At 56.1% G+C, this 56,570-nt stretch carries 57 protein-coding genes (2 of these 57 cut by a window edge); 20 read left to right on the top strand and 37 right to left on the bottom strand.

Annotation, left to right across the window (positions count from 1 at the left end; all coding sequences use genetic code 11):
• The 5 genes in view from recG to gmk are tightly spaced (at most 54 nt apart) and all read right to left on the bottom strand, a layout consistent with a single transcriptional unit that may run on beyond the window.
• Window positions 1-2,006, bottom strand: partial view of an ATP-dependent DNA helicase RecG gene (gene recG / locus IM271_RS15540; RefSeq protein WP_048958508.1) — the 5' portion only. It extends 76 nt beyond the left edge of the window; 2,006 of the gene's 2,082 nt are visible here — the first part of the coding sequence; it begins with the start codon at window positions 2,004-2,006; its stop codon lies beyond the left edge, outside the window.
• A 3-nt stretch (window positions 2,007-2,009) separates the two neighbouring features.
• On the bottom strand, window positions 2,010-2,699 hold the full coding sequence (trmH, locus tag IM271_RS15535) for a tRNA (guanosine(18)-2'-O)-methyltransferase TrmH (protein WP_028015010.1): 690 nt from the start codon (window positions 2,697-2,699) through the stop codon (window positions 2,010-2,012).
• 4 nt (window positions 2,700-2,703) lie between these two features.
• Entirely contained in the window at window positions 2,704-4,818 is a 2,115-nt protein-coding gene (gene spoT, locus IM271_RS15530; protein WP_028015011.1) for a bifunctional GTP diphosphokinase/guanosine-3',5'-bis pyrophosphate 3'-pyrophosphohydrolase, read from the bottom strand.
• A gap of 19 nt (window positions 4,819-4,837) precedes the next feature.
• Window positions 4,838-5,113 (bottom strand): DNA-directed RNA polymerase subunit omega, encoded by a 276-nt coding sequence (gene rpoZ, locus IM271_RS15525; protein ID WP_000135058.1) that lies wholly within the window; start codon window positions 5,111-5,113, stop codon window positions 4,838-4,840.
• A gap of 54 nt (window positions 5,114-5,167) precedes the next feature.
• Window positions 5,168-5,791 carry a guanylate kinase gene (gmk, locus tag IM271_RS15520; protein WP_010426438.1) on the bottom strand — a complete coding sequence of 208 codons (624 nt, stop codon included), beginning with the start codon at window positions 5,789-5,791 and terminating at the stop codon, window positions 5,168-5,170.
• A 251-nt stretch (window positions 5,792-6,042) separates the two neighbouring features.
• On the opposite strand from gmk, the gene ligB reads away from it, so the two are divergent.
• Window positions 6,043-7,713, top strand: coding sequence for an NAD-dependent DNA ligase LigB (gene ligB, locus IM271_RS15515; protein WP_193052831.1), 1,671 nt, complete (start codon window positions 6,043-6,045; stop codon window positions 7,711-7,713).
• A gap of 2 nt (window positions 7,714-7,715) precedes the next feature.
• Here ligB and IM271_RS15510 read toward each other — a convergent pair whose 3' ends face one another.
• Together IM271_RS15510 and IM271_RS15505 are read right to left on the bottom strand one after the other, a co-directional pair.
• Complete coding sequence (locus IM271_RS15510; protein ID WP_023334014.1) at window positions 7,716-8,333, bottom strand: trimeric intracellular cation channel family protein; 618 nt, start codon at window positions 8,331-8,333, stop codon at window positions 7,716-7,718.
• A 206-nt stretch (window positions 8,334-8,539) separates the two neighbouring features.
• Complete coding sequence (locus IM271_RS15505; RefSeq protein WP_028015013.1) at window positions 8,540-9,403, bottom strand: YicC/YloC family endoribonuclease; 864 nt, start codon at window positions 9,401-9,403, stop codon at window positions 8,540-8,542.
• 125 nt (window positions 9,404-9,528) lie between these two features.
• On the opposite strand from IM271_RS15505, the gene rph reads away from it, so the two are divergent.
• Entirely contained in the window at window positions 9,529-10,245 is a 717-nt protein-coding gene (rph, locus tag IM271_RS15500) for a ribonuclease PH (protein WP_010426431.1), read from the top strand.
• 68 nt (window positions 10,246-10,313) lie between these two features.
• The gene (gene pyrE, locus IM271_RS15495; RefSeq protein ID WP_192971826.1) at window positions 10,314-10,955 is read left to right on the top strand and encodes an orotate phosphoribosyltransferase; all 642 of its coding nucleotides are present in this window, start codon (window positions 10,314-10,316) and stop codon (window positions 10,953-10,955) included.
• A gap of 41 nt (window positions 10,956-10,996) precedes the next feature.
• On the opposite strand, the gene slmA is transcribed toward pyrE, so the two are convergent.
• The 3 genes from slmA to coaBC all read right to left on the bottom strand — a co-directional run bounded on the left by slmA (window position 10,997) and on the right by coaBC (window position 13,359).
• Window positions 10,997-11,593 carry a nucleoid occlusion factor SlmA gene (slmA, locus tag IM271_RS15490; RefSeq protein ID WP_028015015.1) on the bottom strand — a complete coding sequence of 199 codons (597 nt, stop codon included), beginning with the start codon at window positions 11,591-11,593 and terminating at the stop codon, window positions 10,997-10,999.
• Between the two features lie 118 nt (window positions 11,594-11,711).
• Window positions 11,712-12,170, bottom strand: a complete 459-nt coding sequence (gene dut, locus IM271_RS15485) for a dUTP diphosphatase (protein WP_015570042.1) — start codon at window positions 12,168-12,170, stop codon at window positions 11,712-11,714.
• A complete protein-coding gene (gene coaBC / locus IM271_RS15480; RefSeq protein ID WP_193052835.1) occupies window positions 12,148-13,359 on the bottom strand; it encodes a bifunctional phosphopantothenoylcysteine decarboxylase/phosphopantothenate--cysteine ligase CoaBC in 1,212 nt (403 codons plus the stop codon). Before coaBC ends, dut begins: the two co-directional genes overlap by 23 nt.
• Window positions 13,360-13,532: 173 nt before the next feature.
• On the opposite strand from coaBC, the gene radC reads away from it, so the two are divergent.
• From radC to mutM, 4 genes are all read left to right on the top strand, one after another.
• The gene (gene radC, locus IM271_RS15475; RefSeq protein WP_028015017.1) at window positions 13,533-14,198 is read left to right on the top strand and encodes a DNA repair protein RadC; all 666 of its coding nucleotides are present in this window, start codon (window positions 13,533-13,535) and stop codon (window positions 14,196-14,198) included.
• 218 nt (window positions 14,199-14,416) lie between these two features.
• On the top strand, window positions 14,417-14,653 hold the full coding sequence (gene rpmB / locus IM271_RS15470) for a 50S ribosomal protein L28 (protein ID WP_002436699.1): 237 nt from the start codon (window positions 14,417-14,419) through the stop codon (window positions 14,651-14,653).
• 22 nt (window positions 14,654-14,675) lie between these two features.
• The gene (gene rpmG, locus IM271_RS15465) at window positions 14,676-14,843 is read left to right on the top strand and encodes a 50S ribosomal protein L33 (RefSeq protein ID WP_003024094.1); all 168 of its coding nucleotides are present in this window, start codon (window positions 14,676-14,678) and stop codon (window positions 14,841-14,843) included.
• Between the two features lie 72 nt (window positions 14,844-14,915).
• On the top strand, window positions 14,916-15,725 hold the full coding sequence (gene mutM, locus IM271_RS15460; protein WP_028015018.1) for a bifunctional DNA-formamidopyrimidine glycosylase/DNA-(apurinic or apyrimidinic site) lyase: 810 nt from the start codon (window positions 14,916-14,918) through the stop codon (window positions 15,723-15,725).
• A gap of 2 nt (window positions 15,726-15,727) precedes the next feature.
• Here mutM and coaD read toward each other — a convergent pair whose 3' ends face one another.
• The 7 genes from coaD to rfaQ all read right to left on the bottom strand — a co-directional run bounded on the left by coaD (window position 15,728) and on the right by rfaQ (window position 22,620).
• Window positions 15,728-16,207, bottom strand: coding sequence for a pantetheine-phosphate adenylyltransferase (coaD, locus tag IM271_RS15455; protein ID WP_025758454.1), 480 nt, complete (start codon window positions 16,205-16,207; stop codon window positions 15,728-15,730).
• Between the two features lie 3 nt (window positions 16,208-16,210).
• A complete protein-coding gene (locus tag IM271_RS15450; RefSeq protein ID WP_126327151.1) occupies window positions 16,211-16,981 on the bottom strand; it encodes a glycosyltransferase family 2 protein in 771 nt (256 codons plus the stop codon).
• Window positions 16,981-18,255, bottom strand: a complete 1,275-nt coding sequence (waaA, locus tag IM271_RS15445; RefSeq protein ID WP_028015020.1) for a lipid IV(A) 3-deoxy-D-manno-octulosonic acid transferase — start codon at window positions 18,253-18,255, stop codon at window positions 16,981-16,983. Before waaA ends, IM271_RS15450 begins: the two co-directional genes overlap by 1 nt.
• 66 nt (window positions 18,256-18,321) lie before the next feature.
• The gene (locus tag IM271_RS15440; RefSeq protein WP_063437258.1) at window positions 18,322-19,311 is read right to left on the bottom strand and encodes a glycosyltransferase; all 990 of its coding nucleotides are present in this window, start codon (window positions 19,309-19,311) and stop codon (window positions 18,322-18,324) included.
• A gap of 11 nt (window positions 19,312-19,322) precedes the next feature.
• Window positions 19,323-20,423 carry a glycosyltransferase gene (locus IM271_RS15435; RefSeq protein ID WP_193052830.1) on the bottom strand — a complete coding sequence of 367 codons (1,101 nt, stop codon included), beginning with the start codon at window positions 20,421-20,423 and terminating at the stop codon, window positions 19,323-19,325.
• Between the two features lie 2 nt (window positions 20,424-20,425).
• On the bottom strand, window positions 20,426-21,553 hold the full coding sequence (locus IM271_RS15430; protein ID WP_193052829.1) for a glycosyltransferase family 4 protein: 1,128 nt from the start codon (window positions 21,551-21,553) through the stop codon (window positions 20,426-20,428).
• Window positions 21,550-22,620, bottom strand: coding sequence for a putative lipopolysaccharide heptosyltransferase III (gene rfaQ, locus IM271_RS15425; RefSeq protein ID WP_193052828.1), 1,071 nt, complete (start codon window positions 22,618-22,620; stop codon window positions 21,550-21,552). The genes IM271_RS15430 and rfaQ overlap by 4 nt, the downstream gene beginning before the upstream one ends.
• Before the next feature lie 150 nt (window positions 22,621-22,770).
• Between rfaQ and IM271_RS15420 the strand changes: the two genes are divergently transcribed.
• Window positions 22,771-23,727 (top strand): polysaccharide deacetylase family protein, encoded by a 957-nt coding sequence (locus IM271_RS15420; protein ID WP_193052827.1) that lies wholly within the window; start codon window positions 22,771-22,773, stop codon window positions 23,725-23,727.
• A 24-nt stretch (window positions 23,728-23,751) separates the two neighbouring features.
• On the opposite strand, the gene IM271_RS15415 is transcribed toward IM271_RS15420, so the two are convergent.
• Genes IM271_RS15415 through rfaD form a run of 6 tightly spaced genes read right to left on the bottom strand, consistent with a single transcriptional unit; the run spans window position 23,752 to window position 29,940 of the window.
• Window positions 23,752-24,966, bottom strand: a complete 1,215-nt coding sequence (locus IM271_RS15415; RefSeq protein ID WP_193052826.1) for an O-antigen ligase — start codon at window positions 24,964-24,966, stop codon at window positions 23,752-23,754.
• Window positions 24,954-25,862 carry a glycosyltransferase family 2 protein gene (locus IM271_RS15410; RefSeq protein WP_193052825.1) on the bottom strand — a complete coding sequence of 303 codons (909 nt, stop codon included), beginning with the start codon at window positions 25,860-25,862 and terminating at the stop codon, window positions 24,954-24,956. Before IM271_RS15410 ends, IM271_RS15415 begins: the two co-directional genes overlap by 13 nt.
• A gap of 5 nt (window positions 25,863-25,867) precedes the next feature.
• Window positions 25,868-26,968, bottom strand: a complete 1,101-nt coding sequence (locus IM271_RS15405; protein ID WP_049137160.1) for a glycosyltransferase family 9 protein — start codon at window positions 26,966-26,968, stop codon at window positions 25,868-25,870.
• 3 nt (window positions 26,969-26,971) lie between these two features.
• Window positions 26,972-27,955 carry a lipopolysaccharide heptosyltransferase RfaC gene (rfaC, locus tag IM271_RS15400; RefSeq protein ID WP_047366919.1) on the bottom strand — a complete coding sequence of 328 codons (984 nt, stop codon included), beginning with the start codon at window positions 27,953-27,955 and terminating at the stop codon, window positions 26,972-26,974.
• A gap of 3 nt (window positions 27,956-27,958) precedes the next feature.
• Window positions 27,959-29,005 (bottom strand): ADP-heptose--LPS heptosyltransferase RfaF, encoded by a 1,047-nt coding sequence (gene rfaF / locus IM271_RS15395; protein ID WP_063437266.1) that lies wholly within the window; start codon window positions 29,003-29,005, stop codon window positions 27,959-27,961.
• Window positions 29,006-29,007: 2 nt separating this feature from the next.
• Window positions 29,008-29,940: an ADP-glyceromanno-heptose 6-epimerase gene (rfaD, locus tag IM271_RS15390; RefSeq protein WP_041911658.1), complete on the bottom strand. Its 933-nt coding sequence runs from the start codon at window positions 29,938-29,940 to the stop codon at window positions 29,008-29,010.
• 215 nt (window positions 29,941-30,155) lie between these two features.
• Between rfaD and kbl the strand changes: the two genes are divergently transcribed.
• Window positions 30,156-31,352, top strand: a complete 1,197-nt coding sequence (gene kbl, locus IM271_RS15385; RefSeq protein WP_045260056.1) for a glycine C-acetyltransferase — start codon at window positions 30,156-30,158, stop codon at window positions 31,350-31,352.
• A 9-nt stretch (window positions 31,353-31,361) separates the two neighbouring features.
• Entirely contained in the window at window positions 31,362-32,390 is a 1,029-nt protein-coding gene (tdh, locus tag IM271_RS15380; protein ID WP_063155201.1) for an L-threonine 3-dehydrogenase, read from the top strand.
• Window positions 32,391-32,416: 26 nt separating this feature from the next.
• Here the strand turns inward: tdh and IM271_RS15375 are convergent, their stop codons facing one another.
• From IM271_RS15375 to gpmM, 5 genes are read right to left on the bottom strand one after another with little or no spacing between them, the layout of a single operon-like run.
• On the bottom strand, window positions 32,417-33,331 hold the full coding sequence (locus IM271_RS15375) for a hypothetical protein (protein ID WP_045260055.1): 915 nt from the start codon (window positions 33,329-33,331) through the stop codon (window positions 32,417-32,419).
• Between the two features lie 15 nt (window positions 33,332-33,346).
• The gene (locus IM271_RS15370) at window positions 33,347-34,552 is read right to left on the bottom strand and encodes a glycosyltransferase (RefSeq protein WP_192987372.1); all 1,206 of its coding nucleotides are present in this window, start codon (window positions 34,550-34,552) and stop codon (window positions 33,347-33,349) included.
• A gap of 20 nt (window positions 34,553-34,572) precedes the next feature.
• Window positions 34,573-35,523 (bottom strand): divergent polysaccharide deacetylase family protein, encoded by a 951-nt coding sequence (locus IM271_RS15365; RefSeq protein WP_045630248.1) that lies wholly within the window; start codon window positions 35,521-35,523, stop codon window positions 34,573-34,575.
• A 3-nt stretch (window positions 35,524-35,526) separates the two neighbouring features.
• Window positions 35,527-36,786, bottom strand: coding sequence for a murein hydrolase activator EnvC (gene envC, locus IM271_RS15360; RefSeq protein ID WP_231940812.1), 1,260 nt, complete (start codon window positions 36,784-36,786; stop codon window positions 35,527-35,529).
• Window positions 36,787-36,819: 33 nt separating this feature from the next.
• Entirely contained in the window at window positions 36,820-38,364 is a 1,545-nt protein-coding gene (gene gpmM / locus IM271_RS15355) for a 2,3-bisphosphoglycerate-independent phosphoglycerate mutase (RefSeq protein ID WP_192971817.1), read from the bottom strand.
• Window positions 38,365-38,610: 246 nt separating this feature from the next.
• Between gpmM and IM271_RS15350 the strand changes: the two genes are divergently transcribed.
• From IM271_RS15350 to cysE, 5 genes are all read left to right on the top strand, one after another.
• Window positions 38,611-39,042, top strand: coding sequence for a rhodanese-like domain-containing protein (locus IM271_RS15350; protein ID WP_014882007.1), 432 nt, complete (start codon window positions 38,611-38,613; stop codon window positions 39,040-39,042).
• An 11-nt stretch (window positions 39,043-39,053) separates the two neighbouring features.
• On the top strand, window positions 39,054-39,305 hold the full coding sequence (grxC, locus tag IM271_RS15345) for a glutaredoxin 3 (RefSeq protein WP_028015037.1): 252 nt from the start codon (window positions 39,054-39,056) through the stop codon (window positions 39,303-39,305).
• Between the two features lie 32 nt (window positions 39,306-39,337).
• Complete coding sequence (gene secB / locus IM271_RS15340; RefSeq protein WP_003860835.1) at window positions 39,338-39,805, top strand: protein-export chaperone SecB; 468 nt, start codon at window positions 39,338-39,340, stop codon at window positions 39,803-39,805.
• Window positions 39,805-40,824 carry an NAD(P)H-dependent glycerol-3-phosphate dehydrogenase gene (gpsA, locus tag IM271_RS15335; RefSeq protein WP_045630251.1) on the top strand — a complete coding sequence of 340 codons (1,020 nt, stop codon included), beginning with the start codon at window positions 39,805-39,807 and terminating at the stop codon, window positions 40,822-40,824. The genes secB and gpsA overlap by 1 nt, the downstream gene beginning before the upstream one ends.
• Before the next feature lie 74 nt (window positions 40,825-40,898).
• On the top strand, window positions 40,899-41,720 hold the full coding sequence (cysE, locus tag IM271_RS15330) for a serine O-acetyltransferase (protein WP_008502718.1): 822 nt from the start codon (window positions 40,899-40,901) through the stop codon (window positions 41,718-41,720).
• On the opposite strand, the gene trmL is transcribed toward cysE, so the two are convergent.
• The 9 genes from trmL to IM271_RS15285 form a co-directional block, all read right to left on the bottom strand.
• Entirely contained in the window at window positions 41,717-42,190 is a 474-nt protein-coding gene (gene trmL / locus IM271_RS15325; protein ID WP_028015039.1) for a tRNA (uridine(34)/cytosine(34)/5-carboxymethylaminomethyluridine(34)-2'-O)-methyltransferase TrmL, read from the bottom strand. The two genes, cysE and trmL, sit on opposite strands and share 4 nt — an antisense overlap.
• 45 nt (window positions 42,191-42,235) lie before the next feature.
• Window positions 42,236-43,576 carry an aromatic acid/H+ symport family MFS transporter gene (locus IM271_RS15320; protein WP_193052824.1) on the bottom strand — a complete coding sequence of 447 codons (1,341 nt, stop codon included), beginning with the start codon at window positions 43,574-43,576 and terminating at the stop codon, window positions 42,236-42,238.
• 180 nt (window positions 43,577-43,756) lie between these two features.
• The gene (lldD, locus tag IM271_RS15315; protein ID WP_045630252.1) at window positions 43,757-44,944 is read right to left on the bottom strand and encodes a quinone-dependent L-lactate dehydrogenase; all 1,188 of its coding nucleotides are present in this window, start codon (window positions 44,942-44,944) and stop codon (window positions 43,757-43,759) included.
• Complete coding sequence (lldR, locus tag IM271_RS15310; RefSeq protein WP_048958482.1) at window positions 44,941-45,714, bottom strand: transcriptional regulator LldR; 774 nt, start codon at window positions 45,712-45,714, stop codon at window positions 44,941-44,943. The genes lldD and lldR overlap by 4 nt, the downstream gene beginning before the upstream one ends.
• Entirely contained in the window at window positions 45,711-47,366 is a 1,656-nt protein-coding gene (gene lldP / locus IM271_RS15305) for an L-lactate permease (protein WP_045630254.1), read from the bottom strand. Before lldP ends, lldR begins: the two co-directional genes overlap by 4 nt.
• 271 nt (window positions 47,367-47,637) lie before the next feature.
• A complete protein-coding gene (locus IM271_RS15300) occupies window positions 47,638-48,000 on the bottom strand; it encodes a YibL family ribosome-associated protein (protein WP_008502724.1) in 363 nt (120 codons plus the stop codon).
• Window positions 48,001-48,058: 58 nt separating this feature from the next.
• Entirely contained in the window at window positions 48,059-48,649 is a 591-nt protein-coding gene (gene mtlR, locus IM271_RS15295; protein ID WP_047071159.1) for a mannitol operon repressor MtlR, read from the bottom strand.
• Window positions 48,646-49,794, bottom strand: a complete 1,149-nt coding sequence (gene mtlD, locus IM271_RS15290) for a mannitol-1-phosphate 5-dehydrogenase (protein ID WP_193052823.1) — start codon at window positions 49,792-49,794, stop codon at window positions 48,646-48,648. The genes mtlR and mtlD overlap by 4 nt, the downstream gene beginning before the upstream one ends.
• Before the next feature lie 102 nt (window positions 49,795-49,896).
• Window positions 49,897-51,804, bottom strand: coding sequence for a PTS mannitol transporter subunit IICBA (locus IM271_RS15285; protein ID WP_028015047.1), 1,908 nt, complete (start codon window positions 51,802-51,804; stop codon window positions 49,897-49,899).
• A 634-nt stretch (window positions 51,805-52,438) separates the two neighbouring features.
• Between IM271_RS15285 and IM271_RS15280 the strand changes: the two genes are divergently transcribed.
• The 5 genes from IM271_RS15280 to selB form a co-directional block, all read left to right on the top strand.
• Complete coding sequence (locus tag IM271_RS15280; RefSeq protein ID WP_028015048.1) at window positions 52,439-52,795, top strand: DUF3302 domain-containing protein; 357 nt, start codon at window positions 52,439-52,441, stop codon at window positions 52,793-52,795.
• A 2-nt stretch (window positions 52,796-52,797) separates the two neighbouring features.
• Window positions 52,798-53,934: an HlyD family secretion protein gene (locus IM271_RS15275; RefSeq protein WP_028015049.1), complete on the top strand. Its 1,137-nt coding sequence runs from the start codon at window positions 52,798-52,800 to the stop codon at window positions 53,932-53,934.
• Between the two features lie 90 nt (window positions 53,935-54,024).
• Complete coding sequence (locus IM271_RS15270) at window positions 54,025-54,633, top strand: glutathione S-transferase (protein WP_045260044.1); 609 nt, start codon at window positions 54,025-54,027, stop codon at window positions 54,631-54,633.
• A 103-nt stretch (window positions 54,634-54,736) separates the two neighbouring features.
• Window positions 54,737-56,122, top strand: a complete 1,386-nt coding sequence (gene selA, locus IM271_RS15265; RefSeq protein ID WP_193052822.1) for an L-seryl-tRNA(Sec) selenium transferase — start codon at window positions 54,737-54,739, stop codon at window positions 56,120-56,122.
• On the top strand, window positions 56,119-56,570 hold the start of the coding sequence (selB, locus tag IM271_RS15260) for a selenocysteine-specific translation elongation factor (protein WP_193052821.1). The gene runs 1,387 nt beyond the window's last position; the window shows 452 of its 1,839 coding nt (coding positions 1-452); its start codon is at window positions 56,119-56,121; its stop codon lies off the right edge, out of view. The genes selA and selB overlap by 4 nt, the downstream gene beginning before the upstream one ends.

Below are 56,570 nucleotides of genomic sequence, written 5' to 3'. Positions count from 1 at the left end.
TGAATATGGCGCGCAAGGCGCTGAACTTCGGGGATCATGGCCTGATCGCGCAGTAAATCCGCCACTTTAAATTCAGCATTTCCCGTCTGGCGCGTGCCCAGTAGTTCGCCCGGGCCGCGTATCTCCAGGTCTTTTTGCGCAATCACGAAGCCGTCGTTGCTATCGCGCAGCACTTGCAGTCGCATCTGGGCGGTTTTTGAAAGCGGTGCTTTGTAGAGCAGGACGCAGTGGGACGCTACCGCGCCGCGGCCAACGCGCCCGCGCAGCTGGTGGAGCTGGGCAAGCCCCAGACGCTCCGGGTTTTCGATAATCATCAGGCTGGAGTTCGGGACGTCCACCCCCACTTCAATGACCGTCGTGGCGACCAGTAAATGCAGTTCACCCTGCTTAAACGACTGCATCACCGCCTGCTTTTCGGCTGGCTTCATGCGTCCGTGAACCAGGCCCACGTTCAGCTCGGGCAGTGCCAGCTTGAGCTCTTCCCACGTCGCTTCGGCGGCCTGGGCTTCCAGCAGTTCAGACTCTTCAATCAGGGTACAGACCCAGTAGGCCTGGCGCCCTTCATGGGTGCAGGCGTTGCGCACGCGGTCAATGATGTCGCTGCGGCGCGTATCCGGTATGGCGACCGTCGTCACCGGCGTTCGGCCCGGCGGCAGTTCGTCGATGGTAGAGGTATCCAGATCGGCGTAAGCCGTCATCGCCAGGGTACGCGGGATCGGCGTGGCGGTCATGATCAGCTGATGCGGGTGGAAGCCCTGCTGCAGCCCTTTTTCCCACAGCGCCAGACGCTGATGCACGCCGAAGCGGTGCTGCTCGTCGATAATCACCAGCGCGAGGCCGTTAAACTGCACCTGCTCCTGAAAGATAGCGTGTGTGCCGACAATCATCTGCACCTGGCCGCTGGCGATGGCTTCCTGCTGCGCAAGACGCGCTTTGCCTTTTTGCTTTCCGGCAAGCCAGCCCACTTCAATCCCGAGCGGTGCGAACCAGGCGCGGAAATTGTTAGCGTGTTGTTCAGCCAGCAGTTCGGTTGGTGCCATCAGCGCGACCTGTTTGCCGTGGGCAATCGCGCGCAGGGCGGCCAGGGCGGCAACCAGCGTTTTACCTGAACCTACGTCGCCCTGCACCAGGCGCATCATCGGCACGTCGAGCGCCATGTCGCGCTCAATCTCGGCGGTGACGCGCGCCTGCGCGCCGGTGGGCTTAAAGGGCAGCGAGGCCAGCAGCTTATCTTTGAGCACATCATTCGGGCTTAACGGCTGAGCGTGGAAACGCTGCGCGCCGGCGCGCAGCGCCAGCATGCTCAGGTTATGCGCCAGTAATTCCTCAAGGATAAGACGCCGTTGGGCGGGGTGTTTACCGCTTTCTAAATCGCTGAGCTGCAGCGTTGGCGGCGGGCGGTGCAGGGTGCGCAGCGCCTCGGGCAGGCTCATCATCCCCTGAGCCAGTTCTGGCGGCAGCAGTTCGGTAATGGCACAGGTGTCCAGCAGCTCCAGCGCCTGATCGGTGAGCTTACGCAGCGTCGCCTGCTTGATGCCTTCGGTCGTCGGGTAAACCGGGGTGAGCGTCTCCTGCAGTTCCGGCGTGCTGAGATCGCCCTGCACGCGGTACTCCGGGTGGATCATCTCTGCGCCGTATTTCCCGCGTTTAGCTTCGCCATAGGCCAGCACCCTACGGCCGGTCGCCAGACTGTTCTTCATCGCCGCGCTGAAGTTGAAGAAACGCATGGTGAGGATGCCGGTGCCGTCGCTGATCTGACAGGTCATCATCCGGCGTCCGCCGAAAGTGATATTGCAGTTCAGGACTTCGCCTTCAACGGTGGCGTAAATGGCGGGAAGCAGATCGCCAATCTTGTAGAGCTGAGTGCGGTCTTCGTAACGCAGGGGGAGGTGAAGCAGGAGATCCTGCACGGTGTGCAGGCCAATTTTTGCCAGCTTATTGCTTTGCGCCGCGCCCACGCCCGTCAGGCTGTTGAGCGGGATAGCATCCAGCAGGCGGCCTTTCATCGGTTACCCGGCGTACTGCATGGTGGCCCACCACTCGGCATCGGCTTCAATTTCGCCCTGCGCGTTGACGTGGGGGTAAGGCAATTTTTTCTGCTTCGCAACGCGTGCCAGCACCGGATAGCCACCTTCAAACAGCAGGCGCTGCTGTTCTTCTTCCGGCAGCATGCTGTTGCTGCGCTCGTACATCCCGGCGTTCTGACGCTGGCGCTGCGCTTCATACAGAATGAGCGCGGACGCCACGGAGACGTTAAGGGACTGGACCATGCCGATCATCGGAATGATGATGTCCCGATCCGCCAGATCCAGCGCTTCCTGGGAGATCCCGGTTTTCTCCTGACCCATCAAAATGCAGGTCGGGCGGGTATAGTCGATCTCGCGGAAATCCACGGCCTTATCGGACAGGTTTGTCGCCAGGATCTGCATCCCGCGTCCTTTCAGATGCGATACGGCATCGCCAATCGTCTGGTGAGATTTGACGGATACCCAGCTGTTACTGCCTGCCGCAGCAGAGACCATGGTTCGCATCCGGTGACCCGGCCAGACGGCGTGCACTTCATGCACGCCGACGGCATCTGCGGTACGGACGATGGCAGAGACGTTATGAGGTTTATGCACCTGCTCCATGCAGACCGTCAGGTCAGGCTGGCGTCTGGCAAGCATTTCGCAGATACGGGCATAACGTTGTGAATTCATAAACCTAGTTTCGGTTTCGGGTGACTTTAATCACGTCCGGCATGACGCGGATCTTGCGCATAATGTTCGCCAGATGCACGCGGTCGCGAGCGGTCAGACGGATAAAGGCGCTATAGACGCGGCCGTCTTTTTCTTCCGTATTCAGGCTCTGAATGTTGGACGAGGCCGTGTTGATGGCTGCCGTCAGGTTCGCCAGGGCACCCTGGTGGTTGAACATATCCACCTTAATTTCGGTGATAAATTCCTGCGCCGTCTCTTTATCCCACTCGACCGCCATAAACTTCTCGGCTTCTTTCTGGTAGCCGCGAATGTTACGACAGGATTCATGGTGGATAACCAGCCCTTTGCCCGGACTGACGTGCGCAATAATCGGGTCGCCAGGGATTGGACGGCAACATTTTGCGAAGGTGATCAGCACCCCGTCCGCGCCTTTGATCGGCAGATGAGCATGGCCGGATGCGCCTGGAGCAGATGGCGTCGCTTCGCCCTGCTGCAGGTTTTTCGCCACCACGACGCTCATCGCGTTACCCAGACCAATTTCCGCCAGCAGATCGTCCAGAGACGTGAGCTTCATACGGTCGAGTTCACGCTGAATATGCTCCGGTGGGATCTCAGCCAGCTTGCGGCTGCCGCCCAACGCGTGGTTGAGCAGACGACGCCCCAGGCTGACGGAGTCATCGCGCTTGAGGTTTTTCAACAGCTGACGAATTTTGGCACGCGCTTTGGAACTCACGACAAAGTTCAGCCAGGCCGCGTTCGGACGTGCACCCGGCGCGGTAATAATTTCTACCGTCTGTCCGCTGGAGAGCGGCTGAGACAGCGGGTAAGGCTGTCTGTCGACGCGCGCGCCCACGCAGGCGTGCCCGATATCGGTATGCACGGCGTAGGCGAAGTCGACCGGCGTTGCGCCCGCAGGCAGTTCGACAATGCGGCCTTCTGGGGTGAAAACGTAAATCTCATCCGGGAAGAGATCGGATTTAACGCTCTCGATAAATTCGAACGAGCTACCCGCACTCTGCTGAAGCTCCAGCAGGCTCTGCATCCAGCGCTGGGCGCGGATTTGCGCGGTGGTGCTGCTTTCGCCACCGTGCTCTTTGTAAGCCCAGTGTGCGGCTACACCCATCTCTGCCATCTGGTCCATGTCTTCGGTGCGGATCTGCACTTCAACAGGCACGCCGTGCGGACCGATCATCGAGGTATGCAAAGATTGATAGCCGTTCGCTTTCGGAATGGCGATGTAATCTTTCATGCGCCCCGGGCGCGGTTTATAGAGGCTGTGCATCTGCCCCAGCACGCGGTAGCAGGTGTCAGAGTCGTGGACAATTACGCGGAACGCGTAGATATCCATGATCGAGTGAAAACGCTGCTCTTTGAGCACCATTTTGCAGTAGATGGAGTAAAGATGTTTTTCGCGACCGCTGACGCGGCACGGGATTCCCGCTTCCTGCAAACGCCCTTCAATTTCAGAGAGGATCTTTTGAATCATCTCTTTACGGTTACCGCGTGCGGCTTTCACCACCTCTTTAATCACGCGATAGCGGTTCGGGTACAACGCTTCAAAGCCCAGCTCTTCCAGCTCGGTTTTGATGTGGTGGATACCTAAACGGTGCGCCAGCGGACTGTAAATTTCGAGGGTTTCACGGGCAATGCGGCGACGTTTATCTGGGCGAAGTGAGCCCAGCGTGCGCATGTTGTGGGTACGGTCAGCGAGTTTGATGAGAATGACGCGGATATCCTGCACCATCGCCATAATCATCTTGCGGAAGTTTTCGGCTTGCGCCTCTTTCTTGTCGCGGAATTTCAGCTTATCAAGCTTAGAGACCCCTTCCACCAGCTCGGCAACGCTTTTGCCAAACAGCTGTTCCATATCCTGGTAGGTGGCAGGGGTATCTTCGATCACGTCGTGCAGAAGGGCGGCCATCAGCGTTTCGTAGTCGAGTTTCATCTCGGCCAGAATACAGGCTACCGCAACCGGGTGCGTGATGTAGGGTTCACCGCTTGAACGTGTCTGGCCCTCGTGAGCGTCACGTGCAACGAGATACGCCTGCTGAAGACGCTTAATTTGGTCTTCAGGCAGGTAGGTTTGAATCAGTTGATTCAGGCTTTCAAACAGATACAAGGGCGACCCGCAGGTTTAATTAACGACGACCTTCAGCAATGGCGGTTACGGCCTGCAGTTCTGCGGCTTCCTGCTCTTGCTGCTCCTGGCGCTCACGCACGTCGAGGATCTGGTTGTTGATCAGACCTTCTTCGATTTCGCGAAGTGCAATAACGGTGGTTTTATCGTTTTCTTCCGGTACCAGCGGATCTTTACCGCCTACCTGCATCTGACGAGCGCGACGCGCGGCGACCAGCACCAGGTCAAAACGGTTACCAATTTTCTCTACAGCGTCCTGAACAGTTACGCGTGCCATACTTAAAATGCTCCACAGGTGAAGAAATGACTGGGCATGATACTGAAAGTGGGTTCAGTCTGCCAACAGTTTGGTGATTAATGCGTCATGTCGCTGCTTCTGGCGGCTCATACGCAGTCGTTCTGCGCGAAGAATGGTTTTGAGATCGCTCAGCGCGGCATCAAAATCATCATTCACAATAAGGTAATCATATTCCGCGTAATGGCTCATTTCTGCAACTGCCTGTTCCATACGCTTTGCGATGACTTCTTCACTGTCCTGACCGCGGCCACGCAGGCGGCGATCCAGCTCATCCTTCGACGGCGGTAAAATAAAGATACTGCGCGAGTCAGGCATTTTCTTGCGAATTTGCTGTGCGCCCTGCCAGTCGATGTCGAGGAACACATTCACGCCCGTCGCCAGAACCTGCTCAATGGTTTCACGCGAGGTGCCGTAGTAGTTACCAAACACTTCTGCGTGTTCAAGAAACGCATCTCTGCCGATCATCGCTCTGAACTCGTCGTGATCCACAAAGAAATAGTGTTCACCGTGCACTTCACCCGGACGCGGCGCTCGCGTGGTGTGAGAAACAGAAACCTGTGTGTCGTACAACGGTTGGGTTTTTAACAGTGCCTGAATAAGGCTGGATTTACCCGCGCCGCTAGGGGCAGAAACAATATAAAGCGTGCCTTGAGCCATGAGAGTCTTTTGTATGTGTTAACGAAGAAGTCCTACATACGGGCTTATTATACACGTCGCCGCTGTGTGACGTAGCCTTTGTCACACTTTTTCCCCTGGATTATTGAATTTTGCGTACCGTTTTCAGGTTTTACCTGCGGTTTGCAGCAATAAAAATTAACGCTGGATAGCGCCTCGCAACATGAAAGGTTGCTATTAGCGTCGTTTCTCACGTCAGGTTATACCTCCTGCATTGCAAAGGAGGGATAGCGATGTGGCGGTGGATAAGCGGGTTAATGCTGTTGTGGTGTGGTTACGGGGCGGCGGTGTGCCCGGTGTGGTCACAGGCAAAAGCCGAAAAAGAGATTGCGTCATTAAGTGCACAAATCAAACGCTGGGATGAGGCTTACTGGAAGCTGGGGGTGAGCGAGGTCAGTGACGAAGTGTATGACCAGCTCAACGGCCGTTTAACCCAGTGGCAGCGCTGTTTCGGCAACGATTTTGCTGAGAGCGCCCTTCCTGCGCTGGAGGGAAACGTAAAACATCCTGTTGCCCATACGGGGGTACGTAAAGCAGCCAGCAAAGAAGCGCTGAGTCACTGGATGCACGGCCGGAAAAATCTCTGGATGCAGCCAAAAGTCGATGGCGTGGCGGTGACGCTGGTGTATCGCAACGGAAAGCTAGCGCGGGCCATCAGCCGTGGTAATGGGCTAAAAGGCGAGGACTGGACGGCCCGCGTGCGTTTGATCCCGTCCGTGCCCAAGGAGGTATCCGGCGCGCTTGCAAACAGCGTCTTACAGGGGGAGCTTTTCTGGCTACGCGAAAACCACGTCCAGCGGCAGATGGGCGGAATGAATGCTCGCGCAAAAGTGGCGGGCGCGATGATGCGACAAAAGGACAACGCGCTTCTGAGCCAGACAGGAATATTTATCTGGGCCTGGCCGGATGGACCGAAGGGAATGGAAAACAGGCTTTCTGAGCTGTCCAGCGCAGGCTTTTCCCTGACGGCGCGCTATACGTTGCCCGTACAAGCGGTTGATGCTGTTGAAAAACAGCGTTTGGCCTGGCAAAACACGGCATTGCCCTTTGCCACGGATGGCATAGTGGTTCGGTCTGCGGAGCCACCTTCAGGGGAGAGTTGGCTGCCCGGCGAAGGCAACTGGATTATCGCGTGGAAATATTCGCCTGCGGCACAGGTCGCAGAGGTCAGGAATATTCTTTTTTCCGTGGGGCGCACGGGCAAAATTTCTGTCGTGGCGGCACTTGAGCCTGCGCAGTTGGACGATAAACGGGTGCAGCGAGTGAGTCTCGGTTCGGTTGGTCGCTGGGAGAGGCTGGATATTGCCCCGGGCGATCAGATCCAGGTCAGCCTGGCAGGGCAGGGTATCCCTCGGTTTGATAAGGTGGTCTGGCGAGGGGCGGACAGACAAAAACCTGAGCCTCCGGCCTCGCGTTATCACTCCCTGAGTTGCTTTTATGCCTCGCCGGAGTGTATGGAACAGTTCTTTGCCCGGCTGACGTGGCTCAGTTCAAAGCAGGTATTCAACATTGAAGGATTAGGTGAGTCAGGCTGGCGCACACTCTGGCAGGCGCATCATTTTGAACATCTCTTTTCGTGGCTGCTATTAACGCAGGAGCATCTGCAGTCGACGCCGGGATTCTCTGCCGCACGCGGGCTGGCGCTCTGGCATCGCTTTAATCAGGTGCATGAGCAGCCTTTTATCCGCTGGATTATGGCGCTGGGTGTTCCGCTGCCACAGGCCTCGCTGAAGGCGTTGGAAGATGTGTCGTGGCAGAAGATGAGCGAACGCAGTGAAAAGGCCTGGCAGGCCTTGCCGGGTACGGGAGCGGAGACGGCGCGGCAAATCGTTGCCTGGCTGCACGCGCCAGAGATCGATGTGCTGGTCAGGTGGCTTGCTCAGCAGCACATCAATGGGTTCTGAGATCAGTGGGCGCTGTGCTTATAGTGAAACACGGGCAATCCGAGCTTCAGACGCAGCGCCAGCATGCGGGCCGTAAAGCCAAACAGCAGCGTGGAGATGACCACCACGTCGTGGTTCGAAACGTAATGCTGCAGGGCAATGTAGAGCACCGCTGCGGCGAAGGAGATGCCGGCATACAGCTCTTTTTGAAAGACCAGAGGAATGCGCTTGCAGAACATATCGCGCAGCACGCCGCCGAAAACGCCCGTCACCACGGCAGCAATGGTGGCGATAACCGGGCCTTCCCCCATATCGAGCGCGATTTGCGCGCCGATGATCGAAAAGACGATCAGCCCCAGCGCGTCAAGCACCAGGAACAGGCGGCGCAGATGGGGCATAACGGGTGCCACGATGGTGGTTAATACGGCAGCCGTTGCGACGATAATCACATACTCAGGATGTTTCACCCAGCCGAGCGGGTAATGGCCAAGCAGGATATCGCGGACGGAACCGCCGCCCAGCGCGGTTGCAGTGGCAATAATGATCACGCCGAAGGTGTCCATCCGGCGACGCCCGGCGGCAAGAGCGCCAGTCATGGCTTCAGCGGTGATACCAATAAGATAAAGAATGTGAAGCAGCATATACCCTCCGGTGTGAACGCGGAAAGGTTAGCGATTTGTGCGCAAGATCACGATTGAGATTTTCTAAGGCGATTGGGTTTCACCTATAAAATTTAATCAATACATGTTGAATATCTTTGATTCTTGGCTGCTGAATTTGAAAAGAGACGGGAATTCGGATTAGAAATAATAATGGATGGCGTCAGCCGACGCCATCCAAAAAGCGATTACTCAATATTCTGGATCTGCTCGCGCATCTGCTCAATCAGAACCTTGAGTTCAATCGCTGAGTTGGTCACTTCAGCGTTGATAGACTTAGACGCCAAAGTGTTCGACTCGCGGTTGAACTCCTGCATCATAAAGTCCAGACGGCGGCCCACCGCTTCCTTCTTCTTCAGGATGTTATAGGTCTCTTTAACGTGCGCTTCCAGACGGTCCAGCTCTTCAGCAACATCGATACGCTGCGCCATCAGCACCAGCTCTTGTTCCAGACGGGTGTTTTCCAGCTGAACTTCTGCTTCTTCCAGCTTGGCGACCAGACGCTCGCGCTGCCACTGCAGCACTTCCGGCATATGGGCGCGAACCTTCGCCACTTCAGCGCTGACGCCTTCAAGGCGCTGCTCAATCATCGCTTTCAGCGCCTGACCTTCGGTTTCGCGAGCAACGATAAAATCGTCCAGCGTGCCGTCGAGGGCTGCCAGAATTTCAGCGGCAATCGCGTCCAGATCCTGCTCACCGGCGGCCATGACGCCAGGCCAGCGCAGAATATCAACCGGGTTGATTTCGCCTTCATCGCTCTGCATTTTGACCCAGTTCGCCGCATTCACGAGCTGTTTTGCCAGCTTCTCGTTGAGGATCAGTTCGCCCTGCGCGCTGGCATCTGGCTCAAAGCGCAGGTTGCATTCCACTTTCCCGCGGGTCAGACGCGTACGGATACGCTCGCGCACCACAGGTTCAAGGCTGCGGAACTGTTCCGGCATACGGAAATATGTTTCCAGATAGCGCTGGTTTACCGAACGCATTTCCCAGGTAGCGCTACCCCAGCTACCCTTGATTTCACGCCGGGCGTAGGCGGTCATACTGCGGATCATAGACATTCCCGTTTTTAAAGGAGAGATGGGGGGATTATAGCTTTCGGGGGCTTCTCAGGATAGGAATAAGCGTCCTTTATCCGTATAATGCGCAGCCACATTCGTTTCAAGCCGGAGAATCCATCATGCGTCCATCAGGTCGTAGCGCCAATCAGGTGCGTCCCGTCACCCTGACCCGTAACTATACAAAACACGCTGAAGGCTCTGTGCTGGTTGAGTTTGGTGACACCAAAGTGCTTTGCACCGCGTCCATCGAAGAGGGCGTTCCGCGCTTTCTGAAAGGTCAGGGCCAGGGCTGGATCACCGCCGAGTACGGCATGCTGCCGCGCGCGACCCATACCCGTAACGCCCGTGAAGCGGCAAAGGGTAAGCAGGGTGGACGTACCATGGAAATCCAGCGCCTGATCGCACGTGCGCTGCGCGCCGCCGTTGACCTGAAAATCCTCGGTGAATTCACTATTACCCTGGACTGCGACGTGATTCAGGCAGATGGCGGCACGCGTACCGCGTCCATTACCGGTGCCTGTGTGGCGCTGGCCGATGCCCTGAACAAGCTGGTTGCAGCCGGTAAGCTGAAAACCAACCCTATGAAAGGGATGGTCGCGGCGGTTTCCGTGGGGATCGTTAATGGTGAAGCGCTTTGCGATCTGGAATATGTTGAAGATTCTGCCGCCGAGACCGACATGAACGTGGTGATGACCGAAGATGGTCGCATCATTGAGGTGCAGGGGACGGCGGAAGGTGAGCCGTTCACCCATGAAGAACTTCTCTCCCTGCTGGCGTTGGCCCGAGGGGGAATCGAATCCATTGTAACGACGCAAAAAGCGGCGTTAGAAAATTGATTTTAAAGGCGACCAATGAGTCGCCTTTTTTTTGCCTGTAAGACAGAAAAAACCAAAGGAGCGAATCCATGAAATCGTATCAGCGCCAGTTTATTGAGTTTGCGATTAATAAACAGGTCCTTAAGTTTGGCGAATTTACGCTGAAGTCCGGGCGTAAGAGCCCGTATTTCTTCAACGCCGGGCTGTTTAATACCGGGCGCGATCTGGCACTGTTAGGCCGCTTCTATGCCGAAGCGCTGGTGGATTCCGGGATTGATTTCGACCTGCTGTTTGGCCCTGCGTACAAGGGCATTCCGATTGCAACCACCACGGCGGTGGCGCTGGCGGAGCACCATGACCGTGATGTGCCGTACTGCTTTAACCGCAAAGAGGCCAAAACCCACGGTGAAGGCGGTAATCTTGTGGGCAGCGCGCTGCAGGGCCGCGTGATGCTGGTCGACGACGTGATTACCGCAGGCACCGCGATCCGTGAATCTATGGAGATTATCCAGGCCAACGGTGCGACGCTGGCTGGCGTGCTGATTTCTCTTGATCGTCAGGAGCGTGGTCGCGGCGATATCTCTGCTATCCAGGAAGTAGAGCGTGATTACAGCTGCAAAGTGATCTCTATCATCACTCTGAAAGACCTGATTGCGTATCTGGAAGAGAAGCCAGAGATGGCGGATCACCTGGCGGCGGTGCGGGCGTATCGCGAAGAGTTTGGCGTGTAATTAAATTGCCCGGCGGCGCTACGCTTACCGGGCCTGCGGTGCTACTGCAGCTGCGCTGCCACTAACGGCCAGCGGGCGTCAAAATCGTCCGTTGGTCGGTATTTGAATTCGCTGCGCACAAAGCGGGAGAGCATGCCTTCACAAAACGCCAGAATCTGGCTTGCCAGCAATGTCTCATCCGTATTGTATCCTTCGCCTTCACGCATTTTCTTCTCGCGCAGCACCTGGCGCAGCTGCGCTTCAATACGCTCAAAAAGCTGATTGATGCGGCCCTGCAGCCTGTCCTGCTCAAACATCAGCGCGTGGCCGGTCAGGATACGGGTTAAACCCGGATTGCGCTCCCCAAAGCCCAGAATTAACAGCACAATCAGACGAAGACGCGCGGTGGTATCTTTTTCATCTTTCAGAATCAGGTTAATGCGCGTGATCAGACTGTCTTCAATAAACTCGATCAGGCTGTCGAACATTTTTGTTTTGCTGGGGAAATGACGATACAGCGCCGCCTCAGACACGCCCACAGAGGCGGCCAGTTTGGCGGTGGTGATGCGTTGACTGCCATCGCTGGATTCAAGCATCAGAGCCAGAGATTGAAGTATTTCTTCGCGACGATTCCTTTTCGCGGTTTGTTTTTCTGCCATGTTACAAAATACCCCTGAAAATAAGCACTTGCCAGGCTGGCATCCACACAGCGACCGCAAACTGACGTTTGCGGTTTGTTATTGCGTTATGGCGCTGCGAGATACGTGTGTCGGGCGGTTATTTGCGCCCGGAATGGCCGAAGCCGCCTTCGCCACGGTCGGTGGCATCAAAATCTGCCACCAGGTTAAATTCTGCCTGTACCACCGGTACAAAAACCATCTGCGCGATACGCTCGCCCGGTTCAATGGTGAAGCTGTCCTGACCACGATTCCAGACGGACACCATCAGCTGACCCTGGTAGTCGGAGTCGATCAGGCCGACCAGGTTACCCAGCACTACGCCGTGCTTATGGCCCAGACCCGAGCGCGGCAGGATCACTGCCGCCAGAGACGGGTCTGCAATGTGGATCGCCAGGCCAGTCGGGATCAGGGTAGTGGCACCGGGAGCCAGTTCTACGGCGTCATCGAGACAGGCGCGCAGGTCAAGTCCGGCAGAGCCGGAGGTGGCATAGGTTGGCAGCGGGAATTGCTCGCCAACACGCGGGTCCAGAATCTTAACGTCGATTTTTTTCATCATAACGGGTAACGATCTCGTCCAGTAATTGTTGGCCCAGGAGTTCCTTGCGCTCAAGCGGTAAGATTTTATCTCCATCCTGCCAGAAAAGGTGCAGTGCGTTGCTGTCGCTATTAAATCCTTGCGTGGCCAGCGATACGTCGTTCGCGCAAATTAAATCGAGGTTTTTGCGGGTACGTTTTTGCCGGGCATATTCTTCCACATTATTCGTTTCTGCGGCAAATCCAACAACGTAAGGACGATGGCTTTTTAATGCGGCGACACCGGCAACAATGTCCGGGTTTTTCACCATTTTCAGTGTTAATTCATCGCCTTGCTTTTTGATTTTAGACTCGGCGATGGTCTCGGCGCGATAGTCTGCCACGGCCGCACAGCCGATAAAAATCTGCTGGCGTTGCGCATGAGCCTGCACGGCGGCTTCCATCTCCAGCGCGGTGGTAACATTAATACGCTGTACAAGAGGTGGCGTAGGTAACGAGACCGGGCCGCTGACCAGCGTGACGTTAGCACCGCGTTTTGCCGCTGCGGCAGCAATCGCAAAGCCCATTTTACCGGAGCTGTGGTTGGTGATGTAACGCACCGGGTCCAGCGGCTCGCGCGTCGGGCCCGCGGTAATCATGATGTTGAGATGTTGCAGGTCGTTGACAGGTGAAAAATGGGCGGCGGCCATATCCACAATCGTCAGCGGGTCGAGCATACGCCCCGGGCCAACGTCGCCGCAGGCCTGGCTGCCGCTGTCCGGGCCCCAGACAAGCAGGCCGCGCGAAGCCAGCGTCTCCAGATTATGCTGGGTGGCGGCATTGCGGTACATCTGCTGGTTCATGGCGGGCACAACGGCGACGGGCGCAGGCGTCGCGAGGCAAATGGTCGAAACCAGATCGTTCGCCATACCGGCCGCCACGCGGGCAATTAAATCTGCCGTGGCAGGGGCAAGAATCACCAGATCGGCCCATTTCCCAAGCTCAATATGCCCCATCGCGGCTTCAGCGGCCGGATCGAGCAGGCTGTCAGATACCGGGTATCCTGAAACCGCCTGCAGGCTCAGAGGGGTGATAAAGGCTTTACCGCCTTCGGTTATCGCGACCCGCACGTCCGCCCCGCGCTCGCGCAGACGACGCACCAGCTCCGGCGCTTTATAAGCAGCAATGCCGCCGCTCACGCCAAGAACGATTTTTTTACCGGCCAGGCTCATCATGATTCTTTCCTGTTGGGTTTCACCAGAGAGCGGGCATTTTACCACAATCCCAAATAGGGGGTGATGAAGTCCTTTATGCACTTTGCGAGGCGCTACGCAAGAACGGAACCTCAGCGTCGAGCCCCGGATTTGCCTGTGGCAGCATAATGGCAAACAGAAGGAGGCCGGGCATGGAAGAGACTGAACTGCTGCTACCGCGCGAAAAAATGCTGCGTCATGGCGTCGCGTTATTAAAAGACGAGGAGCTGCTGGCGCTCTTTTTACGTACAGGTACGAAGGGAAAAACGGTATTTACGCTGGCGAAAAATCTGATAGACCATTTTGGTTCACTACATGGTTTGCTGACAGCCGAACTGGAGGCATTTACGCACGTAGAAGGCATTGGCGTCGCGAAGTATGCCCAGTTACGGGGTATTGCTGAACTTGCCCGGCGATTTTATAACGTACAGATGGAGGAGCAAGATCCGATCCTTACCCCTGACATGACCCGCGAATTTTTGCAAAGCCAGCTGTCCGGTCTGGAGCGGGAGATCTTTATGGTGATCTTTCTCGACAACAGGAACCGGGTACTGAAGCACAGCCGCCTGTTTTCGGGTACACTGAGCCACGTTGAGGTACATCCGCGTGAAATTGTGCGTGAAGCGATAAAAGTGAATGCAGCGGGGGTGATCCTCGCGCATAATCACCCCTCTGGCTGTGCAGAACCGAGCAGAGCTGACAAAGAAATCACCGAACGCATTATCAAATGCTGTCAATTCATGGACATTCGTGTTCTGGACCATCTGATAATTGGCCGCGGAGAGTACATTTCTTTTGCAGAACATGGCTGGATTTAGGCTATTTCTCGCGATCCATCGGGATCTTTGTCTGTTCGGGACTTGAGCACACCGCCGAGTCAGCGTATACTACGCCACCTTTGAGAATCTCGGGTTTGGCATTTGGGCCTGGCAATCGAGAGTTCACTTAGAACTACGCGATGACCGGGCTGTAAAGCCTGACGAGGCGCCGATACCCCATACGAAGCTCGAGCTAATTTGATTTTTGGAGAATAGACATGTCCCGAGTCTGCCAAGTTACTGGCAAGCGTCCGGTGACCGGTAACAACCGTTCCCACGCACTGAACGCGACTAAACGCCGTTTCCTGCCGAACCTGCACTCTCACCGTTTCTGGGTTGAGAGCGAGAAGCGTTTTGTCACCCTGCGTGTATCTGCTAAAGGTATGCGTGTAATCGATAAGAAAGGCATCGATACAGTTCTGTCTGAACTGCGTGCCCGTGGCGAAAAGTACTAAGTACTTAAAGAGGAAATAAATCATGGCTAAAGGTATTCGCGAGAAAATCAAGCTGGTTTCTTCTGCTGGTACAGGTCACTTCTACACCACCACGAAGAACAAACGTACTAAGCCGGAAAAACTGGAACTGAAAAAATTCGATCCAGTTGTACGCCAGCACGTACTGTACAAAGAAGCTAAAATCAAATAATTTTAGCCTCCTTGTATTGAAAAACCCCGCAACTGCGGGGTTTTTTGCATTCTGCATCTCAACGGAGGAACCATGCCTGAATTACCTGAGGTAGAGACCAGCCGTCGCGGCATTGAGCCCCATCTGGTCGGCGCGACTATTCTTCATGCCGTCGTTCGCAATGGACGACTGCGCTGGCCGGTGTCCGATGAGATCCACGCGTTAAGCGACAAACCCGTCCTTAGCGTGCAGCGCCGCGCGAAATACCTGCTGCTGGAGCTGCCTGACGGCTGGATCATTATCCATCTTGGGATGTCCGGGAGCCTGCGCATCCTGACCGAAGAACTGCCTGCGGAAAAACACGATCACGTTGACCTGGTAATGAGCAACGGCAAAGTGCTCCGCTACACCGATCCGCGGCGCTTTGGCGCGTGGCTGTGGACGAAGGAGCTGGAAGGACACAACGTGCTGGCGCATCTGGGCCCTGAGCCGCTTTCAGACGCGTTTAATGCGGACTACCTGAAAGAGAAGTGCGCGAAGAAAAAGACCCCGATCAAGCCCTGGCTGATGGATAACAAGCTGGTGGTCGGCGTGGGGAATATTTACGCCAGTGAATCGCTGTTCGCGGCCGGGATCCATCCCGATCGGCTGGCCTCGTCGCTGTCCGCGCAGGAGTGTGAGCTTTTGGTTCGGGTCATTAAAGCAGTGCTGCTGCGCTCGATTGAGCAAGGCGGGACCACCCTGAAGGATTTTCTGCAAAGCGACGGTAAACCAGGCTATTTTGCCCAGGAGCTGCAGGTGTATGGCCGTAAGGGCGAACCGTGCAGGGCATGCGGGACGCCGATTATTGCCACGAAGCACGCCCAGCGCGCCACGTTCTACTGCCGCCAGTGTCAGAAATAGAACTACTTTAGCTTTTCCATCAGCGCCTGGTGGACGTTATCCGGCAGGAAATGGGTAACGTCCCCGTGATGGCGCGCCACCTCTTTCACCAGCGTGGACGAGATAAACGACCACTCTTTTGACGGCATCAGGAATACGCTTTCCAGCTCCGGCATCAGGTGGCGGTTCATGTGCGCCAGCTGCATCTCATACTCGAAGTCTGCCACCGCGCGCAGGCCACGAATCAGAATATTGGCCTGCTGGGCGCGGGCGAAGTTCGCCATCAGATCGCTGAATCCGACAACTTCAACATTCGGCAGGTGCGAAATGGCGTCGGTGGCAAGTTGCACGCGCTCGTTGAGATCAAACATCGGCTTTTTGCTGGGGCTGGCGGCAATCGCCAGGATCACCTTGTCGAACATGCACGCTGCACGGGTAATGATGTCAAGATGACCGTTAGTGATCGGATCGAAGGTACCCGGATAAATCGCTTTTGTGCTCATGGCTCACGTTTTCTCTGAGTAGCCGCGGCAGAGCGCCCACAGCTCGGTGTATTTGTTGAAAGTATACTGGGCATTCACTACCGCCAGTAACCAGCCCTGCTTACCATCCAGCACGCCGCCGCGCAGCAGCAGCGTTTTCAGAAACGCGCCCAGCGTGTGGGTGAAGATTCCTGTCAGCGAGGCCTTCTTGCCGCGCTGGTGGCGTTCCTGCGCCCATGCGGTGGCATAGTTGAGCTGCTTTTGCTGGAAGCTGGCGAAATCACGGCAGGTCAGATGCAGCAAATCGCCCGTCAGGGGGATGACCTGGGCGCCGTCGCAGGCCAGTGACTCATGGACAAGATTGTCGTTGTACTGAAAGCGCCCGCGCTCGTAGAGGCGCATTACGCGATCCGGATACCAGCCGCTGTGGCGCATGAAGCGGCCAAGGAAGTAGTTGCGACGCGCGATGCTGTATACGGCGCCAGGCTGGGGTGAGGAAAGCACCGCCTGAATGGCCTGCTGGAGTTCCGTGGTGACGCGCTCGTCGGTGTCGATCATCAGCACATAATCGCCCGTGGCGTGACCCTGCGCGCGCTGGCGCTGAATGCCGTAGCCCTGCCAGTCGGTATCGGTAAAGACTTTTGCGCCCGCAGCCCGGGCGATGTCCACCGTGTTGTCCGTGCTTCCGGAGTCGAGGATAACAATTTCGTCAGCCCAGGCGACGGAGGCCAGGCAGTCCGGAAGCAGGTCGGCGGCGTTTTTGGCGATCATGACGACCGACAGACGCGTAGACATTAGTGGCTCCGCTGAGGCAGATAAGGTTGCAGAAGCTGCAGCAGACGGGTGAGTGCGCCCTGGTTCTGGTGCAGCACTTCGACGGCGTGGCGACCGTACCACAGGCGGTAATCTTCATCCGTCAGAAGGGTCGATACTTCTTTGACGACCGAGTCCGCATCGGTCACGGTAATTAAACCATCGGCTTGCTGCAATTTAGCGCAGATATCTTTGAAGTTAAACGTGTGTGGACCCATCAGCACAGGAATGGCGTGGGCTGCCGGCTCGAGCGGGTTATGGCCTCCGCGCTCCACCAGGCTGCCGCCAACAAAGGCGAGGTCAGCAATGCCGTAGAGCAGCATCAGTTCGCCCATCGTATCGCCAATCACCACCTGGGTACTGCCGGAAGGGATCTCTCCGCTGCTGCGCAGGGTGAAGCTGAAGCCGCCTTTCTGCACCATTTCGCGGGCATCTTTAAAACGTTCGGGGTGACGAGGCACCAGAATCAGCAGTAGGTCCGGGAAGGTTTCCAGCAGCTTACGGTGCGCCTGCAGGATAATCGCCTCTTCGCCCTCATGAGTACTGGTCGCTATCCAGACCTGGCGACGCGGAGCCCACTGGCGGCGCAGCGTGATGGCTCGGGCGGCCAGTTCAGGGGTAACGGAAATATCGAATTTCAGGCTGCCGGTCACGGCAAGCTGGTTGCGCTTCAGGCCCAGAGAGATAAAGCGTGCCGCGTCTTCTTCGTTCTGCGCGGCAATCAGCGTGATTTTGCTCAGCAGGCGGCGCATAAATTTGCCCAGCTTGCCGTAGCCTTTCGCCGAGCGCTCTGAAAGGCGCGCGTTGGCAATCACCAGCGGAATTTTACGGGCATGCAGAGCGGAAATCATGTTCGGCCACAGCTCGGTTTCCATCACGATCACCAGCTTCGGGCGAACGGTATTCAGGAAACGATTCATGGCGCAGGGCAGATCGTAAGGGAGGTAGACGTGATGAACGTCTTTGCCAAACGCGGATAACGCGCGCTCTGAGCCGGTTGGCGTCATGGTGGTGACGGTAATCGGCAGAGACGGGTAGCGGTGGCGCAGAGCGCGAACCAGCGGGATCGCCGCCAGCGTTTCACCGACAGAAACGGAATGCAGCAAAATACCGTCCGGGGCGACTTTATTGCGGCAAAAGCCATAGCGTTCAGCCCAGCGTTTACGATACGCAGGCGCTTTACGGCTACGAAGCAACAGTCTCAGCCACACCAGTGGCTGAATGATATAGAGCAGGGCGGTATACAACAATTCCAAGCGATTATCCGTCTTTTTAGTTTCGGCGGGCAAATTCTAAGCATTTAAGCCAGGTAAAGCTATCTCTTATGCCAGATACCGTTTTAAACGGAAGTAGCGTCGGCCCAGGCGCCAGCGCAAACGCGGGCTTTTGGCACTTTTCCAGATAAGCTTCCAGATCCCGGTGTCGAAGAACTCTTTGATAATCATTGTTTTCTTTGTCTCATCCTTCATGTTGTCGAAGGTATGAATGATCCCCAGCCCCTCTTTGGCGATTTGCCAGTGGCAGGCGGGGATATTTTTCACTTTATCCGGGTAACGCTGGTTAATGGCATCAAGCATCTGCAGGATTTTCATGTAGTGGCGCGCGGAGCGGATCAGCGTGTCGTCATTATCCGGCGTATGCGATACCGAGGCAGAGTGAATGTAGTAGTCATAAAAGCGTTCACTGGTGTACTGAACGCGCTCTGCGGCAAGCAGCACCTCGGTGGTCCACGGGATATCCTGATGGCGCAGCCCGGGTTCGAAATGGAAACTGTGTTTACGAATAAAATCGTGGCGATAGATATTAAGCCAGGTCACGTGCAGGAACTTACGTGAATCCAGCGCCATCTTTAACCATGCCGGGCCCGTCATAACATCCGTTGAGGCGAGTTTATCCTCGGGGAAGATAGGTCGAGACGGTTTCTTATCATTTTCCCAGACGTAGTTGCCGTTGCAGGTGGCGACATCCAGATCCTGCGTGACGGCCATATCCAGCAGACGCTGGTACATGCCAGGTTTGAAGACGTCATCAATATCCGGGAAAGAGAGATACTGACCGGTTGCAACGGCCAGGCCGGTATTTCGCGCAATGGAAACGCCCTGGTTTTGCTGTTCAATCACCTGCATCTGCGGCAGTTTTTCACGCCAGCTTTCGACGATCTGCATCGAGCGGTCAGTTGAGCCATCATTGACAATAATGACTTCCATGCTGTCGATGCGTTGATTCACAAGGCAGGTAAAGAACTGATCCAGAAAAGCTTCGCCGTTATAAACGGCAACCACCACGCTTAACAATGGCGCTGAATTTTGCATAAGAAACCTGATTATTTTTGATTGTCGACCAAAGCAATGTACTGCTGGCAAATGGCATTGATACCGAACGACGCAATCGTTGCATCGCCAACGACCGGCGGGGCGGTATAAATATCTACCAGGGTTTTTGCCAGTGACGCGTCATTTAGCTCTGCCAGCCCGCGCGCTAAGGCGCCGGTGAGGATTTCTGCGGGGCCACCCGGACAATTGGTACTGACCGGTGGCGTCTGGCAGATAATGGATTCCACCAGCACATTACCAAAACCTTCGCAGTCAGAACTTAACACTAAGAGGCGTGCCCCTTTAATCCAGGGGTAGGGATTGGAGTCGAAGGGACGGAAAACCGTCTTGTCTTCAATACCCAGGTCGCGGGCAAGATGTTTGAGCTTTTGAATTTTGGCTTCGGAACCATTGCCCATCATGACAAGCGTAGTGTCGAGCTGGCTCTGTGCGAACGCGCGTAAAAGACGGTCGTGGCGTTTGTGTTCATGGAAGCGGCCGACATGGATGATGTAATCCTTCCCTTGCATCTCGAAGGGGGCATCCGCCAGACGCTGAATTTCAGGGATATCAAAAGGATTGTGGATAACCGCTTTACGCCGGAGTTTCAGAGCCAGGGTCTCGGAAAGGTCTTTCAGCACGGCGCCTGAGACGGCGACAACGTTTCGGTTTTCGTAGGTATGACGAATTTTAAGATGCTTAAACCAGCGCGAAAGCCCGCTGCGATGGCGAAGATAGGAGAAAGAGAACATGCCATGCACGCAGAACCAGACTTTTTCACGCTCCAGCGCGCGGCAGTGCGCCACAATGCGGTCAGTTTTGTGCAGATGAGAGAACACAACGTCAAATTTTCCGCTGCGCTCAGCCCGCTCAATTGCCTGATCCAGCAGGCGGGCTCGGCGTGGGATCTCCGTCAGCTTGCGCCACGGTTTTTTGCAGGTATCCTGGACCACCTGATAATCAATGCCTTCCGGGATGGCGTAATCACACACTTTCCGCAGAGAGAAAAGGGAGACCTGATGCCCCATTTCCGTTAATCCGCTGGAAAGTGTAAGAACTGTTTTTTCAGCTCCCCCACCGGGTAAACCATCAATAATCATTAGGATGCGCATTTTTAATCCAGTAATTTTTGATAAAGCGAAATAAGCTGACTTGACAGTTTTTCGGGGGTGGCGTCTTTTACCCGTTCACGTGCCGCTTGCCCCATCGTGTTATTTTTCCCCAGAGAAGGAGTGGCTGTAATTGCCTCCTTCAATGTGTTGATATCCAGGGCGTCACAATAAAATCCGTTCTGGCCTTGCTGAATAAATTCAGCGCCTCCGCAACTCTCTGAAGTAATGACGGGCAAGCCGCAGGCCATCGCTTCAAGAATGACGTTTGGAAAGGGATCATACAGCGTTGGCAACAGTAAACCATCGGATAGCTGATAAAAAGGCAGCGTTTCTTTCTGCATCCCCAGGAAACGGATTTGCCCTTCGCAGCCCAATGAACGGGCGAGGTCACGATAACGATGTTCTGCTTTATCCTGTCCAACCACAATCAGCCAGGCTGAAGTTCCTGCGATAGCGCGTATGGCGCTGGCCAATCCTTTTCGTTCAAATCCCGATCCTACAAAACAGAACACCACGGCATCGGCTAGCAAACCAAATTGCTGACGCAGCGCGGCACGCTGTGCTTCCTGGGCCGGAACGAAGCGGCTGGAATCAATTGAATTATAAATCACATGTATCTTTTTTGCGTCAATATCAAAGTCTTCGACGATTTCGCGTTTGATCATCTCCGCATTACAGATAACCGCTTTCAACTCTGGCGCCTGGTACATTTCACGCTCGGCGTGCATCACGTAGCGGTGATAGCGGTCGACCATCAGCATTTTCGCGCGCCAGGCGGGCAGGATGCGCGCACGCTGTAGCAGCCAGCGGCGATGGACGCCATCGCCAGCGCGGTAGATATCACAGCCCGGAATCCGCTCGTGGCTTTGCACAATATCAAACTGCTGTTGCTGCCACAGCGCGCGGGCAGCATGGGCAAACCCGCGTTCGCGGCTAATTCGGCCCCATTTGCGCGGGTCGCAAATATGGATATGCCAGTCGTCCTGTCTCTCGCCCTGCCATTCACGCGTAATGACGTTGAGTTCAAGATTCTGATTGCTCAGCGCGGTGAGCGCACGTGAAACGAAGCGCTCCGCTCCGCCATCAGGGCGATACTTTTGGCGAACAATCGCCAGACGATGATGTTTCATGACAGATATCTCCTTGCTGCGGAGACGACAGCATCAACAGGAATGGCGTCGAGATAGCGTTCTTTCGTTTTGGTATCAATAGCGTCGGGATCGGGAAGGGGACCGTAGTCGCCAGCCCAGATGACTTCACCGTTGACTTGCCATGGAGACCAAAACGTCAGTTTGGAAGGGCCAAACAGCGCCACGCAGGGCGTCTGCAGCGCGGCGGCCATGTGCATCGGAACGGAGTCAACGCCAATAAAAAGACACGCGTGGTCGATGAGTGAGGCCAGCTGGCGCAACGTTAGCTGTCCCGCCAGCGAGACGACCCCCGTTTTCGGTGAGGCGGCGAGTATGCGATCTATCATCGCCAGCTCTTTTTTATCCGGCCCGGCCGTGAGTACAACGGTATGCCCATCCTGCTGCAGTGCGGTGATGGTTTGCGCCATTTTGCTTTCATCCCAGCATTTGAAGAACCAGCGTGATGTCGGCTGAATGACGATGTAGTTATCGTCCACTCCTTTTTGCACCAGCTGCTGGCGGGCGTGGTGCCAGTCTTCTGCGCTGTAGGCCATGGTAACAGCTGGCTCAGGCGCGACCTGTAATGGTGACAGAATGGAGAGATTTTGTTCGACAGTGTGCAGGGATTTGTGATTTGCAACAGAGACTAAATCGCTATGACAAAAACGCCAGAATGGATTGTTGCGTTTGTTAAAGGCGAATCCGAGGCGAACTGGCGCACCAGTGAAACGGGTGACGATAGCGCTACGCCACTGATCGGCAAGATTTATCACCAGATGATAATGTTGCTTTCGTAACGCGCAGAGTAACTGCCACTCCTTTTGAAGGTGCTTTAGCGTGCCCAGCTGCTTCCATTTACGATCGATTCCATAAATAGTGCCAATCGTCGGGTGCGCGGCGAGCATATCGCGCGTTTCTTCATACAACAGCACGTCAATTTGCGCTTGTGGCCATTTTTGACGTAATGAATCAATGACGGGGGTGGTCAATAACATATCGCCATGATGGCGGAGTTTGATCAGTAGAATGCGCAAATCAGGCGTGTCAGGTAAGTTATTCATCATCATCTTATCGGCGTTGTACTGTTGGCAATTCTAATAGACCTGGTAGCGACTTGCACTCTTTCTCCATAATCTCAGGAATTTCCCAGGAAGGGTTTACTCAGGCTTTGGAGAGTGCGTAACATAGCGCTAACTTCCCTGTCATGCGGACTCATTATGAAAAAACCAGCGTTTATCATCACGATTGATACTGAGGGCGATAATCTCTGGGAGAATCACCGCGTCATTAAAACGGAAAATGCGCGCTATCTGGCCCGGTTCCAGGCCCTTTGTGAGCGTTTTGGTTTTAAGCCCGTATGGCTGACAAACTATGAGATGGCAATCGAGCCCGTTTTCATTGAATTCGCCAGGGACGCGATCGCTCGCGGTCAGGGGGAGGTGGGAATGCACCTTCACGCATGGAATAGCCCACCTGAGCACGATCTCACGGGAGATGACTGGCGCTGGCAACCGTATCTGATTGAATTTTCAGACGAGGTGATGCGTGAGAAAGTGCTGTTCATGACCCGTCTGCTGGAAGAGACATTCCAGACCAAAATGCTGAGCCACCGCGCCGGGCGTTGGGCATTTGATAGCCGCTATGCAAAATTGCTCGTTGAACTGGGCTACCAGGTTGACTGCTCCGTGACGCCACGCGTGAACTGGCGCAATGCGAAAGGTGCTCCGCAGGGCAATGGCGGAACGGATTATCAGCATTTCCCCGACCACGCCTATTTTATGGATTTAGATACTATTTCCCGGGCGGGAAATAGTCCCTTACTCGAAGTGCCGATGAGCATTCAGTATAAACATCCGGCCTGGTTGAACACGATCAAACAGGGATACGATCGGCTGCGCGGTAAATATCGCTCGCCTTCCGTGAACTGGCTACGACCGACCGGTGGCAATGCGTCGCAGATGATTCAGGTCGCGCAGAAATGCCTGTCGCAGGGACAGGATTATGTGGAGTTTATGCTTCACTCGTCTGAATTTATGCCAGGCGGAAGTCCGACCTTTAAAGATGAGGCGGCGATTGAAGGGTTATATCAGGATTTAGAAGCGCTTTTTAGCTGGCTATCCGATAAGACGGTGGGGATGACGCTGGCGGAGTTTTATCAATACAAGAAAAAATAATGCCCGGCTGGCGGGCATTATCTCTTAGTGATGTTGTCTGGTTTGCGAGAAGGGAGTACTCAATGCAAACAGAGTAACAAAGAATATTAGGGCTTCTGAGCTCAATAAAATGACGTCCGTCAGGCCATAGAGTAATAAAAGAAGCATCGTTGTCAGCAGCAGGCCATTTCGGTTTTTAAGCGCGTAAGCGATCATCGAAACGAAGAAAAAGAGTAATATCGCCAGACCCGGAAGCCCCTGCAGAGAGTATTTTTCGATAAATTCATTATGTAAATGTACCCTGATAAACTCGAGCGCGGCCGCGAGATGCGGATGCCCATGCTGCACATACTGCTGTGTCCATACCTCACGGTCTTCGACTGACTGCCCCAGCGGGTGCGCAAGTCCGTTCTGAATACCAATTGTCCACATGGAAAAACGCGCTCCGAGCGACGTCGCGTCATGCCCCTGCTGGTAGCTTTCCAGTTCCATCTGCGTTTGAACTATCTTTGGCGAGATCAATGGCTTGTAGCTAACGATAATAATGCCCGCCACAATACATAAAAAAATCAGCGTTGATTTCAGATGTATTCTTCTGAAGTGGTAGAGCGTGAGTACAATCGCAAGGAGCAAATATAATCCCATTGCAGCACGCGTCCCCGTTAAAAGAATAACGAAGTAAGATATTAAGATGGTAAGACCCGAGACTATATACAGTTTTCTGTTTTTTTGAAGATAAAGGCTGTATACCAGCGCCAGTGACAGTACGGAGTAAACATAGGCAGACACGGTGGCGCGATTGATGGCCATCTCTATACGTGCCATACCCTGCGTCGCCTGCCATAAGCCATATCCCGTGGCGAGGACAAACCCTGTACTTGCCGCGTACAGGAAGTACTTCTGGAAAGCGCTTTTATCGACGTAAGTTTTAAACCGGTCAAGATAGAAAACGAGAATGCTCGCTAATATCAGTTTTTTACTGGCACCCAGATAATCGCTGTAAGCGTTTAAACCTTCGCTATGATATTCGTACACCATATACCAGACAAGATTGAGTAGCCCAATCAGCAATATGGGGAGCGCGATTGAAAAGGGGCGCAGGGTGATTTTTTTATATTCGCAAGCTAAGCCGATAATGCTGGCATAAACCGCAATATAGAAAAATTCGCGTTGTTTACCTGAGCTCAGCAGCGCCAGTGCAAACGAAATGAGGCTCAAAATCAGCGTCAGCTGATAGAGCCGCAGTTTTACTTTTTCCATAATGTCTCAATGACCCTTTTTTTGTAGCTGAAACGTACATCTCTGGAGAAGAAAAAAGAGAAAGAATAAAGTGCATTCACCCGCAGCTTAACCAGTTTGAGCTGCAGGTCGGTCAGATATTGTCGGTGATTACTGTAAATATCAAACCAGTGGCAATTAATAAGATGCTTAAATGATTGCGGGAATGTAGTTTCCATCTGTAGCGTACATTCAATCAGCGTGGCGATTTTGCTGGCGTCAAGACGGCTCGACAAACTGTCGCTGCGTTTGATGTAATAGTAGTGTCCCTGACGCTGAAAGAAGATTTTACGCGATTGCATCAGCATACCGGGAAATACCGCGAAATCTTCATAGCAGACCATAGACGGGATTGGGTTGCTTGCATACAGCTTGCGGTGGATGAATTGCCCGATGAGATGCGCCTGAAAATCTTTGTGCTGCAGGAAACGCTTTATTGCATCATTTTGCGATAATGAGACGGGCGTGAATCCCTGCCAGGCGGAGGTGATTTTCCGCATATCGCGTATTTCCAGCAGGCGCGTCAGCAACATATCAGGACGCTCTGCTTTCAGGAAGGCGACGGCATCCCGGATGCTAACCGGCTTTAACAGATCGTCGCTATCAAGCATCGTGATGTAATCGCCTGACGCCAGCGAGACTGCGCTGTTTCGAACATGCCCTACGTTACGGTACTCAACGTATTGGCATTGCGCATGCGGAAGCTTTGGCAACCACGCCTCAATAATATCCTGTGTGGAATCGTTGGAACTGTCATTAATGATAATAACTTCTACATCATCGCCTGCATTCTCAATCGCGTTTTGCAGACTTTCCAGTGTGGCGTGAAGCGTGTTTTCGGCATTATGTGCGGCAATAATGATGCTGAGAAAAGCCATAGTAATTAGTTTCCCTGAGCATCAAAGGCAGATTTTGCTGTTGGTAGACCGCAAATGAAATGTTTGAGTTCGTCCAGCGATTCATCTGTTACCGCGAAGAGTTCTTCCCGGCCTTGCGAGAAATAATAACGAGTTTCAAAAACATACGAGCAAATATTGTCATCGTTGCCAATCAGCAACACGTTGCCAAGCGGGCGCTGCTCGTAGTGACAGCACGGACCGAACAGTAAGACGACCGGCACGCCAACCGCATCGGCGATGTAGACATTCCCCGAGTCGGAGGCGATATAACAATCCATTTTAGAAATTGCCCACGGCAGCTCTTCAAGCGAGATCTTGCCAATCAGATTAATAAAGTTGGGCAGTTCACCGTAAGCGCGGGTGATGTCATCCATCCAGGACTGTTCATTCGGGGCGCCAAAGACATAAAACTCGCAGGGCAGGTCGGCGAGACGATCGGCAATTTGCTTCCAGATGACAGGCGGAACGGTTTTGGCTTTATTCCCGGCGGCGATACTGATGCCAATGCGGACCGCGCCGGGTTTATCAAGGATCGCCGGATAAGTCGCGGGTTTAAACAGTGGCTTTGTGGCGTGCTTTGGAGAGTCTTGCCAGGTCAGAGCGCGGTCGGCCAGCTTAAGATAGTTAGTGACTGTTAACGTTTTTCTACCGTGGTCAACCGTACCATCGGCCGTTGAATAGAAAATCCCGTGATACCACCTGCGCGTGTAAGTGCTTAAGAATTGCTTATTTTTGGCGTTACAAACGGAGGCGAAAAAGAGGTTCACGCTGTTAGGCTGCAGAAGGTAGACGTTGTCATAGCGGTTCATGATCCTGCAGGCGAAACAGAGCTTACGCCACAGGTTACGCTTATGCTGCTCAATAAAATAAATCTCTTCGACCGTCTCGTCATGCTTCGCCAGCGCACCCACGCTGCGGCTGATGAGCACGTCGCTTTTTTGCAGCCAGGCCAGAAGAGGCGTTGCATTAACAAAATCACCGATTTTGGCTGTCTGAATGACCAGGTTTTTCCCTGTCTCTTTGCGCAACAGCTTCCGGATAAGCTTCACCGGAAAGAGTAAAATCAGCAGAAATACGTAACTCATGGGTTAAATATCCCTGTTGGAAAGCCAACGGCTGCCCTGTAAAAATGAAAAAATCGCATCTGCGCTGATATCCTTCGTTTGCTGAGTCGGGCTGACCATCTGATGCTGGTTTTTGCCATAGCCCCCGATCAGGCCGGGATCGGTCGGGCCAAAAAGGGTGATATTTGGGCGATCCAGCGCCGCGGTTAAATGGCTTAAACCCGTATCCACGGAAACAACGGCGTTAGCGCCTGCCAGCTCTGCGGCAACCTGCGCCAGCGTGAGTTTGGGTAACACCTCGACGTGGGAAAAGCCTGCTGCCAGACGCGCCGCACGCTGCCGCTCATGCTCAGCGCCCCACGGGAGTTTAATATGGATGCCGGAGGGTTGCATTAGTTCAATCAGCCTTCGCCAGTGTGTTTCCGGCCAGTGCTTATCGTCGCGCGTTGTGGCATGCAGAAAGACAAGATAAGGCTGAGCACAGGGATCTGTATTGCGCAAAAAGTGCTGCGCAATGGCGTAGTCGCCCTGCGCTTCCGGTTTCGCATAGCCGAGGCTTTTCGCAAACAGCTCGCGGGTGCGTTCTACGGCGTGCTGCTGCTTTGCGATGTGGTGGCGGCGGTTATAGAACAGACTCGCCAGCGGTTCGCGGGCGGTGTGCCAGTCCATGCCGTGCTTTACGCCGTGCGCCAGACGCGTGACCAGCGCCGCGCTTTTCACCAGCCCCTGCGCGTCGATAATCGCGTCGTAACGCTGCGCCTGCACCGTTTCACGGAAGGCTTTACGCTCGGCTTTAATCGGCGCGGAGAACCACGCTTTGCGCCAGCGGCGAATCGCGACCGGGATCACGCGGTCAACCGCTTCATGCCAGGTGGGGATCTGCGCGAAGCCTTCTTCTACCACCCAGTCAAAACGGATGCCGGGAATGGCCCGCATGGCGTCCGTCAGCGACGGTAGCGTATGCAGCACATCGCCCATTGAGGAGGTTTTAACGATCAATACCCGCATCCGTTATCCTTCTTCGCTCAACAGCAGTTCGTTGAGCTCTTCGAGAACGCGCTGCGGCGTTATGTCGATCAGGCTCTGATGGTAACCTTCAGCGGCATCGCCTTTGCGTACCTTGTGGTAGCCGGTGATCAAACGGATTACGCGCGCTTTGTGCGACAGCGGCGGCGTGAAGTCCGGGCTGCTTGGGCCATACAGCGCAACCAGCGGACGCTCCAGCGCGGCGGCGACGTGCATCAGGCCAGAGTCATTGCTGACCACGGCCTTACAGGCGGCAATCAGGATAACGGCCTGCTCAAGCTGCGTTTCTCCAGCCAGGTTGCGGCACCAGGCCTGTTGCTCGGTGCTCAGCGTGGCAAGAATTTCGTTGCCCGCCTCGTGATCCTTCGCCGAGCCAAACAGCACAATCTGGTAGCCCTCGTCGATCAGCTGTTTCGCCAGTTCGGCGTAGTGGTAGTGCGGCCAGCGTTTAGCCGGGCCAAATTCTGCGCCGGGGCAGAAGCCAATCATTGGGCGTTCGGACGAAAGGCCAAACGCGTTGCAGGTGTGGGATTTCTCCCCCTCGTTCACCTGAAGCTGCGGCCACAGCAGCGGCTGCGGCAGATCTTTCGCGCTGCGCATCACCCCTTTGTCGTAGGCCAGCGCCACGTAGCGCTCCACCATCAGCGGCCAGGCCGCTTTATCCAGCACCCGCGCGTCGTTCAGCAGACCGTAGCGCATTTCGCCGCGCCAGCCGGTACGGTGCGGAATGCCCGCAAAGAAGGGCACAAGGGCGGATTTAAAGGAGTTTGGCAGCACGTACGCACGGTCATAGCGCTTCTCGCGGAGGCTATGACCGAGTTTGCGGCGTTCACCGATTTCCAGCGCCCCGTGGCCGAGCGGCATCGGGATCGCCTCGTTTACTTCCGGCATACGCGATAACAGCGGACGGCACCAGGCGGGTGCCATCACGTCGATTATCGCCTGGGGATAACGCGCCTTGAGCGTGCGATAGAGACTTTGCGACATCATCATGTCGCCCACCCATGACGGGCCGATCACCAGAATCTTCATACTTATGCGTCGCGGTTCAGCCAGGCCATATATTCCGTTACGCCTTCGGCAACGGTCTTGAACGGCTTGTCATAACCTGCTGCGCGCAGGTTGGTCAGGTCGGCCTGCGTGAACGCCTGGTAGCGGCCTTTCAGCTTATCCGGGAACGGAATGTACTCGATGCTGCCTTTCTTATGGTATGCCAGCGTCGCGTCTGCCACCGCCTGGAAGGATTCCGCGCGGCCCGTGCCCAGGTTGAAAATGCCGGAGACGCCGTTTTCCAGGAACCACAGGTTTACGGCTGCAACGTCGCCTACGTAGACGAAGTCACGCTTGAAGCCGTCGCTGCCTTCGAACAGTTTTGGACTTTCACCGTTATTCAGCTGGGTGTTCAGGTGGAACGCTACGCTCGCCATGCTGCCTTTGTGGCCTTCGCGCGGCCCATAGACGTTGAAGTAGCGGAAGCCGACGATCTGTGAGTTCGCTTCCGGCAGGATCTGACGCACGTACTCGTCAAACAGGAACTTGGAGTAGCCGTAGACGTTCAGCGGCTGCTCGTATTCGCGGGATTCGATGAAGTCCGAGGTGCGCCCGCCGTAGGTTGCCGCGGAAGAGGCATACAGGAACGGAATTTCACGCTCCAGGCAGTAGTGCAGGATCTCTTTAGAGTACTGATAGTTGTTATCCATCATGTACTTGCCGTCCCACTCGGTGGTGGAAGAGCACGCGCCTTCGTGGAAGATGGCTTCGATCTCGCCGAACTCTTCACCCGCCATAATCTGGATAAGGAAGTCTTCTTTATCCATGTAGTCAGCGATGTTCAGATCCACCAGGTTAACGAACTTGGTGCCGTCTTTCAGGTTGTCCACCACCAGAATGTCGGTGATGCCCTTATCATTGAGAGCCTTGATAATGTTGCTGCCGATAAAGCCCGCGCCGCCGGTAACGATGATCATAACTGTAACCTTTGAAGTGTTGAGCCCGGGGACAATCCCGGACGCTAATATTCATATCATATCATCACAATGCCCGGTCTTCAGCCATTCACCGATATGCAGCAGGGGTACACGTGATTTATGCTGCAAAAACGAGAAGAGATACGGCGTCATCTCGTCATGAACTATAGGTTTGGGTAATATGTGCCAAAATTTGCCGAGTCTGGAGAATTGCAATGCGTGGTGATTTTTACAAACAGTTAAACAGCGACCTCGACACCGCTCGTGCGGAAGGGTTGTTCAAAGAAGAGCGTATTATCACGTCTGCCCAGCAGGCGGACATCACCGTTGCCGACGGCAGCCATGTGATCAACTTTTGCGCGAACAACTACTTAGGTCTTGCGAATCACCCTGAGCTGATTGCCGCCGCGAAAAACGGCATGGACACCCACGGCTTCGGCATGGCCTCCGTGCGCTTCATCTGCGGCACCCAGGATAGCCACAAGCAGCTTGAGCAAAAGCTGGCAAACTTCCTCGGAATGGAAGACGCGATTCTGTACTCCTCCTGCTTCGACGCCAACGGCGGTCTGTTTGAAACCCTGCTCGGCGCAGAAGATGCGATTATCTCCGACGCCCTGAACCACGCCTCCATCATCGACGGTGTTCGCCTGTGTAAAGCGAAGCGTTTCCGCTACGCCAACAACGACATGGTTGAGCTGGAAGCGCGGCTCAAAGAGGCACGCGAAGCGGGGGCTCGCCACGTACTGATCGCGACCGACGGCGTGTTCTCCATGGACGGCGTGATCGCCAACCTGAAGGGCGTGTGCGACCTGGCGGATAAATACGACGCGCTGGTGATGGTCGATGACTCCCACGCGGTCGGTTTTGTCGGCGAAAACGGCCGCGGCTCCCACGAATACTGTGACGTGATGGGACGCGTGGACATCATCACCGGTACGCTGGGCAAAGCGCTCGGCGGCGCGTCTGGCGGTTATACCGCTGCGCGTAAAGAGGTGGTTGAGTGGCTGCGTCAGCGCTCCCGTCCGTACCTGTTCTCCAACTCCCTGGCGCCGGCCATTGTGGCCGCCTCCATCAAAGTGCTGGAGATGGTGGAGTCCGGCGCCGAGCTGCGCGACCGCCTGTGGGCAAACGCCCGTCTGTTCCGCGAAAAAATGAGCGCCGCAGGGTTCACCCTGGCCGGCGCTGATCACGCGATCATTCCGGTGATGCTGGGCGACGCAGTTGTGGCGCAGCAGTTTGCCCGTGAGCTGCAGAAAGAAGGGATTTACGTCACCGGGTTCTTCTTCCCGGTGGTACCAAAAGGTCAGGCGCGTATCCGCACCCAGATGTCTGCGGCGCATTCGCCTGAACAAATTGAGCGTGCGGTGGAAGCCTTTACCCGCATCGGCAAACAGCTGGGCGTAATTGCCTGAGGACGTGTGATGAAAGCGTTATCCAAACTGAAAGCGGAAGAAGGGATTTGGATGACCGACGTGCCGGAGCCGGAAGTCGGTCATAACGATCTGCTGATCAAAATTCGTAAAACCGCCATCTGCGGTACTGACGTTCACATCTACAACTGGGATCAGTGGTCGCAAAAAACCATTCCTGTCCCAATGGTTGTCGGTCACGAATATGTTGGTGAAGTGGTCGGCATCGGCCAGGAAGTCAAAGGCTTTAGCATTGGCGATCGCGTCTCTGGTGAAGGCCATATTACCTGCGGTCACTGCCGCAACTGCCGTGGCGGTCGCACCCACCTGTGCCGCAACACCGTCGGCGTGGGCGTAAACCGTCCGGGCTGCTTCGCGGAATACCTGGTGATCCCGGCGTTTAACGCCTTCAAAATCCCGGACAATATCTCTGACGATTTGGCCTCCATCTTCGACCCGTTCGGCAATGCGGTACACACCGCGCTCTCCTTCGACCTGGTAGGTGAAGACGTGCTGGTTTCCGGCGCCGGCCCAATCGGCATTATGGCGGCAGCCGTGGCGAAGCACGTGGGTGCGCGCAACGTGGTGATCACCGACGTGAATGAATACCGCCTGTCGCTGGCGCGCAAAATGGGCGTCACCCGCGCGGTGGATGTCTCGAAAGAGAGCCTGACCGACGTGATGGAAGAGTTGGGTATGACCGAAGGCTTTGATGTCGGCCTGGAGATGTCCGGCGCGCCGCCGGCGTTCCGCACCATGCTGGACACCATGAACCACGGTGGCCGTATCGCGATGCTGGGCATTCCGCCGTCAGAAATGTCCATCGACTGGAACAAAGTCATCTTCAAAGGGCTGTTCATCAAGGGCATCTATGGCCGCGAGATGTTCGAAACCTGGTACAAGATGGCAGCGCTGATCCAGTCCGGCCTGGATCTGTCCCCGATTATCACTCACCGTTTCTCCATCGATGAGTTCCAGCAGGGCTTCGACGCGATGCGTTCCGGCCAGTCAGGGAAAGTGATCCTGAGCTGGGATAAGTAAACAAAAAGGGGCCTCAGGCCCCTTTTTTACTGATTCTTTTTCTCTTCGTCCGTCAGGTAGCGCACCTTGCGGGTATAGTCCTGCCCTTTGAACAGCAATTTGTTATCCGGCGATTCCAGATACTTCTGCCATTCGGAAAGCGGGAAACCCCCGTGCGCGCCAATCACCTCTTTCGGCACAACGGCTTCCTGACCGCCGATCTTCTTGGAGACCGGCCAGTTCATCCAGTCGCCCAGGTTAACCGTTTTAACATCCAGCATGTCCAGCAGCGCGGCGAGCGGCAGCTGATCGGTCGGCGGCTGCGTGTCGTCCATCAGTTCCCAGGTATCCTGGAACAGCGTCAGCCACAGCGGGCAGATGCGACGCCAGGTCTTTTTGGTTGCGGCAAGAAACGCGCCGTTAACGTGATCGACCAGATACGGGCGCACCGTTTCTTTGTAATATGCCGGCACTTTTTCTGCGGGGGCGCCGTCCAGCTTGGCAATCATTTTGCCCTGACGGAAGCTGGAGTAGATGTGCATATCCGCCATGTTGATCTGGGGCATCTTCAGCAGGTTGAGATCGGAGTCAATCATCAGCACCCCTTCACCGCGCGCCTGAAGCGGAGCGTTAAGCTTCACCAGACGGCTGAGGTAGATCTGCTTATAGCGGTACCCCTCTTCACGTTTTGGCAGCGTGAGGGTCACAACGCGGGTTTTTGGCGGAAGCTCGCCAAAAGCGGATTCAGGCTGATCGCTGACGATAACAATCTCGCTGACGTCGGTGGCGTAACGCTCTGCAAAGGTCGCTGACAATAACGCCTCTTCGACGAAATCCGCGCCCGTACAAGGGATCACGATGGAATCAACCGCAACGAGATCGCGCGTGACCGGAAGGGAAGCGTAAGGAATGTTATGACGCCCGGTAATGTGGCGGTAGCGAGCATTCAGGAATTTAAACATGTTCTTCTCGTTTGGTTATTGCGCGCCAAGAACGGCCTCGACACCGTTAACATAGCTTTCAATGGCATACACGTTGCAGACATTCTGGTGCGCGGCTGCGGCGAGCCGGGCGCGCAGAGCAGGATCCTGCCAGATATTATCCAGATGTTGAGCAAGTTGCGACACATCGCTCCACGGGAACAGCAGCCCGGTCGACTCATGGTCGATCAATTCTGCCGTGCCGGTTACCTTTGAGCCAATCACCGGAATATTCAGCAACATTGCCTCCAGCACGACGCGGGGCAAACCTTCGCTCTTCGAAGCCAGAATAAACGCATCAAAGGTGGCGAGATAGTCAAAAGGCGTGTTCTGGAAACCGGTAAAAATGATGTGCTCAGCAATCCCCAGCGCGTCAGCCTGCGCCGTCAGCGCGCCGCGTTCAGCACCTTCGCCGACCAGCACCATTTTCCATTTCGCCTGCGGGTGCTTCTGGCTGAACTTTGCAAGCGCCTCCAGAGTATGGTGGTTGGACTTGCGAGGGATAAGCGACCCAATGCTGCCGAACACAAAGGTGTCGTCATCGATGTTCAGACGCTGGCGCATGGCGCGTCGGTCAGGTAAAGGCTGGTGGATGTCGATGGCATTATTGACAGTCGTACACAGTTCGGGCCGGACGCCATGCTGAAGCAACACGCGTTCAACGCCGTGCGAAACCGCGATGATTTTTGTGGCGTGGGCATTCACCAGCTTCACCAGCGGCGGGGTCAGCACCGGTTCAATCCGGCAATGCTGAATTATCCGCGCATGCAGGTTCGCGCCCGCCAGATAACCCTCTTCGTTAGAGCCCGGCTGATTGTTCATGTACAGCGTATCGAAACCGCCTTCCCTGAAAATCGTCTCGATCTTGCTGACGTTGGGCCGGATGCGCCAGAGCGTATCAATATGTCGGGTAAATACCTTGCGGGCGCTGCGCGAGAAAAATAGCAGGCTGCGGCCCAGCTCTTTCGCAACCTTCGCCCATCCGGGCTGCTTTTGCTGCGGAATGACAATTAACGGGATGCCAATGCCGTTCAACACCTGGCCGATGGTTTGTCCTTCGGCCCGGCTGTAATCACTGTAAAAACAACAGGTAATATCGAACTTCTCGCGGTTAATCCGCTTCAGAAGCTCGAGCATGCTGTTGGTGCCTCCTCCCCACTCTTTACCGGTATCGAGGAGCAGAATTTTGTGTCGCTGTGGCATCTTTCTACCTTAATCGCCTGTCACTGGGATTGGTTCGCTGAGACTTTTTTACCCCATCCCTGCCACTGGTGCTGGAAGTACTGCACCAGCGTACTTTGGCCCACGCTTTCGCTGATGACCGCAAAGAAGCGGGTTGCATGCACCGGCTCGAGCGGCTTTTTCAGCGCGCAGTTCTTCACGCCGCGGAACGGATTACGCGGCTGCGTTGCCGGAGGTTGAGCGCTTTCCGGACGAGACGTGTCAACCTGCGGTTCATTGAGCAGATCGCTCGGGCGTACCAGGGTGATATCGGCGGGTAAGGTCGGCAGCATTTGCTGCAAAACGCGAACGGTAGACGGATGCGGGTGCCCGATGGCAATCGCCGAACCGTTACGGCGCGCCAGCTGTACCGCGCGGTTGAACTGCACGCGGATATCCGCTTCGTTCTGGGAGTCGTCCAGGAAGACTTTACGCTTAATGACCTTCACACCCGTACCCTGAGCGGCACGCATCGCCTGGCTGTTGCCAATGGTCATGCTGTCGAGGAAATAGAGATTGTAACGCTCCAGCGCCTGCATCACCTTCAGCATACCGTACAGGCTGGAGGTCATCGCGCTACCCATATGGTTGTTCAGACCCACGGCATACGGCACCTTGTTGTAGGCGTCGCGGATGATGCGTTCGATCTCATCGCTGCTCATATCCGGGCGCAGGGTGTCTTTTTCCAGCGGCTGCTTGCTGAGCGGTGCCATCGGAAGATGGATGAGGACCTGGTGGCCGCTATTGTGCGCTTTGGTCGCCATTTCATGCGCGTGAGGCGCATTCGGCAGGACGGCGACGGAGATGGCTGACGGCATCGCCAGCACCTGATTTTCATAGTGTGGTCGATAACCGAAGTCATCAATCACGATGGCGAGTTTACCTGCATATACCGGTGCAGCCAGCGCCAGTGCGCTGACGACGGAGAGAACCATTCGACGAAATTGAAGCAAAACTTATCTTCCCAACCACGGCTGTGGATTGACCGCCTGACCCTGACGACGAATTTCGAAATAGAGTGACGGGCGGCCCTGACCGCCACTGCTGCCCACAAGGGCGATGGGTTGGCCGGCGCGCACCTGGGTGCCGACGCTGACCAGCGCGCTCTGGTTGTAGCCGTAAAGACTCATGTCGCCTTTACCGTGTTCGACCACCACCACCAGCCCGTAACCCTGCAGCCAGTCGGCCAGGATCACGCGGCCATCGGCGATGGCTTTCACTTCGCTACCTTCAGACGCACCGATAACGATCCCTTTCCAACGTAGCTCACCCTGCAGCTGTTCGCCATAGCGATGCAGAATAGTGCCGCGAACGGGCCAGTAGGCCTGACCGCGCGGGGAACCCAGACCGCCGGTACGCGACATCAGGGAGCGTTCGCTTTCGCTTGGCTTGTAGGTGGTCCCTTTGCGGGAGGCTTCCTGCTGCTTGTCGCGAACCGCCTGCGCCTCGCGGGCCTCTTTTTCGGCGCGCGCCTTCGCTGCGGCTTCCGCACGGGCAATGCTGTTACGCAGTTTTGATTCGTTGGCGCGCATTTCGCTCAGCTGGCTCTGTCCTGCCTGAATGGAGGACTCAAGACCCGACAGCGTTTTCTTGCGTTCGTTACGGGCCTGCTCAAGTTTCGCCTGCTGCGCTTTTTGTTCGTAGAGCAACGTCTGCTGCTGGCTCTGCTTCTCTTCCAGCTCCGCTTTTTGGGTGGAAACCTCTTCACGCGTCTGCTTCAGCTGTGCAATGGTCTCCTGACGCGCCTGGTTCAGATAGCCGAAATAGGCCTGCAGACGCTGGCCGCGCTGGCTCTCTTCACCGCTGAGGATCAGCTGGAGTCCGGTATGCTCACCCTGGCGGAATGCGGCATCCAGCTGTGCTGCGAGGTTGCGCTCCTGCGCGTCACGCTGGCGCTCCAGTTTGGCAATCGACGCATTCATCTCGTCGATCTGTTTGTTCAACTGGGTGAGGGTGTTTTGCGTTTCACGGAGTTTACGTGCGGCAGCGGAGATGGCCTCTTCCTGCTGCTTAAGCTGGGCGAGCAGGGTGGCGCGCTGCTGTTGCTGCTGGCGTACCGCACGCTCTTTGGCGGCGATATCGGCCTGAATGGATTTCAGCTGGTCGCGGTCATCCGCGTGGGCGGATGCGGCGCACAGCAATACGCCAGCGCTGAGTGCGCTGGCGCAAAGCAGAGGTCTGACTGATAGCCTAAGCGGCTTCACGACCCATGTGATTGAAAAAATCGCCTTTCCCCTCATGGGGAGCGATTATTCCACGATGAACAGCGGCTTACCAGTCATCTCTTCAGGGATCGGCATACCCATCAGCGACAACATGGTTGGCGCGATGTCGGAAAGCTTGCCGCCTTCTACTGCTTTCAGTGATTTATCACCCACATAAATCAGTGGAACAGGCAGGTTGGTATGGGCGGTGTGCGCCTGACCGGTTGCCGGGTCGCGCATCTGCTCGGCGTTACCGTGGTCAGCGGTGATCAGCAGCTGGCCGCCAACGGACTCAACCGCTTTCGCAACCTGCTCAACGCAGTGGTCCAGCGCTTCAACCGCCTTCACTGCCGCTTCCATTACGCCGGTATGGCCGACCATGTCGCCGTTCGGGTAGTTACAAATGATGGTGTCGTACTTGCCGCTTTCGATGGCCGCGACCAGTTTTTCAGTCAATTCCGCAGAGCTCATCTCTGGCTGCAGATCGTAAGTCGCAACTTTCGGCGAGTTGATCAGAATGCGCTCTTCGCCTTTGAACGGCTCTTCAACGCCGCCGTTAAAGAAGAAGGTCACGTGCGCATACTTCTCAGTTTCGGAGATACGCAGCTGGGTTTTGTCGTTCTTCGCCATCCACTCGCCGAAGGTGTTAGCCAGCGAGGCTGGTGGGTAAGCGCACGGCGCTTTGATATCTGCCGCGTATTCGGTCAGCTGGATGAAGTCGATGTTCACCACTTTTTTACGGGCGAAACCGTCGAAGTCGCTGTTGACGAACGCACGGGTGATTTCGCGCGCGCGGTCAGCGCGGAAGTTCATGAAGATCAGCGCGTCGCCATCTTCCATTGCGGCATCGGCCTGGCCTTCCGCGCGAATCACGGACGCTTTTACGAATTCATCGTTTTCATCACGCGCGTAAGCGGCTTCAAGTGCTTCAACCGCAGTCGGGAACTGGAATTCCCCTTTTGCCAGGGTCATCAGGTCATAGGCCTGTTCAACGCGATCCCAGCGGTTGTCGCGGTCCATAGCGTAGTAACGGCCAATGATGGAGGCCACGCGGCCTTTGCCCAGCGCAGTGAATTTGTCTTCGAAAGCTTTCAGGGACCCTTCTGCGCTGCGCGGTGGCGTGTCGCGACCGTCCAGGAAGGCGTGCAGGTAGATTTTTTCCGCACCGCGTTCAGCGGCCAGTTCAACCATCGCCATGATGTGATCTTCGTGGCTGTGCACGCCGCCTGCGGAGAGCAGACCCATGATGTGCACCGCTTTACCTGCCGCAACGGCTTTATCTACCGCACCGCAGAGAACCGGGTTAGCGAAGAAGGTGCGTTCTTTGATTTCGACGTCCAGACGGGTCAGATCCTGATACACGATACGACCCGCGCCGAGGTTAACGTGGCCAACTTCGGAGTTGCCCATCTGGCGATCCGGCAGGCCCACTTCCAGACCGGATGCGTCAATCAGGGTATGCGGACGTTTTGCCCACAGTGCATCCATGACCGGGGTTTTTGCGTTGAAAATAGCGTTATCCTGGCTATCTTCACGGTAGCCATAGCCATCCAGAATCACCAGTACCATAGGTTTTTTAGAAACCGACATTGCAATAACCTCATGCTCAAGAGTCAAAATTTGCGTAATTTTACTACAGCTGAATCGATCAAATAGCCGCAGAAGATCAAAGAAAACGCGGGGGCAAGATGCTGACCGGACCATTTTGAGGCATTTTTTTAGGTGGCATGCCGCAGAAAATGGATTAGGTTATGGTCGCTGGCTGTATTTGCCAGAACGCACAGGTATACTCCTGTCCTGGTTTTTTTATCACTTAGTCGGGAGTAGTTACCCTCCATGCAAGAAATTATGCAATTCGTTAGCCGCCATCCGGTACTGAGCATCGCGTGGATTGGCCTGCTGGCTGCTGTGCTGTTCACCACATTTAAGAGCCTGACGTCTAAGATTAAGGTTATCACCCGTGGTGAAGCGACGCGTCTGATTAACAAAGAAGATGCCGTCGTTGTCGATCTGCGTCAGCGTGACGATTTCCGTAAAGGTCACATTGCCGGCGCAATCAACCTGTTGCCAGCTGAAATCAAAGCCAACAACGTTGGTGAGCTTGAGAAACACAAAGCCCAGCCCATTATCGTTGTGGATGCGACCGGTATGCAGGCGCAGGAATCTGCCAGCGCGCTTTACAAAGCGGGCTTCGAAAACGTAACGGTACTGAAAGAAGGGATTTCCGGCTGGAGCGGGGAAAATCTTCCTTTGGTTCGCGGTAAATAAGGAGTTCAGTCATGGCCAATATTGAGATCTACACCAAAGCGACGTGCCCGTTCTGCCACCGTGCGAAAGCGCTGCTGAGCAGCAAAGGCGTCACGTTCCAGGAACTGCCGATTGACGGTGACGCGATCAAACGCGAAGAGATGATCCAACGTAGTGGTCGTACGACGGTTCCGCAGATTTTTATTGATGCGCAGCACATTGGCGGCTGTGATGACTTGTATGCGCTCGACGCCCGTGGTGGACTCGATCCGCTGCTGAGCTAAGAGACTTTAGGACAATTAAAAAGGGTATTTCCATGTCAGAACAAAACAACACCGAAATGACTTTCCAGATCCAGCGTATCTACACCAAGGATGTCTCTTTCGAAGCGCCAAATGCGCCGCACGTTTTCCAGAAAGACTGGCAGCCAGAGGTTAAACTTGATCTGGATACCGCATCCACCCAGCTGGCGGATGACGTGTATGAAGTCGTACTGCGTGTGACCGTGACCGCCTCTCTGGGCGAAGAAACTGCATTCCTGTGCGAAGTACAGCAGGGCGGTATCTTCTCCATCGGCGGCATCGAAGGCAACCAGATGGCGCATTGCCTGGGTGCATACTGCCCGAACATCCTGTTCCCGTATGCCCGTGAATGCATCACCAGCCTGGTTTCTCGCGGTACATTCCCGCAACTGAACCTTGCGCCAGTGAACTTTGATGCGCTGTTCATGAACTATCTGCAGCAGCAGGCTGGCGAAGGTGCCGAACAACATCAGGATGCCTGATGAGCACTGTTAATGCGTCAATGACTGTGATCGGTGCCGGCTCATACGGCACCGCTCTTGCCATCACGCTGGCAAGAAATGGTCACGACGTGGTCCTGTGGGGCCACGATCCAAAACATATCGCCACGCTGCAGCGCGACCGTTGCAATGTGGCGTTTCTCCCGGACGTTCCGTTCCCTGACACCCTGCACCTGGAAAGCGATCTTGCAACCGCGCTGGCGGCCAGCCGCAACATTTTGATTGTGGTGCCAAGCCATGTCTTTGGCGACGTGCTGAATCAGATCAAGCCGCTGATGCGCCCGGATGCGCGTATCGTCTGGGCGACCAAAGGGCTGGAAGCGGAAACCGGACGTCTGCTGCAGGACGTTGCCCGCGAAGCGCTGGGGGATGAGATCCCGCTGGCGGTCATCTCCGGGCCGACCTTTGCCAAAGAGCTGGCTGCGGGCCTGCCGACGGCGATCTCGCTGGCATCCACCGATCAGGCCTTCTCCGACGATCTCCAGCAACTGCTGCACTGCGGCAAGAGCTTCCGCGTCTACAGCAACCCCGATTTTATCGGCGTGCAGCTGGGTGGCGCGGTGAAGAACGTGATTGCCATCGGGGCCGGGATGTCTGACGGTATTGGCTTTGGCGCCAACGCGCGTACGGCGTTGATTACCCGCGGCTTAACCGAGATGTCCCGTCTGGGCGAAGCGCTGGGTGCCGATCCGGCCACCTTTATGGGTATGGCTGGGCTGGGGGATCTGGTGCTGACCTGTACCGATAACCAGTCGCGTAACCGCCGCTTTGGCATGATGCTCGGACAGGGCAGCGATGTAAAAAGCGCGCAAGAGAAGATTGGACAGGTGGTGGAAGGCTACCGCAATACCAAAGAAGTCCGCGAGTTGGCGCACCGTTTTGGTGTCGAAATGCCAATAACCGAGGAAATTTATCAGGTATTGTATTGCGGAAAAAATGCGCGCGAGGCAGCATTGACCCTATTAGGTCGTGCGCGCAAGGACGAGCGCAGCAGTAACTAGTCGGAACCGTTGTCACCTGAATGACCCAGCCAGCGCAGAACTGGCTGGTCATTAACTATCGTCTGGAGTAAGCAATGCCGTGTGAAGAACTGGATATCGTCTGGAATAACATTAAAGCCGAAGCCCGGGCGCTGGCCGACTGTGAGCCTATGCTGGCCAGTTTCTATCACGCGACGCTACTCAAGCACGAAAATCTCGGCAGCGCGCTGAGCTATATGCTTGCCAACAAGCTGGCTTCTTCCATCATGCCTGCTATCGCCATTCGTGAGGTAGTGGAAGAGGCCTACGCCGCCGACCCGGAAATGATCGCCTCTGCCGCCTGTGATATCCAGGCCGTGCGCACGCGTGACCCGGCGGTGGATAAATATTCTACGCCACTTCTCTACCTGAAAGGCTTCCACGCTCTGCAGGCGTACCGCATTGGCCACTGGCTGTGGAATGAAGGCCGCCGCGCGCTGGCGATCTTCCTGCAAAACCAGGTTTCCGTGACGTTTCAGGTTGATATTCACCCGGCGGCAAAGATTGGCCGCGGGATCATGCTCGACCACGCCACCGGGATCGTTGTCGGGGAAACGGCGGTGATTGAAGACGACGTCTCGATCCTGCAGTCGGTTACCCTGGGCGGTACCGGGAAAACCAGCGGCGATCGCCATCCGAAAATTCGTGAAGGGGTGATGATTGGCGCGGGGGCTAAAATTCTCGGCAATATCGAAGTCGGGCGCGGCGCGAAGATTGGCGCGGGGTCGGTTGTGCTCCAGCCCGTGCCGCCGCACACCACCGCCGCTGGCGTACCGGCGCGCATCGTTGGTAAGCCAGACAGCGATAAGCCCTCGATGGATATGGATCAGCACTTCAACGGCATTCACCATACCTTCGAGTATGGTGACGGCATTTAACTTCTGAGAATGGCGCCCGGGTAACCCAGCTGGCGCCAGGCTTCATACACCACCACCGACACCGCGTTCGACAGGTTCATGCTGCGGCTGTCCGGCATCATCGGAATACGGATTTTCTGCTCGGCGGGCAGGGCATCCAGGATCGTGGCCGGCAGGCCGCGGGTTTCCGGGCCAAACATCAGATAGTCACCCTCCTGATAGCTCACGGCGCTGTGCGCTGGCGTGCCTTTGGTGGTCAGGGCGAACATGCGCTGCGGCTTCTCTGCTTCCAGAAACGCGGCGTAATCGTGATGGCGAACCACGGCGGTAAATTCATGGTAATCCAGCCCCGCGCGGCGCAGGCGTTTGTCGTCCCACGTAAAGCCCATCGGCTCAATGATGTGCAGACGAAAACCGGTGTTGGCGCACAGGCGGATGATATTGCCGGTGTTCGGCGGAATTTCTGGTTCGAATAAAACGATGTTAAGCATGCTGCCCCCTTAATTGCGGGGGCAGAATAGCAGAAAAGAGAGGAACTACGCGACGCCGGGTTCCTGCGAGCGGCTGTACAGCATTTTGAAGACAGTTGCCGCCGCGGCCAGCAGGGCGGGTACGCTGAGGATCATTAAAATACTGTCTGCCTGCCACTGCATGGAAAGAAGCTGGGCGCTGGTCATGGTGCCCGCCACGCCGCCAAAGCGGCCGATCCCCTGCATCCAGGCGATGCCCGTCGCGCGGCACTCGGTAGGGTAAAAGGTGGCCGCGAGGGTTTGCATGCCCGACTGCGCGCCGTTCATCGCGATCCCCATCAGGAAAATCAGCCCGCCAAACAGGGCGATATGGTTATGCTCAAGGCCAAGCAAAAGAATCAGGCCCATCGTCAGCACAAAACCACCTGCGACCACCTTGTGCGCTTCCCAGCGGTCCATCATCCAGCCCGCGAGCAGAATGCCTGCGGTGCCGCCGAAGGTAAACAGCGAGGTGAGCCAGGCGGATTCCGCCAGGGCATAACCCATCCCCTGCATCAGCGTCGGCATCCAGCTAAGCAGGACGTAGTAAATCACCAGCCCCATAAAATAAGTCACCCACAGCATCAGGGTGCCGGGTAGCCAGGGCATGGAAAACAGCTGCCCCACGCTTCCTTTTTTAGACGCGGCTTTCTCTTCCGCCAGGAAAAAGCCTGTAACGCTCTCCAGCGTGCTGCGGCTGAACCGGCTGGCAATGCGGCGAACCTGCGCGACGTCTTTCCCGCGCTGCACCAGAAACTTCACCGATTCCGGCAGCAGCAGCGCCAGCAGCACGGTTAAAATCAGCGGCGCAATCGCGCCGGTCAACAGCACGCTTCGCCAACCGTGGTGGGGAATAAACCAGGAAGAGATCGCGCCGCCGCCCGCAGCGCCCAGAGGGAAGCCGCAGTACATGGTATTAATCGCCATTGCGCGGCAGCGCTGGGGGGCGAACTCTGAGATCAGCGTGATGGCGTTTGGCATGGCGGCGCCGAGCCCGAGACCCGTCAGAAAGCGCCAGAGCGTCAGGGTATTCAGGCTTTGCGCCCAGGCCGTCCCCAGGCTCGCCAGGCCGAAGAACAGGCACGAAAAGACCAGCACGCGCTTGCGTCCCATCCGGTCCGATACCGGACCTGCAATAAGGGCTCCCAGCGACAGCCCCAGCAGCGCCGCACTCAGCACCGGCCCCAAATCCTGTTTGTGTATTCCCCACTCCGCCGACAGCGTAGGCGCGATGTAGCCCATCGCTGCCGTATCAAAACCATCGATCGCCAGAACCAGAAAGCCCAGCACGATAAGAAGCCAGTGAAACCCTGAAAAAGGACTCTCGTCGATCACCTGCTGAATATCCACCTTACCTGAATAGGTCATACGCTCCCCTCCGATGTGATGTTGTTTTTGTGTTCTTGTATTTGCTTGTCTATACAATTGCGAACGGGAGGGATGTGTCAAATTTTCTTATCCAGAATGTTACGCAGGTGTTATTTTCGACAAAAAAAGCGCCCGAGGGGGAAATCGGACGCATGGGAAAGGTGGGGTAACGGGAGAGGATCAGGCCGCGTCGCCATGTGACAGCGGAGCCAGCGCCGCCGGCAGTTTACTCAGCTCCTGAACCAGCGAATCCTTGCTGATTTCACTGATCGACTTCGCGCCGGTCAGGGTCATCGCCACCTTCATCTCTTTCTCGATCAGGTTCAGCAGGTTTGCCACGCCCGCCTGACCGGCCGTCGCCAGGGCGTAAAGATATGCGCGGCCCAGCAGCACGCTGTCGGCACCCAGCGCAATCATGCGCACTACGTCCAGCCCGTTGCGGATGCCGCTGTCGGCCAGAATGGCAATATCGCCTTTCACCGCATCGGCAATGGCCGGCAGGGCGCGGGCGGAAGAGAGCACGCCGTCGAGCTGACGTCCGCCGTGGTTAGAGACCACAATTCCATCCGCGCCAAAACGCACCGCGTCGCGGGCATCTTCCGGATCGAGGATCCCTTTGATCACCATCGGGCCATCCCAGAACTCGCGGATCCACTCCAGGTCTTTCCACGAGATCGACGGATCGAAGTTGTTCGCCAGCCAGCCGATGTAATCCTCCAGCCCGGTCGGTTTGCCAAGGTAGGCCGAGATGTTCCCCAGATCGTGTGGACGGCCGTTCAGGCCGACGTCCCACGCCCACTGTGGATGCGTTACCGCCTGCCAGTAGCGGCGCATCGCGGCGTTCGGGCCGCTCATGCCGGAGTGGGCATCACGGTAGCGCGCGCCGGGCGTGGGCATATCAACGGTAAAGACCAGCGTTGAGCAGCCTGCCGCTTTGGCGCGCTCCAGGGCGTTACGCATAAAGCCGCGATCGCGCAGGACGTACAGCTGGAACCACATCGGGCGCTTGAGGGTCGGCGCGACTTCTTCAATCGGGCAGACGGACACGGTAGAGAGGGTAAACGGAATGCCTTTAGCATCTGCCGCGGCGGCGGCCTGCACTTCGCCCCGGCGGGCGTACATGCCGCATAAGCCGACGGGCGCGAGCGCGACGGGCATGGAGAGCGTTTCGTTAAACAGCTTCGTCTCAAGGCTCAGGTCAGACATATTCTTCAGCACGCGCTGGCGCAGGGCCACTTCTGACAGATCCTCCACGTTGCGGCGCAGGGTGTATTCGGCATACGCCCCACCGTCGATGTAGTGGAACAGGAACGGCGGCAAAATGCGCTGCGCCGCGGCGCGGTAGTCACTGGCTGCTGAAATAATCATGCTTTGTTCTCCCTGGAAATATCACTTTCGCCAGGCAGACGGGTAATTCGCGCCTGTCGGGCCTGGTCTTCATCAAATCGTTTAATGGTGGTGTGCACGAAGCCGAGATGCGCCATCATCGCTTTGCGCGCGGCTTCGGCATCGCCGGCCAGAATGGCGTTGAGCACCGCCTCGTGCTGTTCGGTCAGCTGGGCAAAGACCGGCGGGACCAGATACATGCGCTGGCGGCTCTGCTTCACGGAGGATTGCAGCAGGTCGAAGAACCCGCGCATGGTCTGGAGCAGCACCACATTGTGCGACGCCTCGGCGATTGCCAGATGGAAACGCACGTCCGCCTGGGAGGCGATGTCCGGGTCGCTGCTTAGCGTGGCTTCGAAGCAGGCTTTGAGCTTCTCTTTGTCGGCTTCTGTTGCCCGCATCGCTGCGTGCCATGCGGTACTGGTTTCGATGGCGTGACGCGCTTCAAGAATGTCGAAGCTGTAGTCCGGGTCGTTTTCCAGCAGCGTCTTCAGCGGCTGAACGATGTTTTGCTCGGACCAGTCATCATGCTGCCAGCGCACAAAGGTGCCGCCGCCGCGACGGCTCACCAGTACGCCTTCGCTGACCAGCGTCGCCAGCGCCTCGCGAAGTGAGTTACGCGATACGCCAAGCCGGGCGGCAAGCTGGCGCTCGGCGGGCAATTTCATGCCCGCTTCCAGCTGTTGTTCTTCAATCAGCGCCCGCACGCGAGAGGCAATCTCGTCGGACAGGCGTCTGGGCATCACTATCATGGGATCATCCAGGTTAAGACATAGGCCTGCAGGGTGGTGATCACCCCGACCATGCAGGTGAATATCAGGCTGTGTTTCACGGTAAAGCGGAACAGGTCCGACTCTTTGCCCACCAGTCCCACCGCCGCACAGGCAATGGCGATGGACTGCGGGGAGATCATTTTGCCGGTCACGCCGCCGGTGGTGTTCGCGGCGACCAGCAGCACGTCCGACACGCCAATCTGCTGCGCAGCCGTCGCCTGCAGGGCGGCAAACAGGGCGTTAGACGAGGTATCTGAACCCGTCAGGAACACCCCCAGCCAGCCGAGGAACGGCGAGAAGAAGGTGAACGCGTGTCCGGTGTGGGCCAGCGCTAACGCCAGCGTCGACGACAGGCCGGAGTAGTTCGAGATAAACGCGAACGCCAGCACCATGCCGATGGAGTAGATCGGCAGCATCAGCTCTTTAATCGTCGCCGCAAAAGTCTGTACCGCGGCGGCAGGCTTCATGCGCAGCCACACCACGGAAAGGAGTGCCGCAAACAGGATGGCCGTACCGGTGGCGGAGAACCAGTCAAACTTAAACACTGCCGCATACGGGGTGGCGTCGTGCACGACCGGCGGCATACGGGCAACCATCTTGTCGAGGAACGGCACGGAGATGTTAATCACCATGTCGTACAGCGCGCCGCCGGGAGCGAACAGCGCTTTAAACGGCGGTATGCTCCACAGCGTCACGGTAGCGGTCAGGAACAGGAACGGCGACCAGGCGCGGACGATCTGTCCTGCGGTATAGCCCGTGCGGGCGAGGGTCTGATCCACATGCGACGCGCCCATGTCGGCAAAGCGGAAGATGCGCACCGGCTGCCAGCGTTTCAGGAACAGCGTCAGACAGACCAGCGACACCAGCGAAGAGATGATGTCCGGCAGCTCCGGGCCAAGGAAGTTCGAGCTGAGGTACTGGGCAATCGCGAACGAGCCGCCTGCCACCATCACCGCAGGCCAGGTCTCCTTCACGCCGCGCCAGCCGTCCATAATCGCCATGATCCAGAACAGCACGATAATGGTCAGGAACGGCAGCTGGCGGCCAACCATCTGGCCGATCTCAAAGCTGTCCAGCCCGGTCACCTGTCCGGCCACCAGAATCGGAATCCCCATCGCGCCAAACGCCACCGGTGCGGTGTTCACAATCAGGCACAGGCCAGCGGCGTAGAGCGGGTTAAAGCCCAACCCGACCAGCAGCGCGGCGGTGATCGCCACCGGTGCGCCGAATCCTGCCGCGCCTTCAAGGAACGCCCCGAAGGAGAAGCCGACAATCAGCATCTGCAAGCGCTGGTCCGGGGTGATGGAGAGAATCGACGAACGAATGATGTCGAACTGCCCGGTCTTTACCGAGATTTTATAGACAAAGACCGCGGCGATGATGATCCACGCAATCGGCCACAGGCCGTAGAAGAAACCGTAGACAACGGAGGCCAGCGCGCGGTCGACCGGCATCTTGTAGAAGAACAGCGCCACCAGCAGGGCGATGGCAACGGTATACGTCGCGGCGAGGTAGCCCTTCAGCTTGAGCTTAATCAGCGCAAAGAAGAAGAACAGGATCGGTAGCGATGCGATCAGGCTCGACAGCCAGATATTGCCGGCCGGGTCGTAGTTTTGTTGCCAGAGGCTCATGCAGGTCTCCTGGGGACCAGACAGCCTGTGCTGCGGGTGAGTCTCCGCTCAACTCTGCGTCACAAACTGTGTAAAAGTGGTCCTGCCAATATTGTGTTGTAGGGTTAATGACAATGAATGGTTAACCAGATGTTATGGAGTGGCAATGGTTTTGTGAGCGGAAATGATGGAATTGTGAACCGGGGGAGGATTAAATGCGCTATTGGTTGGACCAATTCACGCGAAGGGGAAAAGAGTAGGCCGGGTAAGCGCAGCGCCACCCGGCATGAAATTAGAATGCGGTCTTACAAAAACCCGTCATCTCTTTGAGGCCCATTTCGCGGCCAAGCTCGGTCATCGGGTGAACCACCACCAGACCACGAACGCTTTTCTTCAGCTTGCCCATGTCAGCCTGCTCTTTTTTGGTGATCGCGCGGCGGTGCGGCATGTTCATCAGCTTCTGCGCTTCTTTGCTCAGCTTCTGGCCTTTGACTTCGCGCAGGCGCTCGATTTCCGCTTCCAGCTTCGCGGTCTCTTTTTCCAGCTCGGCATATTTCTCGGCGGAATCGACCAGCGACAGGCCCGCCATCTGATGGCGGATCAGATCCAGGCGGTCGCTCAGGCGTTTAATTTCGTTCTTTTCGACTTCTTTCATGACAAATAACTCTGAAAACGGGGAATTTACAGGGAAGGATACACCAATGTGAGCAGGCTTACTTCTGAAACGCTTTTTTTAAGCTGATTCGGGAAATCAGCTCAGTCAGGGAGAGGACCATCGTGGAACGGACAACCTGTTGATAACGCAGCTTTTGCATCGCGTAGAGCTCAGGATCGCTGTTATCAAACTGCGGTGCAGGAGGGAGCGCGGTGACGCAGTGCAGCTCGCCGAACGGCCCCAGGATCTCATCGTCGGTAAAGGTGTATTCGTTACCGTCATGATTGAGTTCTTCGCGCAGCGCCATTAACAGCTCTGCATCTTCATACTCTTGTCGGTTCAGCACGCCAAGACCATAAATCAGCTTCAGACGCACGGATAAATCGCCCAGCGGTCCGTCTCCGTCCAGTAACGGTTCTACAGCATATTTTACCGCGTAGTCGTCTTTGCGAAACACCTGAAGCACCAGGATATTCACCGCCTCGGTTAACAGCTCGACGGCGGCAATCAGGAAACTTCGTACGGTTTTGCCAGCATTCAGACGCTCAAGCACACGATTTTCAAAGGCCTGGGTTTGTTCCATTATTGCCTGCATATCTGACAATCTGTTATCCGGGCGCAGGCTAACCTGCGCCGCATTCTGCATCATTTGGTTGCGTTGTATGCGTTAACCGCCTCCACAACCACGTCGCTGTTGGCGTCCAGACCGGAAATCTGCGCCAGCGCAGCCTGCGCGCCCTGGGTATCAATCAGCTGAGCCAGTTCCTGCGCCTGTGGGTCCTGCTCGCTGCGGTAATGCATCGCGGCGGCAATCCCTTTCACCAGGTTGGCGTGCGGCAGGCCGTATTCCAGCGTGCCCAGCAGCGGCTTAATCAGGCGATCGCCCGCGCTCAGTTTGCGCAGAGGCTGACGGCCCACGCGCTCAACGTCATCTTTCAGATACGGGTTTTCAAAGCGACCGAGGATTTTCTGGATGTATGCTGCGTGTTTATCAGCATCAAAACCGTAGCGTTTGATCAGCACCGCGCCGCTCTCTTCCATTGCCCCTTTTACCACCGCGCGGATCTTCTCATCGAGGATCGCGTCACGAATGGTCTGATGACCGGCCAATTTTCCGAGGTACGCGGTTATAGCATGCCCGGTGTTCAGCGTGAAGAGTTTGCGTTCGACAAATGCCATCAGGTTATCGGTTAATTCCATTCCCGGAATGGTCGGCAGCGCGCCCCTGAACTGAGTTTTATCGACGATCCACTCGCTGAATGTTTCAACAGTGACTTCCAGCGGATCGTTGGTGGCGGATTCGGACGGCGGAACGATGCGGTCTACAGCGGAATCCACAAACCCGACGTGCGCTTCAACCCAGGCTTTATCTTCCTCAGCCACGGCCGCCATAACGTGGCCTTTCAGCTGCGTGGTGCCGCGCACCATGTTTTCACAGGCGATGATGTTCAGCGGTGTTTCAATGCCCTGTGCTTTACGCTTCGTCAGGCCTTTCGCGACCGCAGGAGCAATACGTTCAAGCACCACCGGACCCACGGCGGTGGTCACCAGATCAACGCTGGCGATCAGGTCAATCACGTCGTCGCCGATGCTGCTGACCGCGTTGACGCCAGAGACGGTTTCAACCTGTTCCTTTTCACCCACCACATGAACCTGATAGCTATGACGGGCATTCAGGGCATCCAGAACCACCTGATTCACATCGGCGAATGTCAGGGTAATGCCTGCGTCTGCCAGCAGTTTACCGATAAAGCCACGACCGATATTACCTGCGCCAAAATGTAATGCTTTCATAGTGTTAACCTTCATCAATGTTTTTACCCGAGAGGGCTGGGGTGAGGAACGTTTCCCCCTCACCCTAGCCCTCTCCCCGAAGGGGAGAGGGAAGAGGCGCTGCTATTTGTTGAGCAGGGCCAGAACTTCTTCAACGCTTTCAGTTTGTGCCAGGCGCTCGATGACGGACTCATCATCCAGCGCGTTGGTCAGGCTGGTAATCACCTGAATATGCTCGTTGTTGCGAGCGGCGATACCAATCACCAGACGGGCGATGTCGTCCTCTTCTTCACCGAAGCGCACACCGTCAGGATACTGACAGAACACCACGCCGGTTTTCAGCACGCGGTCTTTCGCTTCAACCGTACCGTGCGGAACCGCGATGGATTCACCCAGGTAGGTTGGCGTCAGTTTTTCACGTTCCAGCATCGCGTCAACGTATTCTGGCTGAACGTAGCCGCCCTTCACCAGCTGTTCACCGGCAAAGCGAATCGCCTCTTCTTTGGTGCTCGCGGTACGGCCGAGGAAGATGTTCTCCGCGCCCAGCTTAAACAGGTGAGCGTTGCTTTCGTCAAAACTGTCCTGCAGGCTGGTGCGCACTTTCACTTCGTTGTCTTCGTGACGCTGCGCGGCAACCAGACGTTCGGTCAGGCTGGTGTACAGGCCGCTGTCCAGGAAGTTGGTCAGCGAGATGTGCTGTGCCTGCGGTACCTGACGCATAGCGCGCTCGGTCAGATCGCGGTGCGTGATGACCAGGTCAACGTCCGGCGGTAGGTTGTTAATCGCGCTGTTGGTTACGGAGATATTGGTCAGGCCCGCATCCTGCACTTTCTTACGCAGCACGCCGGCACCCATTGCGCTGGAACCCATACCGGCGTCGCAGGCAACGATGATTTTACGCACGTGGCTCAGGTCGTTAGAGACATCGCCAGCCGCCAGCGGGGTCGCACCTTTGGATTCGGCTTTCATGTCGTGCATACGACGGGTTGCCGCTTCGATATCGTCGTCTTCTTTCACCTTGCTGGTTTTCAGCAGGATAGAAGAGACCACGAAGGAGACCGCCATCGCCGCACAGATCGCCGCGATGTTCGCGAAGTACGCGCCTTTCGGCGTCATCGCCAGCACCGCCAGGATAGAGCCTGGAGAAGCAGGGGAGACCAGACCGCCGCCCAGCACGCTCAGGGTGAACACACCAGTCATACCGCCGAGGATAACGGCCAGGATCAGACGTGGGTTCATCAGCACGTACGGGAAGTAAATTTCGTGGATACCGCCCAGGAAGTGGATGATAGCCGCGCCGCCAGCAGACTGCTTCGCGCTGCCGCGACCAAAGAACATGTACGCCAGCAGAACGCCCATACCCGGACCCGGGTTCGCTTCAATCAGGAAGAAGATGGACTTGCCGAGATCGTGAGACTGCTGAATACCCAGCGGCGAGAAGATACCGTGGTTAATGGCGTTGTTCAGGAACAGGATTTTCGCCGGTTCAACGAAGATAGACGCCAGTGGCAGCATGTCGTGCGCCACCATGAAGTTAACGCCCGCTGCCAGCAGTTTGGACAGCACTTCAACAGCCGGACCAATGCCGAGGAACGCCAGAATCGCGAGGATCATCCCGATGATGCCCGCAGAGAAGTTGTTCACCAGCATTTCGAAGCCGGACTTGATCTTGCCATCAACCCAGACGTCGAATTTCTTAATCGCCCAGCCGCCCAGAGGACCGGCAATCATCGCACCGAGGAACATCGGCATATCCGCACCGACGATCACGCCCATGGTTGTGATGGCACCCACGACGCCACCACGGTCACCGCCCACCAGACGACCACCGGTATAACCGATGAGCAGCGGCAGGAGATAGGTAATCATTGGGCCAACAAGTTTCGCCAGCGTTTCGTTAGGCAACCACCCTGTCGGAATGAACAATGCGGTGATAATACCCCACGCGATAAACGCGCCGATATTTGGCATCACCATGTTGCTGAGGAAACGACCAAAGCTTTGAACTTTGATCTTGAAATCGGATGACATAAAACACCCCTTCTTCTGTTTACGCTTAGGCTTGCGGCCCGAGGTTTATTGTTAATGAGGCGGCAGAGGTAGCCGGACCCTGTTCTGATGCTGTGAAATCTGGCACTGAATCGTTCAACTGTCCAGACAGCGGAATTTTGTGTGATGCATGTCACGTAAATGTAGGGGGTGTGGTGTTGAATGAAGTGACCTGAGTCACAAAACAGGCGAGTAAAAAAAATACGATGGCGAAAAATAGAGCAAAAACCACCTCTTTATGTGATTAATGTCACGTTTTGCTTTTGCGGGTTTGTTTCTGGATTGTGACTGGTTTCACAAAATATTTTTATGCCGATTTCTCCGACTGCGATCGGCGTCAGGACGGCCTTGAGTAACACGGAAAGCTAATAAAACAGTTTACATATGTAGTATGGCGGAAAGTTGAAACCTGAATTACGCTCATAATGTAAGGTTGAGTATATTATTATTCAGGATATATTTTGACACGCTTATAAACTTGCGTGGAGATATTATAAAAACCGATACTCCCCGGCTCTGAAATAATCAGCGTGCCTTTTAAATTTAAAAATAAATTAATTAGGCTGCGTGCTGTTTTATTAATGTAATGAGTTGACGTTGTTTAAGTGAGGAGACTATGTTTCTCAACTATTTCGCGCTGGGCGTGTTGATTTTTGTATTTCTGGTTCTTTTTTACGGAATCATCGCCATCCATGACATCCCCTATAATATGGCTAAAAAGCGTAATCATCCCCATGCCGATGCTATTCATACGGCTGGCTGGATCAGCCTGTTTACGCTCCATGCCATCTGGCCGTTCCTGTGGATTTGGGCCACGCTGTACCGCGAAGATCGCGGCTGGGGCATGCAGAACCACATTACTAAGCCTGATGAGGTTCCGGGGATGGATGCGCTGGCCAAACGCGTGGCCGAGTTAGAACACAAGCTGGCAGCGGTTCAGCCCTCTGATGATAAAAACACGCTGGAGCGCTAATCATGGATCTGTTGATTATTCTGACCTATGTGGCATTTGCCTGGGCAATCTTTAAAATATTCCGTATTCCGGTAAATCAGTGGACGCTTGCTACCGCGACGTTAGGCGGGGTGTTTATTGTTGCCGGACTCATTCTACTAATGAACTATAACCATCCGTATACCTTTACGGCGCAAAAAGCGGTAATTTCCATTCCGATTACGCCGCAGGTCACGGGGGTGGTTACTGAAGTGACCGATAAAAATAACCAGCTCATTAAAAAAGGCGAAGTGTTATTTAAACTGGATCCGGGCCGCTATCAGGCGCGCGTCGACAGACTGAAGGCGGACCTGGTGACCGCGACGCACAATATCGACACTCTGAAAGCGCAGCTTTCGGAAGCGGTTGCCAATACGACACGCGTCTCCGCTGAGCGCGATCGACTATATAAAGATTATCAGCGCTACCTCAAAGGCAGCCAGGCGAAGGTGAATCCGTTCTCTGAAAGCGATATTGATAACGCGCGGCAGAACTATCTGGCGCAGGATGCCATGGTGAAAGGCTCCGTTGCTGAACAGACGCAGATTCAAAGCCAGCTGGACAGCATGGTGAACGGCGAGCAGTCGCAGATTGCCTCGTTACGCGCCCAGCTTGCTGAAGCGAAATACAACCTCGATCAGACCGTGGTGCGCGCGCCGAGCAATGGCTATATCACCCAGGTGCTGATCCGTCCGGGAACCTATGCCGCCGCGCTGCCGCTGCGCCCGGTGATGGTCTTCATTCCTGAACAGAAGCGCCAGATTGTGGCCCAGTTCCGTCAGAACTCGCTGCTGCGTCTGAAGCCGGGCGATGAAGCGGAAGTGGTATTTAACGCGCTGCCGGGCCAGGTGTTCACCGGTAAGCTCACCAGCGTTCTGCCGGTAGTGCCGGGTGGGTCGTATCAGGCGCAGGGCGCATTGCAGGCACTGACCGTTGCGCCGGGTACGGATGGCGTACAGGCGCTGATTGAACTGGAGCCTAACGCCGACGTCGATGCTTTGCCGGACGGTATTTATGCCCAGGTGGCGGTCTATTCGGATCATTTCGCCCACGTCTCGGTGATGCGTAAAGTGCTGCTGCGTATGACCAGCTGGATGCACTACCTCTATCTCGATCACTAATCCTTCCGGGGCGGGAATGCGACACGCATATCTGCCCTTTTTTCATCGCTTGATCCATACTGACTTTTTCCCGGCATCAAGGATCAGGCAATGAAACTCATCGGTAGCTACACCAGTCCCTTCGTGCGAAAAATCTCGATTCTCCTGCTGGAGAAAGGGATTGAATTTGAATTCGTTAATGAACAGCCCTACAACGCCGAAAACGGCGTCGCGCAGTATAACCCGCTGGGGAAAGTTCCGGCGCTGGTGACGGACGAGGGCGAATACTGGTTCGATTCCCCCATTATTGCGGAGTATGTCGAACAGCTGGGCATTGCCCCGGCAATGCTGCCGTCTGACCCTAAAGCGGCGCTGGCGGTGAAGCAAATTGAAGCCCTGGCCGACGGCATTATGGATGCAGCACTCACCTCCGTTCGCGAGCAGGCAAGGCCCGCCGCCCAGCAGTCAGAAAGCGAGCTGCTGCGCCAGCGGGAAAAAATCAGCCGCAGTCTGGATATGTGCGAAAAGCTTATCCGGGAGGGCAAGATCCACACCGACAGCCTGGACCTGGCAACCATCGCCATCGCCTGCGCCATCGGCTATCTCAACTTCCGCCGGGTGTCCCCTGGCTGGTGCGTTGACCGTCCGCTGCTGGTGAAACTCGCAGAAACGCTCTTTAGCCGCGAGAGCTTTGCCCGCACCGAACCGCCAAAGGCTTGACGCGGGTTATAACACTTCGGCGTCGGAGGCGGTACAATCCCTCCATATGTTAACTCCCTCTCCCGTCGGGAGGGGGGAAGATATTTACTCGCCAGGCGCTTTCATGACTACTCATCATTCGCTGTACAGCCAGATCCCCGCGACCGACCGACTTCTTCGCGAGCCCCGCATTCACGCTGCCGTTGAGCGCTTCGGCCATACCGCGACGGTGGAGATGTTACGTCTGCTTCAGGATGAAGCCCGAGGCCATATCCAGGCCGAAAACGCCTTGCCCGACTGGTGCGCAGCGTGGGAGCAGGAAGTTGAGCATCGGCTGGGCGAGAAGGCGCAAAGCGCGTTACGCCCGGTGGTCAACCTGACGGGGACCGTGCTGCACACCAACCTGGGACGCGCCCAGCAGGCGGAAGAGGCGGTGGCTGCGGTCGTGCAGGCCATGCGCTCGCCGGTGACGCTGGAGTACGATCTGGACGGCGCCGGGCGCGGGCATCGCGATCGCGCGCTGGCGGATCTGCTCTGCCAGCTAACCGGTGCGGAAGATGCCTGCATTGTGAATAACAACGCGGCGGCGGTGCTGCTGATGCTGGCGGCGACCGCGAGCGGCAGAGAGGTGGTGGTGTCCCGCGGCGAGCTGGTGGAGATTGGCGGGGCGTTTCGCATCCCGGACGTGATGCGCCAGGCGGGCTGCACGCTGCATGAAGTGGGTACGACTAACCGTACCCATCCGAAAGATTATCGCGCGGCGGTGAATGAAAACACCGCCCTGCTGATGAAGGTCCACACCAGCAATTATCATATTGAAGGCTTCACCAAAACGGTTGAAGAGGCCGAGCTGGCGGCGATTGGGCGTGAGCTGAATATTCCGGTGATTGCCGATCTCGGCAGCGGTTCGCTGGTGGATCTCAGCCAGTACGGGCTGCCTAAAGAGCCGATGCCGCAAGAGATGATTGCGGCGGGCGTGAGCCTGGTCAGCTTTTCCGGCGACAAACTGCTGGGCGGGCCGCAGGCCGGAATCATCGTCGGCAAGCGCGAGCTGATTGCGCAGCTGCAGCAGCACCCGCTCAAACGCGCCCTGCGGGCCGATAAAATGACCCTTGCCGCGCTGGAGGCGACGCTGCGCCTCTATCTCCACCCGGAGAAACTGGCCGACCGCCTGCCCACGCTGCGCCTGTTAAGCCGGGATGCCGCCTCGATTCGCGCCCAGGCCGAACGGCTGCTGCCGCGCGTTGCCCCGCACTACCCCGATTTTGACGTTCGCATTGAGCCCTGCCAGTCGCAAATTGGCAGCGGTTCGCTGCCGGTGGACAGGCTGCCGAGTCAAGCGCTCACCTTCACCCCGCGTGACGGGCGCGGTAGCCGCCTTGAGGCCCTGTCGTTGCGCTGGCGTGGCCTGCCGACACCGGTTATCGGACGGATTTACGACGGCCGCATGTGGCTGGATCTGCGCTGCCTTGAAGATGAAGAGCGATTTCTGGAGATGTTGTTGAAATGATTATTGCCACCGCCGGTCACGTCGACCACGGAAAAACCACGTTACTGCAGGCAATTACCGGCATAAACGCCGATCGTCTGCCGGAAGAGAAAAAGCGCGGCATGACCATCGATCTTGGCTATGCCTATTGGCCCCAGCCCGATGGCCGCGTGCTGGGCTTTATTGATGTTCCGGGGCATGAAAAATTTCTTTCCAACATGCTGGCGGGCGTGGGGGGCATCGATCATGCCCTGCTTGTGGTGGCCTGCGATGACGGCGTGATGGCGCAAACCCGTGAGCATCTGGCGATCCTCCAGCTGACAGGCAACCCGCAGCTGACCGTGGCGCTGACGAAAGCCGATCGCGTTGACGACGCGCGCGTCAGCGAGGTGCGCGAAGCGGTGCAGGCGACCTTACGGGAATATGGTTTTGCCGATGCACCGCTTTTTGTCACCGTAGCGACAGAAGA

The sequence above is a fragment of the Enterobacter cloacae complex sp. I3 genome (assembly GCF_014896175.1).
Classification (GTDB): Bacteria; Pseudomonadota; Gammaproteobacteria; order Enterobacterales; family Enterobacteriaceae; genus Enterobacter; species Enterobacter bugandensis.
This window is presented reverse-complemented; position numbering and strand designations above follow the sequence as displayed.

Coding starts and splice junctions, on each gene's coding strand:
- trmH (WP_028015010.1), bottom strand. CDS start 2,699: ATGAATTCACAACGTTATGCCCGTATCTGCGAAATGCTTGCCAGACGC.
- rpoZ (WP_000135058.1), bottom strand. CDS start 5,113: ATGGCACGCGTAACTGTTCAGGACGCTGTAGAGAAAATTGGTAACCGT.
- gmk (WP_010426438.1), bottom strand. CDS start 5,791: ATGGCTCAAGGCACGCTTTATATTGTTTCTGCCCCTAGCGGCGCGGGT.
- ligB (WP_193052831.1), top strand. CDS start 6,043: ATGTGGCGGTGGATAAGCGGGTTAATGCTGTTGTGGTGTGGTTACGGG.
- IM271_RS15510 (WP_023334014.1), bottom strand. CDS start 8,333: ATGCTGCTTCACATTCTTTATCTTATTGGTATCACCGCTGAAGCCATG.
- IM271_RS15505 (WP_028015013.1), bottom strand. CDS start 9,403: ATGATCCGCAGTATGACCGCCTACGCCCGGCGTGAAATCAAGGGTAGC.
- rph (WP_010426431.1), top strand. CDS start 9,529: ATGCGTCCATCAGGTCGTAGCGCCAATCAGGTGCGTCCCGTCACCCTG.
- pyrE (WP_192971826.1), top strand. CDS start 10,314: ATGAAATCGTATCAGCGCCAGTTTATTGAGTTTGCGATTAATAAACAG.
- slmA (WP_028015015.1), bottom strand. CDS start 11,593: ATGGCAGAAAAACAAACCGCGAAAAGGAATCGTCGCGAAGAAATACTT.
- dut (WP_015570042.1), bottom strand. CDS start 12,170: ATGATGAAAAAAATCGACGTTAAGATTCTGGACCCGCGTGTTGGCGAG.
- coaBC (WP_193052835.1), bottom strand. CDS start 13,359: ATGAGCCTGGCCGGTAAAAAAATCGTTCTTGGCGTGAGCGGCGGCATT.
- radC (WP_028015017.1), top strand. CDS start 13,533: ATGGAAGAGACTGAACTGCTGCTACCGCGCGAAAAAATGCTGCGTCAT.
- rpmB (WP_002436699.1), top strand. CDS start 14,417: ATGTCCCGAGTCTGCCAAGTTACTGGCAAGCGTCCGGTGACCGGTAAC.
- rpmG (WP_003024094.1), top strand. CDS start 14,676: ATGGCTAAAGGTATTCGCGAGAAAATCAAGCTGGTTTCTTCTGCTGGT.
- mutM (WP_028015018.1), top strand. CDS start 14,916: ATGCCTGAATTACCTGAGGTAGAGACCAGCCGTCGCGGCATTGAGCCC.
- coaD (WP_025758454.1), bottom strand. CDS start 16,207: ATGAGCACAAAAGCGATTTATCCGGGTACCTTCGATCCGATCACTAAC.
- IM271_RS15450 (WP_126327151.1), bottom strand. CDS start 16,981: ATGTCTACGCGTCTGTCGGTCGTCATGATCGCCAAAAACGCCGCCGAC.
- IM271_RS15440 (WP_063437258.1), bottom strand. CDS start 19,311: ATGCAAAATTCAGCGCCATTGTTAAGCGTGGTGGTTGCCGTTTATAAC.
- IM271_RS15435 (WP_193052830.1), bottom strand. CDS start 20,423: ATGCGCATCCTAATGATTATTGATGGTTTACCCGGTGGGGGAGCTGAA.
- IM271_RS15430 (WP_193052829.1), bottom strand. CDS start 21,553: ATGAAACATCATCGTCTGGCGATTGTTCGCCAAAAGTATCGCCCTGAT.
- rfaQ (WP_193052828.1), bottom strand. CDS start 22,620: ATGATGATGAATAACTTACCTGACACGCCTGATTTGCGCATTCTACTG.
- IM271_RS15420 (WP_193052827.1), top strand. CDS start 22,771: ATGAAAAAACCAGCGTTTATCATCACGATTGATACTGAGGGCGATAAT.
- IM271_RS15415 (WP_193052826.1), bottom strand. CDS start 24,966: ATGGAAAAAGTAAAACTGCGGCTCTATCAGCTGACGCTGATTTTGAGC.
- IM271_RS15410 (WP_193052825.1), bottom strand. CDS start 25,862: ATGGCTTTTCTCAGCATCATTATTGCCGCACATAATGCCGAAAACACG.
- IM271_RS15405 (WP_049137160.1), bottom strand. CDS start 26,968: ATGAGTTACGTATTTCTGCTGATTTTACTCTTTCCGGTGAAGCTTATC.
- rfaC (WP_047366919.1), bottom strand. CDS start 27,955: ATGCGGGTATTGATCGTTAAAACCTCCTCAATGGGCGATGTGCTGCAT.
- rfaF (WP_063437266.1), bottom strand. CDS start 29,005: ATGAAGATTCTGGTGATCGGCCCGTCATGGGTGGGCGACATGATGATG.
- rfaD (WP_041911658.1), bottom strand. CDS start 29,940: ATGATCATCGTTACCGGCGGCGCGGGCTTTATCGGCAGCAACATTATC.
- kbl (WP_045260056.1), top strand. CDS start 30,156: ATGCGTGGTGATTTTTACAAACAGTTAAACAGCGACCTCGACACCGCT.
- tdh (WP_063155201.1), top strand. CDS start 31,362: ATGAAAGCGTTATCCAAACTGAAAGCGGAAGAAGGGATTTGGATGACC.
- IM271_RS15375 (WP_045260055.1), bottom strand. CDS start 33,331: ATGTTTAAATTCCTGAATGCTCGCTACCGCCACATTACCGGGCGTCAT.
- IM271_RS15370 (WP_192987372.1), bottom strand. CDS start 34,552: ATGCCACAGCGACACAAAATTCTGCTCCTCGATACCGGTAAAGAGTGG.
- gpmM (WP_192971817.1), bottom strand. CDS start 38,364: ATGTCGGTTTCTAAAAAACCTATGGTACTGGTGATTCTGGATGGCTAT.
- IM271_RS15350 (WP_014882007.1), top strand. CDS start 38,611: ATGCAAGAAATTATGCAATTCGTTAGCCGCCATCCGGTACTGAGCATC.
- grxC (WP_028015037.1), top strand. CDS start 39,054: ATGGCCAATATTGAGATCTACACCAAAGCGACGTGCCCGTTCTGCCAC.
- secB (WP_003860835.1), top strand. CDS start 39,338: ATGTCAGAACAAAACAACACCGAAATGACTTTCCAGATCCAGCGTATC.
- gpsA (WP_045630251.1), top strand. CDS start 39,805: ATGAGCACTGTTAATGCGTCAATGACTGTGATCGGTGCCGGCTCATAC.
- cysE (WP_008502718.1), top strand. CDS start 40,899: ATGCCGTGTGAAGAACTGGATATCGTCTGGAATAACATTAAAGCCGAA.
- trmL (WP_028015039.1), bottom strand. CDS start 42,190: ATGCTTAACATCGTTTTATTCGAACCAGAAATTCCGCCGAACACCGGC.
- IM271_RS15320 (WP_193052824.1), bottom strand. CDS start 43,576: ATGACCTATTCAGGTAAGGTGGATATTCAGCAGGTGATCGACGAGAGT.
- lldD (WP_045630252.1), bottom strand. CDS start 44,944: ATGATTATTTCAGCAGCCAGTGACTACCGCGCCGCGGCGCAGCGCATT.
- lldR (WP_048958482.1), bottom strand. CDS start 45,714: ATGATAGTGATGCCCAGACGCCTGTCCGACGAGATTGCCTCTCGCGTG.
- lldP (WP_045630254.1), bottom strand. CDS start 47,366: ATGAGCCTCTGGCAACAAAACTACGACCCGGCCGGCAATATCTGGCTG.
- IM271_RS15300 (WP_008502724.1), bottom strand. CDS start 48,000: ATGAAAGAAGTCGAAAAGAACGAAATTAAACGCCTGAGCGACCGCCTG.
- mtlR (WP_047071159.1), bottom strand. CDS start 48,649: ATGATGCAGAATGCGGCGCAGGTTAGCCTGCGCCCGGATAACAGATTG.
- mtlD (WP_193052823.1), bottom strand. CDS start 49,794: ATGAAAGCATTACATTTTGGCGCAGGTAATATCGGTCGTGGCTTTATC.
- IM271_RS15285 (WP_028015047.1), bottom strand. CDS start 51,804: ATGTCATCCGATTTCAAGATCAAAGTTCAAAGCTTTGGTCGTTTCCTC.
- IM271_RS15280 (WP_028015048.1), top strand. CDS start 52,439: ATGTTTCTCAACTATTTCGCGCTGGGCGTGTTGATTTTTGTATTTCTG.
- IM271_RS15275 (WP_028015049.1), top strand. CDS start 52,798: ATGGATCTGTTGATTATTCTGACCTATGTGGCATTTGCCTGGGCAATC.
- IM271_RS15270 (WP_045260044.1), top strand. CDS start 54,025: ATGAAACTCATCGGTAGCTACACCAGTCCCTTCGTGCGAAAAATCTCG.
- selA (WP_193052822.1), top strand. CDS start 54,737: ATGACTACTCATCATTCGCTGTACAGCCAGATCCCCGCGACCGACCGA.